General features: G+C 58.8%; 46 protein-coding genes and 1 tRNA gene. 29 read left to right on the top strand and 18 right to left on the bottom strand.

Annotation, left to right across the window (positions count from 1 at the left end; translation table 11 throughout):
* Positions 1-74 precede the first annotated feature (74 nt).
* On the top strand, positions 75-2,300 hold the full coding sequence (gene recQ / locus ACTO3O_RS03285; protein WP_297832504.1) for a DNA helicase RecQ: 2,226 nt from the start codon (positions 75-77) through the stop codon (positions 2,298-2,300).
* 511 nt (positions 2,301-2,811) lie between these two features.
* Here the strand turns inward: recQ and ACTO3O_RS03280 are convergent.
* A complete protein-coding gene (locus ACTO3O_RS03280; RefSeq protein ID WP_297832502.1) occupies positions 2,812-3,042 on the bottom strand; it encodes a hypothetical protein in 231 nt (76 codons plus the stop codon).
* A gap of 15 nt (positions 3,043-3,057) precedes the next feature.
* On the opposite strand from ACTO3O_RS03280, the gene rsmA reads away from it, so the two are divergent.
* The 5 genes from rsmA to ACTO3O_RS03255 all read left to right on the top strand — a co-directional run bounded on the left by rsmA (position 3,058) and on the right by ACTO3O_RS03255 (position 8,584).
* Positions 3,058-3,873 (top strand): 16S rRNA (adenine(1518)-N(6)/adenine(1519)-N(6))-dimethyltransferase RsmA, encoded by an 816-nt coding sequence (gene rsmA, locus ACTO3O_RS03275; RefSeq protein WP_482596438.1) that lies wholly within the window; start codon positions 3,058-3,060, stop codon positions 3,871-3,873.
* Positions 3,874-5,129: 1,256 nt separating this feature from the next.
* Positions 5,130-6,041, top strand: coding sequence for a cation diffusion facilitator family transporter (locus tag ACTO3O_RS03270; protein WP_297830765.1), 912 nt, complete (start codon positions 5,130-5,132; stop codon positions 6,039-6,041).
* A 5-nt stretch (positions 6,042-6,046) separates the two neighbouring features.
* Positions 6,047-6,967 (top strand): alpha/beta hydrolase, encoded by a 921-nt coding sequence (locus ACTO3O_RS03265; protein ID WP_297830762.1) that lies wholly within the window; start codon positions 6,047-6,049, stop codon positions 6,965-6,967.
* Between the two features lie 68 nt (positions 6,968-7,035).
* Positions 7,036-7,860 (top strand): DNA-methyltransferase, encoded by an 825-nt coding sequence (locus tag ACTO3O_RS03260; RefSeq protein WP_297830760.1) that lies wholly within the window; start codon positions 7,036-7,038, stop codon positions 7,858-7,860.
* Positions 7,853-8,584, top strand: coding sequence for a PmeII family type II restriction endonuclease (locus ACTO3O_RS03255; protein WP_297830758.1), 732 nt, complete (start codon positions 7,853-7,855; stop codon positions 8,582-8,584). Before ACTO3O_RS03260 ends, ACTO3O_RS03255 begins: the two co-directional genes overlap by 8 nt.
* 23 nt (positions 8,585-8,607) lie before the next feature.
* On the opposite strand, the gene ACTO3O_RS03250 is transcribed toward ACTO3O_RS03255, so the two are convergent.
* Positions 8,608-8,691, bottom strand: a tRNA-Leu gene (locus ACTO3O_RS03250).
* 42 nt (positions 8,692-8,733) lie between these two features.
* On the opposite strand from ACTO3O_RS03250, the gene ACTO3O_RS03245 reads away from it, so the two are divergent.
* Entirely contained in the window at positions 8,734-9,000 is a 267-nt protein-coding gene (locus ACTO3O_RS03245) for a hypothetical protein (protein ID WP_297830756.1), read from the top strand.
* Positions 9,001-9,175: 175 nt separating this feature from the next.
* Here the strand turns inward: ACTO3O_RS03245 and ACTO3O_RS03240 are convergent, their stop codons facing one another.
* From ACTO3O_RS03240 to ACTO3O_RS03210, 7 genes are all read right to left on the bottom strand, one after another.
* On the bottom strand, positions 9,176-10,222 hold the full coding sequence (locus ACTO3O_RS03240) for a M20 family metallo-hydrolase (protein WP_294594197.1): 1,047 nt from the start codon (positions 10,220-10,222) through the stop codon (positions 9,176-9,178).
* A 14-nt stretch (positions 10,223-10,236) separates the two neighbouring features.
* Positions 10,237-12,426, bottom strand: a complete 2,190-nt coding sequence (gene dpp5 / locus ACTO3O_RS03235; RefSeq protein ID WP_297830753.1) for a dipeptidyl-peptidase Dpp5 — start codon at positions 12,424-12,426, stop codon at positions 10,237-10,239.
* Between the two features lie 103 nt (positions 12,427-12,529).
* Positions 12,530-13,438: a DUF3137 domain-containing protein gene (locus tag ACTO3O_RS03230; protein WP_297830751.1), complete on the bottom strand. Its 909-nt coding sequence runs from the start codon at positions 13,436-13,438 to the stop codon at positions 12,530-12,532.
* Complete coding sequence (locus ACTO3O_RS03225) at positions 13,438-14,007, bottom strand: LemA family protein (protein WP_297830749.1); 570 nt, start codon at positions 14,005-14,007, stop codon at positions 13,438-13,440. The genes ACTO3O_RS03230 and ACTO3O_RS03225 overlap by 1 nt, the downstream gene beginning before the upstream one ends.
* 19 nt (positions 14,008-14,026) lie before the next feature.
* The gene (locus ACTO3O_RS03220; protein ID WP_297830748.1) at positions 14,027-16,216 is read right to left on the bottom strand and encodes a glutamine synthetase III family protein; all 2,190 of its coding nucleotides are present in this window, start codon (positions 16,214-16,216) and stop codon (positions 14,027-14,029) included.
* 38 nt (positions 16,217-16,254) lie between these two features.
* The gene (gene asnA, locus ACTO3O_RS03215) at positions 16,255-17,289 is read right to left on the bottom strand and encodes an aspartate--ammonia ligase (protein WP_297830746.1); all 1,035 of its coding nucleotides are present in this window, start codon (positions 17,287-17,289) and stop codon (positions 16,255-16,257) included.
* A gap of 88 nt (positions 17,290-17,377) precedes the next feature.
* A complete protein-coding gene (locus tag ACTO3O_RS03210) occupies positions 17,378-19,867 on the bottom strand; it encodes a TonB-dependent receptor (RefSeq protein WP_297830744.1) in 2,490 nt (829 codons plus the stop codon).
* Positions 19,868-20,099: 232 nt separating this feature from the next.
* Between ACTO3O_RS03210 and lipA the strand changes: the two genes are divergently transcribed.
* Complete coding sequence (lipA, locus tag ACTO3O_RS03205; protein WP_297830742.1) at positions 20,100-21,029, top strand: lipoyl synthase; 930 nt, start codon at positions 20,100-20,102, stop codon at positions 21,027-21,029.
* On the top strand, positions 21,026-21,724 hold the full coding sequence (gene lipB, locus ACTO3O_RS03200; protein WP_297830741.1) for a lipoyl(octanoyl) transferase LipB: 699 nt from the start codon (positions 21,026-21,028) through the stop codon (positions 21,722-21,724). Before lipA ends, lipB begins: the two co-directional genes overlap by 4 nt.
* A gap of 962 nt (positions 21,725-22,686) precedes the next feature.
* Here lipB and ACTO3O_RS03195 read toward each other — a convergent pair.
* Complete coding sequence (locus ACTO3O_RS03195) at positions 22,687-22,833, bottom strand: hypothetical protein (protein ID WP_297832083.1); 147 nt, start codon at positions 22,831-22,833, stop codon at positions 22,687-22,689.
* Between the two features lie 158 nt (positions 22,834-22,991).
* On the opposite strand from ACTO3O_RS03195, the gene recJ reads away from it, so the two are divergent.
* The 5 genes from recJ to ACTO3O_RS03170 all read left to right on the top strand — a co-directional run bounded on the left by recJ (position 22,992) and on the right by ACTO3O_RS03170 (position 30,312).
* Entirely contained in the window at positions 22,992-24,755 is a 1,764-nt protein-coding gene (recJ, locus tag ACTO3O_RS03190; RefSeq protein ID WP_297832080.1) for a single-stranded-DNA-specific exonuclease RecJ, read from the top strand.
* A gap of 207 nt (positions 24,756-24,962) precedes the next feature.
* Complete coding sequence (locus ACTO3O_RS03185; RefSeq protein WP_297623463.1) at positions 24,963-26,954, top strand: glycogen debranching enzyme N-terminal domain-containing protein; 1,992 nt, start codon at positions 24,963-24,965, stop codon at positions 26,952-26,954.
* Positions 26,955-27,058: 104 nt separating this feature from the next.
* The gene (locus tag ACTO3O_RS03180) at positions 27,059-28,357 is read left to right on the top strand and encodes a glycosyltransferase family 4 protein (protein WP_297832077.1); all 1,299 of its coding nucleotides are present in this window, start codon (positions 27,059-27,061) and stop codon (positions 28,355-28,357) included.
* A gap of 68 nt (positions 28,358-28,425) precedes the next feature.
* Complete coding sequence (locus tag ACTO3O_RS03175; RefSeq protein ID WP_297832074.1) at positions 28,426-29,616, top strand: glycoside hydrolase family 57 protein; 1,191 nt, start codon at positions 28,426-28,428, stop codon at positions 29,614-29,616.
* Positions 29,617-30,183: 567 nt separating this feature from the next.
* Positions 30,184-30,312 carry a hypothetical protein gene (locus tag ACTO3O_RS03170; RefSeq protein WP_298080883.1) on the top strand — a complete coding sequence of 43 codons (129 nt, stop codon included), beginning with the start codon at positions 30,184-30,186 and terminating at the stop codon, positions 30,310-30,312.
* 476 nt (positions 30,313-30,788) lie between these two features.
* On the opposite strand, the gene ACTO3O_RS03165 is transcribed toward ACTO3O_RS03170, so the two are convergent.
* From ACTO3O_RS03165 to ACTO3O_RS03135, 7 genes are all read right to left on the bottom strand, one after another.
* Complete coding sequence (locus ACTO3O_RS03165) at positions 30,789-30,938, bottom strand: hypothetical protein (protein ID WP_297624043.1); 150 nt, start codon at positions 30,936-30,938, stop codon at positions 30,789-30,791.
* Positions 30,939-31,080: 142 nt separating this feature from the next.
* Positions 31,081-31,287 carry a hypothetical protein gene (locus tag ACTO3O_RS03160; protein WP_297830721.1) on the bottom strand — a complete coding sequence of 69 codons (207 nt, stop codon included), beginning with the start codon at positions 31,285-31,287 and terminating at the stop codon, positions 31,081-31,083.
* A 70-nt stretch (positions 31,288-31,357) separates the two neighbouring features.
* Positions 31,358-31,828, bottom strand: a complete 471-nt coding sequence (locus tag ACTO3O_RS03155; RefSeq protein WP_294593396.1) for a TlpA family protein disulfide reductase — start codon at positions 31,826-31,828, stop codon at positions 31,358-31,360.
* An 18-nt stretch (positions 31,829-31,846) separates the two neighbouring features.
* On the bottom strand, positions 31,847-33,676 hold the full coding sequence (locus tag ACTO3O_RS03150) for an ABC transporter ATP-binding protein (protein ID WP_297830723.1): 1,830 nt from the start codon (positions 33,674-33,676) through the stop codon (positions 31,847-31,849).
* A gap of 70 nt (positions 33,677-33,746) precedes the next feature.
* Entirely contained in the window at positions 33,747-36,011 is a 2,265-nt protein-coding gene (gene priA / locus ACTO3O_RS03145; RefSeq protein WP_297830725.1) for a replication restart helicase PriA, read from the bottom strand.
* Between the two features lie 296 nt (positions 36,012-36,307).
* Complete coding sequence (locus tag ACTO3O_RS03140; protein WP_297830726.1) at positions 36,308-37,528, bottom strand: transglutaminase-like domain-containing protein; 1,221 nt, start codon at positions 37,526-37,528, stop codon at positions 36,308-36,310.
* 146 nt (positions 37,529-37,674) lie between these two features.
* The gene (locus ACTO3O_RS03135; protein ID WP_298080887.1) at positions 37,675-38,766 is read right to left on the bottom strand and encodes an IPT/TIG domain-containing protein; all 1,092 of its coding nucleotides are present in this window, start codon (positions 38,764-38,766) and stop codon (positions 37,675-37,677) included.
* Positions 38,767-39,216: 450 nt separating this feature from the next.
* Between ACTO3O_RS03135 and ACTO3O_RS03130 the strand changes: the two genes are divergently transcribed.
* The 8 genes from ACTO3O_RS03130 (at position 39,217) to ACTO3O_RS03095 (ending at position 47,215) form a co-directional block, all read left to right on the top strand.
* The gene (locus tag ACTO3O_RS03130) at positions 39,217-39,579 is read left to right on the top strand and encodes a DUF1573 domain-containing protein (RefSeq protein ID WP_297830730.1); all 363 of its coding nucleotides are present in this window, start codon (positions 39,217-39,219) and stop codon (positions 39,577-39,579) included.
* A 100-nt stretch (positions 39,580-39,679) separates the two neighbouring features.
* On the top strand, positions 39,680-40,096 hold the full coding sequence (gene mce, locus ACTO3O_RS03125) for a methylmalonyl-CoA epimerase (RefSeq protein WP_294593376.1): 417 nt from the start codon (positions 39,680-39,682) through the stop codon (positions 40,094-40,096).
* A gap of 206 nt (positions 40,097-40,302) precedes the next feature.
* Entirely contained in the window at positions 40,303-41,865 is a 1,563-nt protein-coding gene (locus ACTO3O_RS03120; RefSeq protein WP_297830732.1) for an acyl-CoA carboxylase subunit beta, read from the top strand.
* A gap of 11 nt (positions 41,866-41,876) precedes the next feature.
* A complete protein-coding gene (locus ACTO3O_RS03115; protein WP_297830735.1) occupies positions 41,877-42,782 on the top strand; it encodes an OadG family transporter subunit in 906 nt (301 codons plus the stop codon).
* A 372-nt stretch (positions 42,783-43,154) separates the two neighbouring features.
* Positions 43,155-43,613, top strand: coding sequence for a biotin/lipoyl-containing protein (locus tag ACTO3O_RS03110; protein WP_294594251.1), 459 nt, complete (start codon positions 43,155-43,157; stop codon positions 43,611-43,613).
* A gap of 21 nt (positions 43,614-43,634) precedes the next feature.
* Positions 43,635-44,795 carry a sodium ion-translocating decarboxylase subunit beta gene (locus ACTO3O_RS03105; protein WP_294594253.1) on the top strand — a complete coding sequence of 387 codons (1,161 nt, stop codon included), beginning with the start codon at positions 43,635-43,637 and terminating at the stop codon, positions 44,793-44,795.
* A gap of 365 nt (positions 44,796-45,160) precedes the next feature.
* On the top strand, positions 45,161-45,895 hold the full coding sequence (gene lptB / locus ACTO3O_RS03100) for an LPS export ABC transporter ATP-binding protein (protein ID WP_294594261.1): 735 nt from the start codon (positions 45,161-45,163) through the stop codon (positions 45,893-45,895).
* A gap of 72 nt (positions 45,896-45,967) precedes the next feature.
* Positions 45,968-47,215 carry a redoxin domain-containing protein gene (locus ACTO3O_RS03095; RefSeq protein WP_297830737.1) on the top strand — a complete coding sequence of 416 codons (1,248 nt, stop codon included), beginning with the start codon at positions 45,968-45,970 and terminating at the stop codon, positions 47,213-47,215.
* A 5-nt stretch (positions 47,216-47,220) separates the two neighbouring features.
* Here the strand turns inward: ACTO3O_RS03095 and ACTO3O_RS03090 are convergent, their stop codons facing one another.
* Positions 47,221-47,790, bottom strand: a complete 570-nt coding sequence (locus ACTO3O_RS03090) for a pentapeptide repeat-containing protein (protein ID WP_297624006.1) — start codon at positions 47,788-47,790, stop codon at positions 47,221-47,223.
* A gap of 79 nt (positions 47,791-47,869) precedes the next feature.
* Here ACTO3O_RS03090 and tig point away from each other — a divergent pair, with 79 nt between their 5' ends.
* The 7 genes from tig (at position 47,870) to ACTO3O_RS03055 (ending at position 57,607) form a co-directional block, all read left to right on the top strand.
* Complete coding sequence (tig, locus tag ACTO3O_RS03085) at positions 47,870-49,192, top strand: trigger factor (RefSeq protein WP_294594259.1); 1,323 nt, start codon at positions 47,870-47,872, stop codon at positions 49,190-49,192.
* A 1,210-nt stretch (positions 49,193-50,402) separates the two neighbouring features.
* Positions 50,403-51,083, top strand: a complete 681-nt coding sequence (locus ACTO3O_RS03080; protein WP_294594856.1) for an ATP-dependent Clp protease proteolytic subunit — start codon at positions 50,403-50,405, stop codon at positions 51,081-51,083.
* A 33-nt stretch (positions 51,084-51,116) separates the two neighbouring features.
* Complete coding sequence (gene clpX / locus ACTO3O_RS03075; protein WP_297626926.1) at positions 51,117-52,370, top strand: ATP-dependent Clp protease ATP-binding subunit ClpX; 1,254 nt, start codon at positions 51,117-51,119, stop codon at positions 52,368-52,370.
* A 352-nt stretch (positions 52,371-52,722) separates the two neighbouring features.
* Positions 52,723-54,084, top strand: a complete 1,362-nt coding sequence (purB, locus tag ACTO3O_RS03070) for an adenylosuccinate lyase (RefSeq protein WP_297832164.1) — start codon at positions 52,723-52,725, stop codon at positions 54,082-54,084.
* A 36-nt stretch (positions 54,085-54,120) separates the two neighbouring features.
* Positions 54,121-54,285, top strand: a complete 165-nt coding sequence (locus ACTO3O_RS03065) for a rubredoxin (protein ID WP_294593503.1) — start codon at positions 54,121-54,123, stop codon at positions 54,283-54,285.
* 205 nt (positions 54,286-54,490) lie between these two features.
* Positions 54,491-54,889 (top strand): DUF4834 family protein, encoded by a 399-nt coding sequence (locus ACTO3O_RS03060; RefSeq protein WP_297832167.1) that lies wholly within the window; start codon positions 54,491-54,493, stop codon positions 54,887-54,889.
* 63 nt (positions 54,890-54,952) lie between these two features.
* The gene (locus tag ACTO3O_RS03055) at positions 54,953-57,607 is read left to right on the top strand and encodes a carboxylesterase family protein (protein WP_297832170.1); all 2,655 of its coding nucleotides are present in this window, start codon (positions 54,953-54,955) and stop codon (positions 57,605-57,607) included.
* Positions 57,608-57,671: the final 64 nt, after the last annotated feature.

The following is a 57,671-nucleotide window of genomic DNA, read 5'->3' as shown; positions in this document are numbered from 1 at the left end:
CCGGGCGGAACGGTGACGGGCTGAGAGAGAGGTGGTCTTGTTTTTTTCATCATCCGGGAGGAATCTTATACGCTATGGCGAACCGCACTACGTCCCACTATTCGTCGTCGGACTTTCTGTACGAGAGTCTCAAACGGCATTTCGGCTTCTCGCAGTTCAAGGGGAATCAGGAGGAGGTGATCCGCAATGTGCTGGCGGGGAACGACACCTTCGTCCTGATGCCGACCGGGGGCGGGAAATCGTTGTGCTACCAGCTCCCGGCGCTGATGATGGAGGGGGTGGCGATCGTCATCTCGCCGCTCATCGCGCTGATGAAAAATCAGGTGGATGCCATGCGGACTTTCTCGATGGAGGACGGCGTGGCGCACTTCCTCAATTCGTCGCTCAACAAGAGCGCGGTGCAGAAGGTGCGGGAGGATGTGCTCGCGGGGAAGACGAAGCTCCTCTATTTTGCGCCGGAGTCCTTGACTAAGGAGGAGAATGTGGAGTTCCTGCGGAAGATCAAGGTGTCGTTCTATGCCATCGACGAGGCGCACTGCATTTCGGAGTGGGGACACGACTTCCGGCCGGAGTATCGCCGGATACGGCCCATCATCTCGGAGATCGCTCAGGCGCCGGTCGTCGCGCTGACGGCTACGGCGACGCCGAAGGTGCAGCTCGATATCCAGAAAAACCTCGGGATGCAGCATGCCAAGGTCTTCAAGTCGTCGTTCAACCGGGCCAATCTCTACTACGAGGTGAGGCCCAAGGTCAATGCCACGAAGGAGATCATCAAGTATATCAAACAGAATCCGGGCAAGAGCGGCATTATCTACTGCCTCTCGCGGAAAAAGGTCGAGGAGCTGGCGGAGCTGCTGGTGGTCAACGGGATCAAGGCGTTGCCGTATCATGCGGGGATCGATGCGGCGACGCGGGCGGCCAATCAGGACAAGTTCCTGATGGAGGAGGTGGATGTGATCGTCGCGACGATCGCGTTCGGAATGGGGATCGACAAACCGGATGTGCGGTATGTGATTCACTACGACATTCCGAAGTCGCTGGAGGGGTATTATCAGGAGACGGGACGTGCCGGACGCGACGGGGGCGAGGGGCGGTGCATCACGTTTTACAGCTATAAGGACATCCAGAAGCTCGAAAAGTTCATGCAGGGCAAGCCGGTGGCGGAGCAGGAGATCGGTCGGCTGCTGTTGCAGGAAACGGTGTCGTATGCCGAGAGCGCGATGTGTCGGCGGCGGATGCTGCTCCACTATTTCGGCGAGGAGTACGGGGTGCCTAACTGCGATTGTTGCGATAACTGTTGTAATCCGCGCGAGGAGTTCGAGGCGCAGGAGGCTATGCGGCTGATGCTGGAGACGCTGGCGGTGATCGGCGGAGGGTTCAAGGCGGACTATCTGGAGGCGGTGCTGCTGGGGCGGACGACCAATCTGGTGAAGTCGTACAAACACCACCAGCTGGAGCTGTTCGGAGCGGGGGCGGAGCACGATGCGCATTTCTGGAACGCGGTGATTCGGCAGGGGCTGATTCTGGGGTTGGTGGACAAGGATATTGAAAACTACGGTTTGCTCTCGATCAGCGATGCGGGGCGTGCTTTTCTGGCGCCGGGCGGGGCGTTCAGCGTGAAGCTGGTGGCGGATCACCGGTATGAGGAGGTGGACGACGAGGATTCGGTGGCGGCGCATCCGGGGGCAAAGGGGGGGGCGGCGGCTGATCCGGTGCTTTTAGATATGCTATTCGACCTGCGCAAGGAAGTTGCTCGTAAAAGTGGCTATAAGCCTTATGTTATTTTTTCGGAAGATTCGCTTAAGGACATGACAATATATTATCCGGTAACGCTCGAAGAGATGCAGAATAATATCTCAGGTGTTGGAGAAGGTAAAGCGAAACGTTACGGGCAGCCTTTCATTAAACTAATCGCTCGCTACGTAGAGGAAAACGGCATCGAACGACCGCAGGAGATGGTGGTCAAAAGCATTGTCAATAAGAGCGGGAATAAGGTCTTCATTATTCAGAGCATCGACCGCAGAATGGACTTTGAGGACATTGCGGATGCGAAGGGGCTGACGATGGACGAGTTGATGGACGAGATCGAAGCGATCGTTGGGTCGGGGACGAAGCTTAATATCGACTACTATATCGCGGAGATGGTGGACGAGGATAAGGTGGTGGATATCATCGACTATTTTACGGAGGATGCGGAGACGGATTCGGTGTCGGATGCGGTGCGGGAGTTGGGGGGAGATTATACGGAGGAGGAGATACGCTTGGTGCGGGTCAAATTTCTGAGCGAGGCGGGGAACTGACGTGCTTTTGCGGGGCGCGTGCACGAAGAATCGGCGGAGGCAGCCATAGCGAAACGTAGTTTCGCCCGTCCACGGGACGTGGGGCCTGCGCGGCCTGAGCGCAGTACCCTCAAACTAAATCGCGCAGGCGCGCGAAAAACTTGGCCCGCGCAAAAACTCCGTCGCCCGCCCGCTTACAAAGGGGATTTCGCTCATTTTGCGACAGCAAAATAGAGATGAAATCCAGCGGGCGACGGCAAAGGCGGCGGAGCGACAGCGGAGCCGCAGTGAGGCGGACACGGGTCAGTGCTTGGGGCCGTGCTTCTGCGGCTCGCAGAGCCGCGCAGTCCGCCGCCACCCCACGCGGCGGGCTGCAACTTCGCGGAGCTCGTTGCCGCTCTCCGCTGGCGGCGAACTGCATCAACAAGACGCGCGGGCCGGAGGCCCAAGGTCAAACCAAAGTCGGGTAGAGGCAGCCCAGTTATTTGGGGGTAGACACAGCCAATAAAACATCCCGCGAGTCCCTCTCTGTTTATTCCGAGAGGCAACGCAACTGAAAACCGATGCCTCGGTAATTCGGCCCGCCGGGGTTGAGATGTGTCATAAGGCAACTCAAACTCACGCCATTGGATCCGCTGGATGCAGAAGACCAGTTGTATCCGTAGTTGCCGACACCCAACAGTTCGCCCAACAATCCATTGTTCCCCGCGTCGCGGAAGCCCGGGGCGGGAGATGCAGGAAAAAGAAGATTTAGTTTTGTCATTTTAATCTGCTGCACTTGGAAGTCAGAGCGAAAAAATATTTAGGTCAGCACTTTTTGACCGATCAGAACATAGCCCGGCGGATTGCCGAAGCGCTTTATGCAGGCGACGACGAGCGGATTGCCCGGGAAAAGGTGTTGGAAGTCGGGCCCGGGATGGGCGTATTGACCCAATATTTGTTGCCGGTTTACGGCGATCGGCTGACCGTCGCGGAAATAGATACCGAGAGCGTGGAGTACCTGCGGGTGCACTATCCGAACCTGAATGTTCTCGAAGGCGATTTTCTGCGCCTCGATTTGGCGGCACTTTATCCGCAGGGAGTGGGGATTATCGGGAATTTTCCATATAATATTTCGTCGCAGATATTTTTTAAAGTCCTTGATTTCAAGGATCGGATTCCGGAAGTCGTGGGGATGATTCAGCGAGAAGTCGCCGTTCGGCTGGCGGCTTCGCCAGGCGGGAAGGAGTACGGAATCCTCAGCGTGCTGTTGCAGGCCTATTACGATATCGAATATCTGTTCACCGTGCCGCCGGGTGTTTTCAATCCGCCGCCTAAGGTGCAGAGCGCCGTGATTCGGTTGCGAAGGAACGGCGTAACGGAACTCGGGTGCGACGAGGAATTGTTTCGGAAGATTGTCAAGGCTACTTTCAATCAGCGGCGGAAGACGATCCGGAATTCGTTGGGGGCATCGTTTCCCGAAGTGTTGTGTGCGGTGGCAGAGGGGAGGGTGGAGGCGCATCCGTTTTTCGGCTTGCGACCTGAAACATTGAGCATAGCACAATTCGTAGAACTGACCCGGTGGGTGGAGGCGGTGAGGGGGATAGACTCTTAGGGCAGCCCTGGCTTTTTTCGGGGCAGAGGCTGCCAGTGGAAATGCGCGAGCATTTCTCGTCCACGCACCCGTTGGGTGTTTTGTTCGGGTTGTCTTTGCCTTATTGGTCAGCGCGCGAACCAAGAATGGGGGTAGAGGCTGGTAGTTGGAAATGCGTAAGCATTTCCCGTCCACGGGACGTGGGGCCCGCGCGGCCCGAGCGCAGTACCCTCCTGTAGTTAAAGACGCGCGCCACGCCTTAGGAGGGAAATCGTCAAAATGCGCTGGCGCGTTTTGACAAGATTTCCCAAGGCGCGCGGACAAAGAACTGCGCACAAACATCCGTCGCCCGCCCGCCTAAAGAGGGATTTCGTTCATTTTGCGACCTTTAGGTCACCGTCCTCGGGGAGGGTGACGCATTAGCGGCGCGAGGGGGGCGCGCCGAGGACGAATTTCCGAGAATGGGGCGTTGCAGTTGCGGTTCGTAGAACCGCGCGGGCCGAAACCTCCGACCGCGGAGGCCCGCAACTGACGTTGCTTTGGGCCCCGCAGGCTTCAACCCGCTAAGGCAATTGTATTTTTGCAAGCTCGGTTGCGTTCCTGCTGGCGGCGAACTGTGACAGGTCTAATCCGAAAGAATTGGGGAGGGCATTGGGCGGTGAGTTGGGCTGAACTTTTGACCGTGCTTTGGGCATTGCTCTTGCGATCTTTTAGGATCGCGCGGGCCGGACACCTCCCCACGGGAGGGACGCACAGCGTCTTTTACTAGCCGCCTCTACCTCACGACAGCACCTCACGGGCGGCCTGCCACACGCCGCTTCCGCGCCGAGAGCTGCCGTACCTCCCGGGCGCCCGACCCACTTTAGTCGAGAGTGAATATTAAGGGTCGGAGCCAGCGTGGACGCAACGAGCTCCGCGACGTTGCAGGCCTACGCCTGGGGTGGCTCCGGCCCGGGCGGTTCTTCGAACCGCAAGATTCCGCTCAAAAGTAGGGTAGAGGCTGGCAGTAAAACGCCCTGCGGGCGCGTTTATTCCGAGAGGCAACGCAACTGAAGACCGTAAGCGCGAAAGTATACGCTGGAGGGATAGATCCACGTCGTGCCCAAATACAAATACGTGCCTCCAGTGCCCTTTGCAGTCGACGAGTAACAGAACCCATAATTGCCGTTACCCAGTAAGTCGCCAAACTTTCCGTCGCTTCCCGCATCGCGGCAGCCCGGGGCGGGGCAGCGCGAAACACCATGCGCAAAGAGACCCAGAAATAGACAAACAGAGCCATGCACGATCATAACCACCCACACCACCACGACCACATGCACCATCATGCGGCGACAGGAAATATTGCCCTTGCGTTTTTCATCAACCTCGGGTTTGCCGCCGTCGAACTCATCGGAGGGCTGTGGACAAACAGCATTGCGATTCTATCGGATGCCTTTCACGACTTCGGCGACAGCTTGTCGCTGGCCGTCGCCTGGCGGTTGCAGAAAGTGTCCGAACGACCCGGAGATGCCCGGTATAGCTATGGGTATAAGCGATTTTCGCTGCTCGGCGCCTTGTTCATCTCCACCGTACTGCTCGTCGGTTCGGTCTTCATTATCAAAGCGTGCGTCGAACGCATCGTGACGCCTCAGGAACCCAATGCCGAAGGGATGCTCGGATTGGCCGTCTTCGGCGTGCTGGTCAACGGCTTTGCCGCGCTGAGGCTCAAAAAGGGAGGCTCGATCAGCGAACGGGCCGTGATGCTCCATATGATGGAAGATGTGCTGGGATGGCTGGCCGTGCTGGTGGTCAGCGTGGTGATGCTCTTCGTCCGGGTGCCGATTCTCGACCCGCTGTTGTCGATCGCCATTTCGTGCTGGGTGCTGTGGAACGTCTATCGGAACATGCGGGCTACGTTCCGCATCCTATTGCAGCACACCCCGTCCGAAATCGATGTGGAACGGCTGAAAAACGAGATCGTGGCCTTGCCGGAGGTGGCTTCGATTCACGACCTGCACCTGTGGAGTCTGGACGGCCAGCGGAACGTCAGCACGTTGCACGCGGTGACGGTCGCGCCGTTGGACACCGAAGCGCAAATCGCCCTCAAACGAAAAATCCGGTTCATTTGCGAACAAAACGGCATAGAACATGCTACGATCGAGCTTGAAACGACGGGGGAAGATTGCAGTCTGACCCACTGTTGGCATTGAACCCTATGGAATTCGAATATCAGACGCTGAATTTTCCGGCCGACTACGACGGGCCGGTGGTCGCCACGCTCATCAAGGCTCCGTTGCCGGAGAGAGACACGCGGCGGGCGGTGCTCTACGTGCACGGCTATATCGACTACTTTTTCCAGACGCACATGGCCGAAGAGTTCGTGGCGCACGGCTATCGGTTTTATGCCGTGGAGCTTCGCAAGTACGGCCGGTCGCTGCTCGAAGGGCAACACCCGGATTTTGCGCGGTCGATGTACGAATACTATCCCGACCTGACGGAGAGTATCCGTCGGATTCTGGCCGAGGGGGCGACGGAGGTGATCCTCCTGGGGCATTCGACGGGGGGATTGCTGGCGGCCCTGTATGCCGACGACGGGCCGGCGGAACAGCGGACGGCGATTGCACGGGTGGTGTTGAACAGTCCGTTTTTGGAGTTCAATGCGTCGTGGTTCAAACGTCGGGTCGAGATTCCGTTGGCGGCGGCGGTGAGCATCGTCCTGCCGTTCGCTCATAAAAAGAACGAGCTGTCGCCGCTCTATGCTCAGAGCATGCACCGGGATTTCCGGGGGGCGTGGCATTTCGACACGAAATTCAAACCGATCGAGGGGATTCCGCTCTATTTTTCGTGGCTGCGGGCGGTGCGCAACGGCCAGCGGCGCATCAAACGGGGGTTGCACATCGAGGTGCCGGTGTTGGTGATGAGTTCGGACCGGTCGTATTTCGGCACGGAGTGGAGCGAAGAGTTGCTTCGGTCGGATTCGGTGTTGAATGTGGAGGATATCGGTCGCTATGCGCGGAATCTGGGGTCGGATGTGACTTACGTGCAGATTCGGAACGGGGTGCACGATCTGTTCCTTTCGACGCATGCGGCGCGCGAAGCGGCGTTCCGTGCGGTCTTCGAGTGGCTGGTTAGGTAATTCTGAAACACGTTTTGATGCAACTTTGCAATTGTCTATTTTTGCAAAATTGGGCAAGCGATAATATTATGATAGAGATATATCAAGGGGATAGTCGTGAAGTGTTAAAAGGTATTCCGGATGATTCCGTTGATTTAATTGTAACTTCGCCTCCATATGCCGATCAGCGAAAAAAAACTTATGGTGGGATTAGACCTAGTGAATATGTGCAGTGGTTTTCATCTATTTCAGCTGAGTTGTTGCGTGTACTGAAACCTACAGGAACATTTATTTTAAACATCAAAGAGAAAGTAGTAGAAGGAGAACGTAGTACGTATGTCTTAGAACTTATTTTAGCCATGCGTCAACAAGGCTGGTTATGGACAGAGGAATTTATTTGGCATAAGAAAAATAGTTATCCTGGGAAATGGCCGAATCGCTTTCGGGACTCTTGGGAAAGATTGCTGCAATTTAATAAAAGCAAGAAATTCCATATGTATCAGGAAAACGTAATGGTACCTATGGGAGAATGGGCAAAATCACGATTGAAGAATTTATCCGAGACAGATAAAATACGAGATGATTCTAAAGTGGGGAGTGGCTTTGGGAAAAAAATATCCAATTGGACATCTCGTAAGTTTGCTTATCCTACGAATGTGTTATATCTAGCTACTGAGTGTAATAATAAAAATCATAGTGCTGCATTCCCAAAGGAGTTACCCGAGTGGTTTATCAAATTGTTTACTCAAGAAGGCGATATAGTGATGGATCCTTTTATGGGCTCAGGTACTACCATAACCGTATCTCAACAGATGAATAGAAATTCAATTGGAATTGAAATCGTACCAGAATATTGCGATATGGTTTGTGCGTCGTTAGGAGTAGAAAAACACAAAACAAGAGATAATGGATAAGTTAGATTTGGCAGATGTTACAAAGTATGTTGAAGAAAATATAGGGATATTTCATCAAAAAAGGATTCAAAGTCTTGATACTCTTAAACTGGTTAGGATACTAAAACGAAAGAATCCATATTTGTTTAGGGCTAAATATGTTTTAACGTCAGAAGAGATTGTACGAGGGATTGTTGATGCTCACATCTCATCTAATGAAGAAACCATTTTTGGAGATTGGTTAGAGGGACTTGCTATTTTTATTAATGGGAAAGTCTATGGCGGATGGAAATCTATGGCAGAAGGTATTGATCTTGAATTTGATAAGGATTGTGTCCGATACGCTGTTGCGATTAAATCAGGGCCTAATTGGGGAAATGCTTCTCAAATTAGGAAAATGAAAGAAGATTTTAAAAGAGCAGAGAAAATTATTCGGACGAGTAACTCTAAGTTACATATAATCAAAGTGAACGGATGTTGTTATGGGAAAGATAAGAATCCAGATAAAGGGGATTATTTCAAATTATGCGGACAAGAATTTTGGTCATTAATATCAGGTGAGGATACCTTGTATATTGATATTATAGAACCTTTAGGTCATAAAGCAAGAGAGAAGAACGAAGAGTTTTTAGAGGCCTATGCTAAATTAATTAATAAGTTTACTTTAGAATTTACTCAAAATTATTGTTTGGCAGATGGTTCTATAGATTGGCAAAAGATAGTGAAGCTCAATTCTGCAAAGTAGTTTCTTATTTCATAAACAATATGTGCGGATGAAGGGACTCGAACCCCCACGCCGGTCAAGGCACCAGATCCTAAGTCTGGCGTGGCTACCAATTACACCACATCCGCAGAGCTTCTGCAAAAGTAGGCAAAATAGACTACTCCTCCAAAATGACAGTTTTTATCCGTACGGTTTTAATCCCCCGTTCATTGGGTTGGAGGGTACTGTTCTTTTTAACTTCGCTGTGCTCGTTTTCCTCCTCGCCGCTCGGCAATTTGCAAACTATGTTTGTATTGCTCTCGCTGGCAGCGTCGGTTGTGAACAAAGAGAACCAGAAAAACTTTAGACGGATGCTGGCGCATCCTCAAGCTGCCGGCGGCCCAAATCTCGGTTTGTTCGTCGGGCTGGGGTTTTCCGGCGTGGGCGCATTAGGGTAATACCTGCATTATATGCGCCCCGCCGAGAAAACCCCAGCCCGACAGACTCGCGAAGACTGAAGACTGCGGAGCCTAAGGAGTAGCGTAGCTATCATGAAAGTTCTTTGGGTACCTTTCTTTCAAGAAAGGTACGGTTCCGTCCGGCTCAAAGAATAGCGTACAGAAAACCGTAGGATTAAAGAACAGCATTGAGCAGAGCGATGTATTGGGCGATACCCTCTTCGACCTCTTTGAGATAGACGAACTCATCCGCCGTATGCGACCGCGCCGACTCCCCCGGTCCCACCTTGAGCGACGGAACCGATAATAGCGCCTGATCCGACATCGTGGGCGAGCCGAACGTCTGTCGTCCCAGCGCCATCCCCGCCGCCACGATCGGGTGCGAAGCATCGATCGACGACGGCTTCAGCCGCGTCGACCGCGGGAAAACATCCGACCGGACATGTTCCCGCACAATCGCCAGCACCTCCTCGTTCGTATAGCGATCCGTCACCCGGACATCCACCGTGAACCGGCATTCCGCCGGCACCACATTGTGCTGCGTCCCCGCGCTGACGATCGTCACACTCATCTTCACCCCGCCGAACAAGGCCGACTCCTTCGGAAACCGATAGGTGCGGAACCAATCGATGTCCTCCATCGCCCGGTAGATCGCGTTGTCTCCCTCGTCCCTCGCCGCGTGTCCCGGTTTGCCGTGCGCCACGCAGTCCAATACCATCAACCCCCGTTCGGCAATCGCCAAATGGAGCCCCGTCGGCTCGCCCACGATGGCGAAATCCAACGGGCCGATCTCCGGTAAGATACTCTCGATGCCGTTCTGTCCCGAAACCTCCTCCTCTCCCGTCAAAGCCAGCAGCAGGTTGTATTTCAAATCCTCCGCTTCGTAGAAGTGCAGAAAGGCCGCCGTCAGACTCACCACGCTCGCCCCCGCGTCGTTGCTCCCCAGACCGTACAGTTTCCCGTCGACCACCTCCGGCAGAAAAGGGTCGCGGCTCCATCCGGCCGCCGGTTTCACCGTGTCGTGGTGCGAGTTGAGCAGGATGGTCGGCTTCGACGGATCGAACCGTCGGTTCCGGGCCCACACGTTGTTGTGCAGCCGGTGCACCTCCGCTACTCCTCGCCCCGTCAGAAAAGCGGCCAGCAGGTCGGCCGTCATCTTTTCTTCGCGGCTGTAGGAGGGGGTGGCGATCAGTTGTTCGAGGAGTTCGATGTAACGTTTCATCGGACGGCTCAGAGTTAGTGTTTAAGGTATTTGTCCAGCCAGCCGAAAAATTCGCGGTTCCAGACCAGCGAATTCTGCGGTTTGAAGACCTGGTGTCCCTCGTCCTCGAAGTAGACCAGCCGCGACGGAATGCCGTGCGCCCGCGCTGCCGTGAAAGCCTGAAGGCTCTGTGTGAACGGAATCCGGAAGTCCTTCGCCCCCGTGATGATCAGGATCGGCGCATACCAGTCGTTCACCGCCAAGTGCGGCGAGTTGGCATACGAACGATCCGCCACTTTATTGCCCGGCCGTTCCCAGTAGGCTCCGCCGAGGTCGTTGGTCGGGAACCAGAGCTCTTCGGTCTCGCCGTAGAAACTTTCGAGGTTGAACATCCCGCAGTGGGCGATGAACGCTTTGAACCGCCGGTCGCTGTGCCCCGCGAGGTAGAAGGTCGAGTAGCCCCCGTAAGAAGCCCCCACGCAGCCCCGTCGCTCGGTATCCACCCACGGCTCTTTCGACACATCGTCGATGGCCGAGAGGTAGTCCCGGATGTTCTGTCCCGAGTAGTCGCCCGAGATTTGGTCGAGCCACTCCTGTCCGAACGACGGCAGCCCGCGTCGGTTCGGCGCCACCACGATGTAGCCTTGGGCCGCCATCAGCTGGAAGTTCCACCGGTAGCTCCACCGCTGCGAAACGACGCTCTGCGGCCCGCCCTGACAGTAGAGCAGGGTCGGATACTGTTTCGTGCTGTCGAAGTCCGGCGGCAGGATCACCCACGTCAGCATCCGCTTGCCGTCGGTCGTCGTCACCCACCGTTTCTGCACGTCGCCCATATCGACGTGGTCGTAAATCTCTTTGTTGATAAAGGTGATCTGGGTATCTTTCCCGTTCGCGAGGTCGATGGAGAAGAGTTCCGGAGCCATCGAGAGGGTGGTCTTCGCCGCAACGACCACCGGCTGTTGCGCACCGCCCTCGCCGGTCGTCAGGAAAGCGATGCTGAAGTCGGTGTAGTCGTGGTCGCCTGCCGTCAGCACGGTAATGGTCGCAGGTCGATCGCCCGTGGCGAGGTCGGCCCGGCACAACTGGTGGGTCGCCTCGATCGGGGCGATGAAGTAGATGCTCTTGCCGTCTCCGCTCCACCGCAGGTTGGCGGCGTTGTAGTCGAATCCGTCGGTTACGTAGCTTTTCGCCCCGGTGGCGAGGTCCATTACGAACAAGCGATCCTTGTCCGACTCGTTCCGGGCGCGTTCCATGCTTTGCCACGCCAACCGGCTGTCGTCTGGCGAGAAGACCGGATATTTGTCGTACCCCGGCATCCCGTCTGTCAGGTTTCGGGTTGAGCCGTCGCTCAGGTCGTAGAGGTAGATGTCCGAGTTCGTGCTCATCGAGTATTCATACCCGGTGAGCTTCTTGCAGGTGTATGCCACCTGTGTTCCGGCGTGGTTCCATGCCACTTCGCTCATCTCGAAATAGGGGGCCGTCGGCGCGTCCCACGGCTCGCCGGGCATAATGTCCCGCGCATCGGAAATCCCGTTGCCGTCTGCGGCCGATGGGTTCAGGTCGGCCACGAAGATATGGCTGTATGCGCCGTCTTCCCAAGTGTCCCAGTGCCGCTCCATCAGGTCGTCGTAGATCAGGGCTTTGGATGCCTTCATGCCGTATATGTCCGCAGAAGATACCGAGTCTACCTGAACGTCGGCGGTGTACCAAATCTTATCCCCTTTCGGACTCACTCCGAAGCCGGTGATTCCTCCTTTGACGTCGGAGAGGCGTCGCAGTCCCGTCCCGTCGGGCTGTACGCGCCAAAGTTGCTGGGTGGCCTCTTCTCCGCCTCTGGTGCTGAGGAAGTAGATGCAGGACTCGCCGGTTTTCGGATCGACGCCCCATGCGGGGGAGTTGTCTTTCCCGGTGTTGTTCGTAATCTGTCGCGCTTTGCCGGGCTCTTCGACCGGCATCACCCACAGCGAGGTGTACCCTTTGTTCTCGCCCATATTATAATAGGTCAGGGTGTACAGGACTTTCGTCCCGTCTGCCGACAGGGCGCCGTTTCCGATACGCCCCATCTTCCACATCACTTCGGGGGTAAATACGCGCGCTTCTTTCTCGGCTGCGGTCAGGGCGGTGTCGAGTGCGGCATTCCCGGTCGGGCTGTCGCCGGGCTGAGCGGTTCCGCAACTGGTCAGGGTCGCGGTGGCTATTCCGAACATGGTCATCAATCGTTTCATAAAATAATTTTAATCTGTTCGATTATTCGTACTTGCCTTGGAGGGTACCTTTCTTTCAAGAAAGGTACGGTTCCATGCGGGTAGATACGGATCAATCGAACGGTTATTCTTTTGTCCAGATGCGCGTGTTCATGTTGAGCTCTTCGACCAGCCCCGTCAGTTCGCGCACCGCCAGGATGTCGCGTCGGATACATTCCGACATCGGTCGCCAGAGCCCCGCCTCGTAGTGGTTGCGGGAACAGTCGCGCGCCACCATGATGCACGAGCCCGTGAAACTGATCCGCAGGCAGCGCGGGTACCGCTTCGCCAGCTTCATGATGCGCTCCATCAGCCCCGGCGTGAGGATATACCGGGCCTCGATCTGATCCGTCGAGCAGACCAGAAAACGGCGCATCAGCTCCGGGTTCTCCAACGTCACCCGTTGTTTTCCCGCCAGCCATTTCGCCCCCCAGAAGTTAGGTACGAGCGTCGTCTGTCCGGCGAAATCCTTGTTGAAGTCGGCTACGAAGAAGAAACCCCGGAAAATTTTTACCCACGTCGTCCGCGTCCCGCGCGAGGTGTGTACGGTGCGCTCCTCCATCGCCTTCACCTCCGCAAAACGGAACTCCGTCTTGCCAATCCGTCCCTCGATCAGGTCTTCCGTCGTATAGCGGTCCGGCCGGGTCGGAAACAGATTGCTCTCGATGAACACCTCTTCGTCGATGCCGTCGTTCGCGTCGTACTCTCCCTCGTCGCAGAAGTGACGGACGAGTTGCGGTACGATCTCTCCTTTATAGTATTGCGATAATTGGCGGGACAACTGGATCGAGACGATCGCCAGCAACACGACCGAAGCGACCAGCAGCCCCCAGCCCCAGACGCTGCCGCCCACGACTGTGCCGAGCAGCGTCCCTCCCGCACAAACCGCTGCCCAGATCCGCCACTGTCGGCGATAGCGGGCCTGCAACTGCGGGAATTCGCCGCTGTGTACGGCTATCGTTTCGTCGGCCGGAGAGGTTGCGACCTGTTCCATCAGTTATCTCCGAACAGGGATTTGAGGTTCGGCGCCTGTCGCTCCTCTTCCGGTGTTTCGAGCACCTTTTCCGGCTGGAAATGTCCCATGCCCGCGATGATCGACGCCGGAAAGACCTGAATCGAGTCGTTGTAGTCCGTCACCGCCGCGTTGTAGGTGCGCCGCGCCGCCGAGAGCTGCTCTTCCAGCTCGTTGAGCGTGCGTTGCAGGTGCATGAAGTTGTCCGACGCCCGGAGCTCCGGATACCGTTCGGCCACGGCGTAGAAGTTCCGCAGGCCGACCCCGAAACCCAAGTCGAATTGCTGTTTTTCCTGCGCCGACAACTCGTCGTAGCTCTGTTTCCCGCCGCGCAGGGCCGTCACCGACGAGAAGACCTCCGCTTCGTGCGCCGCGTAGCGTTTGACCGTCTCCACTAAGTTGGGCAGCAGATCGAACCGCTGTTTGAGCACGGCATCGATCGCTCCGCCGGCGTTTTTGATCGCGTTGCGTCGCCGCACGAACCCGTTGTGGATCGAGATCGGGACGATGATGAAAAGCAACAGACAGGCGGCCAGAATGATCCAAGGCATGGTTTTGCGATGTGTGTGGTTATTTTAAAAACAGGAGTTCCCGGTATTTCGGCAGTGTCCACATCTCGTTGTCGACGATGAGTTCGAGTTTGTCGATGTGGTAGCGGATCGACTCCATGAGCGGCACCACCTTGTCGTGGTATTCGATCGCCTTGGCCCGTTCGTCGGCGATGCGGTTGGCCACTTTCCGCGCTTCGACCATCTCTTCGACCTGCCGCTGCACCTCTTTCATGTGTTCGGCCAGTTTGACGATCAGCAGGCGATCCTGTTCGGCCAGCTGTTTCGCCTCGTCGGCCGGGAAGATCTCGCCGAATTTGGCCACCTTGTCGAGCAGCATGCTCTGGTAGCGCGACGCCACCGGCAGGATGTGGTTCATCGCCAGGTCGCCCAGCACCCGTGCCTCGATCTGTATCTTTTTGGTGTAAGTCTCCCATTCGACCTCCGTCCGTGCTTCGAGCTCGACCTTCGAGAGGACGCCCGTCGAGGTGAAGAGTTCGATCGACTCCTGGGTGAGGAACCGGTCGAAGATCAGCGGCGCGCTGGTTTCCGTGTCGAGCCCCCGTTCCCGGGCCTCCTGTTTCCAGGCGTCGCTGTACCCGTTGCCGTCGAACCGCACCGGTTTGCATTCGCGGATGTAGTCCCGCAGGACAGTGAAAATGGCCTTTTCGATCGGCATCCCCGTGGCCGAGAGTTCGTCGATCTGTCGGCGGAAGAGCTTCAGTTGTGCCGCCACCGCCGTGTTGAGCACCGTCAGCGCCCCGCCGCAGTTGGCCGACGAGCCCACCGCGCGGAATTCGAACCGGTTCCCCGTGAAGGCGAACGGCGATGTCCGGTTGCGGTCGGTGTTGTCCAGCAGGAGCTCCGGAATGGAGGTCACCCCGAGCCGGAATCCCGCCTTCTCGTCCACCGCGATCGCCTCTTCGGACGACGAGTTCTCGATCTTGTCGAGCACTTCGCTGAGCTGCCGCCCGAGGAAGACCGAGATAATCGCCGGCGGCGCCTCGTTGGCTCCCAGCCGGTGTGCGTTGGTCGCGCTCATGATCGACGCCTTGAGCAGGCCGTTGTATTTGTAGACAGCCATGATCGTATTGACCAGGAAGGTGACGAAGAGGAGGTTGTCCTTCGGCGTCTTGCCCGGCGAGAAGAGGTTCACGCCGGTGTCCGTCCCGAGCGACCAGTTGTTGTGTTTGCCCGATCCGTTGATCCCTTTGAACGGCTTCTCGTGCAGCAGGCAGCGGAAACAGTGCCGTCTCGCTATGCGATGGATGACGCTCATCAACAGCAGGTTGTGGTCGTTCGCCAGGTTGGTCTCCTCATAGATCGGAGCCAGTTCGAACTGGTTCGGAGCCACCTCGTTGTGCCGGGTCTTGACCGGGATGCCGAGCTTGAGCAGCTCGACGTCCAGATCGCGCATGAATGCCGCCACCCGGGTCGGAATCGCTCCGAAATAGTGATCCTCCAGCTGCTGGTTCTTCGCGCTCTCGTGTCCCATCAGCGTCCGCCCCGTCAGCACTAAGTCCGGACGTGCCGCCCACAGCCCTTCGTCGACCAGAAAATACTCCTGTTCCCAACCTAAAAACGATGTTACCCGTTTGACCTGCGGATCGAACAGCCGGCACACATCGGTCGCCGCCCGATCCACTGCGTCGATCGACTTCAGCAGCGGGGTCTTGAAGTCCAGCGCCTCGCCCGTGTAGGCGATGAAGACGGTCGGAATGCAGAGGGTCGTTCCCACGATAAAAGCCGGCGAGGTCGGATCCCATGCCGAGTATCCCCTGGCCTCGAACGTGTTGCGGATCCCGCCGTTCGGAAAGCTCGACGCGTCGGGCTCCTGCTGGATGAGCAGCTTGCCGGAGAACTCCTCGATCATCCCGCCGTGTCCGTCGTGCTCCACGAAAGCGTCGTGTTTTTCGGCCGTCCCGCCGTTGAGCGGCTGGAACCAGTGCGTATAGTGCGTCGCACCCATATCCAAAGCCCATTGCTTCATCCCCGCGGCCACGTTCATGGCCAGTTCGCGCGACAGGGGGGTGCGGTTTTCCATCGTATCCACCAGCGCGACATAGACGTTCTTGGGCAGATACTTGCGCATCCGGTCGCGGTTGAAGACGTACATGCCGAAATACTCCGACGGCCGTTCCGCCGGCAGCGCCACTTCTTTGGCTTTGCGCCGGATCGCTTCGTCCACCACTTTGAATCTGAGTGAAGTCATAGTATTAAACAGGGTAAATGGTTAGGTTCCGTGAATGGTTATTTGAGTTCGATTCCCGCCCGGAGGCACGCCTCGCGCATCTCGTCCGGCCAGACCGATGCCTGGACTTCGCCGATATGGGCGCACCGCAGCAGGAACATGCAGAGGCGCGATTGACCGATCCCGCCGCCGATCGACAGGGGGAGTTCGCCGTCGAGCAGCGCCCGGTGGAACTCCAGCCCGGCCCGCTCCGGACATCCCGCCTCTTCCAGCTGCCGCTTCAGCGCCGCCGCATCGACCCGGATTCCCATCGACGAGAGTTCGAAAGGCACCTCGAGCACCGGATTCCACAGCACGATGTCTCCGTTGAGCCCCGCATGGCCCGCTTCGTTGACCGTGCTCCAGTCGTCGTAGTCCGGCGCCCGCCCGTCGTGCTTCGTGCCGTCCGACAGCCGTCCGCCGATGCCGATGATGAAGACCGCTCCGTACTCCTTGGCCGCCTCCCGCTCGCGCTCCTTGGGCGTGAGACCCGGATACCGTTGCAGGAGCTCTTCGGCCTGAATGAAGGTGATCTCGTCCGGCAAAACCGGCGTGATGTGCGGAAACCGTTCGTAAGTAGCCGCCTCGACCTCCCGCAGGACGTCGTAAATGTCTCGCACCACCCCTTTCAGGTAAGCGAGGTTGCGCTCTTCGGCCCGCATCGTCCGTTCCCAGTCCCACTGGTCGACATAGAGCGAGTGGAGGTTGTCCAACTCCTCGTCGGCCCGGATGGCGTTCATGTCGGTGTAGAGGCCGTAACCGGGCGCGATGCGGTACTGGGCCAGTTTCATCCGTTTCCACTTGGCCAGCGAGTGCACCACCTCGGCCCTGCGGTCGCCCATGTCCCGGATCGGGAACGACACGGCCCGTTCCGAGCCGTTGAGGTCGTCGTTGATGCCGGTGCCGGACAAAACAAAGAGCGGCGCGGTTACGCGTCGCAGTCCCAGTTTTTTCGATAAACACTCCTGAAATTTTTCCTTGAGCAGCCGGATGGCACTCTCCATGCTGTTCCCGTTCAGACTCGCGCGGTAGTAGGGAGGGATTGTCAGGGCCATCGGAAGAGGTTTTAAAAGAAAGGTTTCGAAGCGACAAAGATAGGAAAATTTCCGCCGAATGGTACGGTTCCTGGTGTGCTTTCTTGCGTTAAAACCGGTAGGAGGCGGTGGCGAAGAAGGTGATGCCCCGGGCGTAGTAGTATTTCGAGGCCAGCGGCAGGTAGACCTCCTCATGGTTTTTTCGGTACAGCCGCGACGATTCGTAGCCGCTGGCCCGGATCGTGCGGCGGTTCAGCAGGTTGTCGATGCCGGCATAGAGCCCCAGCCGGTGCCGGGCTCCGAAATAGATGGTTTTTCCGATGAAAAGGTCGATGGTCGCCCCGCCGCCGAGATTCTCCTGCTCGGCGGCTATGGCGCGTGCCTCGGGCGTGTATTTCCACCGCTCCACAGCCGCCTCGCTGCGCCGGAGCGGCGTCGGCGAGATGTAGTTGCCCGCCCACCCCTTCAGCGTCGCGGTGAACACCCAGCCCCGCGGAGCGTATTCCAGCTCCAGCGCGCCGATCGTCTGGGGCCCTGTGGCCGTGTGCAGCCCGCGGTAGTAGACCGTCTCGGTCGCGATCGGTTCGCCGGTGCTTTCGCGGATCACCGTCGCCTGCGGGTTCGATGTGTAGCGGCAGTCGGTCACCGCTGCGGCCGCCTTCAGCTGCAACCGGGGCCCCAGCCGGATTTCGGCCGACAGCTCCGCGCCGATGTGGCGCGTGTCGATCCCCGTCATCGGGTAGTTGCAGAAAAAGTGGGTCAGGTCGTTGTAGAACCGCCGCACCTCCGTCCGGTTGCGCACCGTCGCGGCGAAGAGCGCCGCATGGATCCGGAGGAGCGGTACCCGGTAGTCCGCCCGGAGCTCCGCCTCCAGCATCTGTTCGTTCTTCAACCCCGGCACGAGGGCGTTGCGGTACTCGGGTGAGATAAAAGCCCGGCGGGGCATCGGAGCGAGGCTCCGGGCCGTGAACCGGAACCCGACGCGCAGCCGCCCGCCCCGGTTGTAGCCCGCTCCGCCCTGCACGAGCCATTCGGGATGGGCCGACCATTTCGACCAGCCGAACGACTCGTTGCCCGGGAAGTTCTGTTTGTCGTAGTAGCCGAAGCGGCGGAAGGCCATCGCGCCGACCGACCCCGCCGCTTCGAAGTCCCACTGCCTCCACCGTCTCGAAAAGCGGGCCCACATGCGAGGCTGGAGCCCCTGCATCGAGTATTTGTATCCGAACGTGTCGCCTTCGCGCACCTCCCGGTTCGGATAACGCATGTCGTTCTGGGTGCCGTTGGGCGCGTCTTCCGGATTCTCGGCGAAGACGTCCACGTCCAACCAGTAGCCGCCGCCCAGCAGGTCGTCCAGTCGTTTGAAGTGCAGGTTGTCCGCAGCGGCGCATTCGAATCCTCCCTGCCAGCGGGTGCGGGCGTCGGGTCGCCAGTCGGCGGTGACGTGCAGCGCGAACTCCCGGTAGTCGCGCATCCGGCTCGCCACGATGTAGTGCGCCCTCGGGCCGTCGTCCCGATTTTGTGCCGCGAGAGCCGCCCAGTCGATCTGACGCGTGGACTCGTCTGTGCGCCATCGTTCGTCGGCCAGTTTCCGTTCGGCGCTCCCCTCCGGGTAGAAGCTCGGCAGGTAGCGGTAGTAGTCCGGATGGGGATTCGGCGCGTCGTACCAGTCGAGCCCCGAGAATGCCGACCGGCCGAACCGCACGCCTGCCGTGGCGGCGATCTGCAGTGCGTCGCCCGAATCGTAGGCGTAACTCAGCATCGCGATCGGCTCGGCGGCGCTTCGGATGCGGGCCGACCGTCGCGTGCTGTTCCACCGGCCCCATGCGGGGTTATAGAGGCGGTTGCCGGTCAGGTCGAAAGCCTCTTCGGTCGAGGCGGAGGCCAGTGCCCGCCGGTTCGGTGCATACCAGGCGGTCAGGGCGATCCGGTGCCGGTCTCCGCCGAACCGTTTCGAGACCGATCCGAAAACGGCCCAGCTGTCGTTCCACGTCCCCTCGACCGTGTACGATCCTCCTCCGTCGCCCGCCCACGTCCGTCCGGCGAAGAGGGAGTAGCTCCAGCCGTTGCGGGCGTTCTCGCCGGAGCGATAGCCCGCCGAGCCGCGCAGCGTGTAGGTGCGGTTCGAAGTCGAGAGGGCGACTCGTCCGCCGCGCGTCTGTTGCCAGGCGAGCATTTGCCGTTCTTCCGCCCGCCCGGTGGCATCGAAGCCCGCGTGGCTCCGGGTGCCGACGTCGTTGAGCCCGTAGACGGCGTTCCAGGCCGGCGTCCCCTCTTCCCATTCGGCGAGGGAGAGGCCGTTTGCGCGGAACGTCCGGTAGCGGTTGTCGTATCCGCGGGGTTTGTAGCGCAGGAAACCGAACCCGAAATCGACGGTCTGATCCCAATAGTCGTCGTAGGCGTGCAGCGGAGCGAATCCGAACGGATTTTCGGCGGCGTCGAGCCGCCAGGTCACCGAATCGGCGGCGGGCGGCAGTCCGGTCTGTGCGGCGGCGGGCAGCCCGAAAAAGAGCAGACAAAGGGCCGGAATCGCTCCGTGCCGCCTCGTCGGAGAGTCGGGGCGTTTCTGTCGGACGGTCGGGTATGTGGTTGTGGGTGGCAAACATCGAAAGATATGGAGTTTTCGGTTCGGATATTTTAGTGAGCATGTATTATGCTATAATTAGATTATTTCGGATTATTTTCGAGCGATTCGGGAGGCTGAAACGGATCGTCCGGGTGGCTTTTCGGCACGGACGGATAGCGACGGAAGAGGGAGGAATTCCGGATCGGGGTTCGGAATTTCGGAGGATTTTTCGTTACTTTGTAACATTCTGAAAAATGAAAAATCGCTAATGCCTTGCACGCATGAGAAAGTCGGCACGCACAAACCGGAATGGCTGAAAATAAAGCTTCATAACGATCCGCGTTATGCCGCTGTCGCTGCACTCGTGCGGCGGCACGATTTACATACCATCTGTTCCAGCGGTCGGTGTCCCAATATCTCGACCTGCTGGAGCAGGGGAACCGCTACGTTTATGATCGGGGGCGACGTGTGTACGCGCGCCTGCCGGTTCTGTGCCACCAAGTCGTCGGCCTCTCCGGCGCCGCTCGACCCGGCGGAACCGCAACGGATCGCCCGGTCGGTGCAGCTGATGGAGCTGCGCCATGCGGTGATTACGTCGGTTGATCGCGACGACCTGCCGGACGGAGGGGCGGCGCATTGGGCCGAGACGGTGCGGGCGATTCGCGCGCTCAATCCGAATACGACCATCGAACTTTTGATTCCCGATTTTTCGGGTGATACGGGCCTGCTCGACGTCGTTCTGGACGCCGGAGCGGATATCGTGGGGCACAATCTCGAAACCACGGCCCGGCTGACACCGACGGTGCGCGACCGGCGGGCTTCTTACGACACATCTTTACACGTATTACGGTACATCGCGGCGCGGGGAGTGGATCTCGGGCGGGACGATCTGGCCAAGAGCGCGCTGATGGTGGGCTTGGGCGAAACGTGCGACGAGGTGCTCGGCGCGTTGGACGACCTGGCGGCGGCGGGGGTGCGGCGGATGACGATCGGGCAGTATCTGCAACCGACCTCGCGGCATTATCCGGTGGCGGAATATGTCCATCCGGATATCTTTGCCCGCTACGCGGCGGCGGCGGTGGAGCGGGGGATCGTTCATACGGAGAGCGGGCCGCTCGTCCGTTCTTCTTATATGGCGGATCGGTTGGCGCCGAAGGTGTCCCGACCGTTGAACACTTTAACCGCGCAGAAGGGATGATCGAGGTAAGGGACGAAGGGGTGATCGACTACGGGACGGCGTGGGAGCGGCAGCGGAGCTTTTTCGACGACCTGCTGGGGCGTGTGACGGAGGGGCCGGCGGACGGAGCGCGGGGGGTGCTGATGTTGTGCGAGCATCCGCACGTCTATACGCTGGGGAAGAGCGGGCGGGAGAATAACCTGCTGGTGAGCGAGGCGTTTTTGCGTTCGATCGGGGCGACGTACTACCGGATCGATCGGGGCGGAGATATTACGTACCACGGATACGGTCAGTTGGTGGGGTATCCGATTCTGGACCTGTCGACGATCGGCGGCGGGCATGGGCTGGGGCTTCGGGAGTATATAGACCGGTTGGAGGAGAGTGTGATCGCGACGATTGCGGAGTGGGGGATCGAGGGGTGTCGGGTTCCGCATGCGACGGGGGTGTGGCTTCCTGCGGCGGGTGGGCGGCCGGAACGGAAGATTTGTGCGATCGGGGTGCGGGCATCGCGGTATGTGACGATGCACGGTTTTGCCCTGAATGTGACGACCGATTTGAAATATTTCGACTATATCCACCCTTGCGGCTTTAGGGACAAAGGGGTGACTTCGCTGGCGGCGGAGTTGGCAGGGACGGGAAGTCCGGTGCCGACGCTGGCGGAGGTAAAGCGGGTGTATGTCGGCCATTTTATGCGACTGTTCGGCGGCTCGCGATAGAGTAGGGACTGCTTAATTGTTGCGGGCGGCTTTTGCTTATAGGCGGCTGTAGCGATGCTTTTGAGGATTCTGGGGGTAGACCCGGCCATAGCATCCCGTAGGGATGCGCTCTGAAGTTTTTTTTGTTCTTTTTGTTCACAAAAAGAACAGTTCGAGGCGGGACAGAGCTCGACCCGCGCGCGACCGCTGGAGTAGGAAATCATTCAAACGCATGATTTGCGTTTGAATAAGATTTCCGCCAGCGCGCGGACAGAGAATTGGGGTAGAGGCGGCCAGTGGAAATGCGTCAGCATTTCCCGTCCACGGGACGTGGGGCCCGCGCGGCCCGAGCGCAGTACCCTCCTGTAGCCAAAGCCGCGCGCCCCGCCTAAAGGAGCGATTCAACTATTTCGGCGGTGAGCCGAAATAGAGTGAATCGCGCAGGCACGCGAACAAAGAATGGGGCGAGGAATTGGGCCGAGGCTGGTAGTTGAAATGCGTAAGCATTTCCCGTCCACGGGACGTGGGGCCTGGCCGGCCCGAGGCCAGTACCCTCCCGTAGGACAGACGCGCGCCCCGCCTAAAGAAGCGATTCAACTATTTCGGCGGTGAGCCGAAATAGAATGAATCGCGCAGGCGCGCGAAAACGCGGCGGAGCGATAGCGGAGCCGCAGTGAGGTGGACACGGGGCGAAGAACTGGGCTGGGCTTTGGGCTGTGCCTATTCTTCGGGCGCGAAAACCGGCTACGGTTTTCGCGCTGCGCCGGATCAAGCGGGGAGCTGAATTGTTGGCTGTGCTCTTGCGACCCGTAGGGTCGCGCAGTTCGCCGCCACCCCATGCGGCGGACTGCAACTCGACGGGGCTCGTTGCGCCTCCGCTGGCGGCGAACTGCCTACAAGAGACGAATGGGTAGTGCTCCGGCCGCCAAAGTCGAACCTGTTAGGGTAGCTCTAGCCCCTTGCCCACCGCGGGCCCGCGGCGTTTATTCCGAGAGGCAACGCAACTGAAAACCGTGAGCGCGGTTGTCCGAAGAGCCGGTATTGAGGTACTGTGAATGGAAATTTAAATCCAGGCCGCGGATGTCGCTCGTGGCGGACGACCAGCTGAACCCGTAGTTGCCGACCGTCACCCGATCGCCCGAGTGTGTGTCGCGGAAGCCCGGGGGCGGGCCCTTGGGCAGCGATGTATACAGAGCCGCCCCTCCGTTCAAAGAGACGATTCGACAAACCGGCGAACAAGGCTCGTGAACCGAAAGATGAAAAAGAGTAAACAAAAAAATAGAACGTTATGCACGCAGAAAAAAAGTGGGTCGTCCGGCCCGCGGGCGATGCGGCTAAAGTGGAGACCCTCTCCACCGCGCTCGGCATCGACCCCAAGCTGGCGAACCTCTTGGTTCAGCGCGGCATAGACACCACCGAATCGGCCCGACGGTTCTTCGCTCCCAAACTCGAAGAACTCCACGACCCCTACCTGATGAAAGATATGATGCTCGCCGTGCAGCGGATCGAGCAGGCCATATCCCGTCAGGAACGCGTCATGGTCTACGGCGATTACGACGTGGACGGTATCTCCGCAGTGGCGTTGGTCTACAACTTCCTCTCGCGGTGGATGGACGACCTCCTTTTCTACATTCCCGACCGCTACGCCGAAGGGTACGGGATTTCGGAAAAGGGGATCGACTACGCCGCCGACAACGGAGCGAAGCTCATCATCGCTCTCGACTGCGGAATCAAAGCCTGTTCCCGGGTGGCCTATGCCAAGCGCAAAGGAGTCGATTTCATCATTTGCGACCATCACCTGCCCGGCGACGCCATTCCCGACGCCGTCGCCGTGCTCGACCCCAAACGCGAGGACTGCACCTACCCCTGTAAAGACCTCTCCGGATGCGGCGTCGGCTTTAAACTCGTCCAGGCATTCTGCCAGTACAAAGAGCTCCCCTTCGAGACCATCGAACCCCTGCTCGACCTGGTCGCCGTCAGCATCGCCTCGGACATCGTGCCCATCGTCGGCGAGAACCGCATTTTGGCCCACTACGGCCTTATCCGGCTCAACCGGAAACCCAACAAAGGGCTCGCCGCCATCATCAAACTCTGCGGACTCGAACGGCACACCATCGCCATCGACGACATCGTCTTCAAAATCGGCCCCCGGATCAACGCCGCCGGGCGGATGGAGATCGAAATCGACCGCGACGACCCCCGGGCGCAATCCGGCGGGCGCACCGCCGTGCGGCTGCTCACCGCCGTCGACGAGCGGCGCGCCTTGTACTACGTCGCCCAGATCGACGCCTTCAACAAAGACCGGAAAAGCATCGATCGGAACATCACCATCGAAGCCCACCGGTACCTCGAAGAGTCGCCGGAAATGTTGCGGAAGAAGTGCACGGTGATCTACAACCCGAATTGGATGAAAGGCGTCGTGGGGATCGTCGCCTCCAGATTGATCGAGACCTACTACCGGCCGACCGTCGTGCTCACCATGAGCCACGGACTCATTACCGGTTCGGCTCGCTCGGTGCCGGGCTTCGACCTGTATCAGGCCGTCGAATCGTGCGCCGACCTGCTCGAAAACTTCGGCGGACACACCTACGCCGCCGGACTCACCATGAAACCCGAACGGTTCGACGAGTTCCGGAGCCGCTTCGAAGCCTATGTCGAGGCCCATATCGACCCCGAAAAGCTCGTGTCTCAGATCGACATCGACGAACCGTTGCGGTTCGACGAGATTACGCCCGCCTTCCGGCGTACCCTGAGCGCCTTTCAGCCGTTCGGGCCGGGCAACCCCTCGCCCGTGTTCGTCACCGCCGACGTGAGCGACAACGGCTCCGCCCGGCTCGTCGGCGCCCGCGGCGAACACCTCAAAATGGAACTCGTCCAACGGCAACACCCCTTCAGTCCGATTTCGGCCATCGCATTCGGACAGATCGACTATTTCGACCACATCAAACGCGGCGGGTCGATCGACATCTGTTACAACATCGTCGAGAATCATTATCAGGGAAGTGTCACGCCGCAACTGCGGATTAAAGACATCAAACCGGTGCGAATGTAACGGGGGCTGGGGATCCGGCAGTTTCGAGGGGATCGCTTTCCGCGGAAAGCGATCCCCTCTTGTTTATTTTGTCGATAAAAACGATTGGAAATCAAAAAGAAAACATTATATTTACGGTGACTTACCGATCCGCTCGTTTTTTCCGGACAGCGGAACGGGCGATCGCGCGGAATAACGATCTCTTTTTTCCAAAGGACAGCAGATATTATGGCCATCTTACAATTCAACAAACAGGCGCTGGGCAACCTCGAATACTCGCTCCAGCGCGAAATGCTCGGCACCAACCGGGCGGGTGGGTATATGAACACCACGATCGTGTGTTGCAATACGCGGAAATACCACGGATTGATGGTCTGTCCGGTGGAACAGTTGGGCGGCGAAGACTATGTGCTGCTCTCGTCGCTGGACGAGACGGTCATTCAGCACGGACAGGAGTTCAACCTCGCGATACACCGTTTCCCGGGGATGTACGAGCCGCGGGGGCATAAATATATCGTCGACTTCTCGTATACCCCGACTCCGACGATTATCTATCGCGTCGGCGGGGTGCTTTTGAAGAAGGAGATGCTGTGGGTGCATACGGCGGAGCAGCTGCTCATTCGATATACCTTATTGGAGGCGAGGTCGGCGACCAAGTTGAGACTGCGGCCGTTCCTGGCGTTCCGGTCGCGGCATGGGCTGAGCACCGCCAATGCGGAGGCGGACGGGAAATCCTATCCGATTCCGGGCGGGGTCAAATCGCAGCTCTATCCGCGGTTTCCGTGGCTGCATCTTCAGGTGAACAAAGAGGCCCGGTTCGTGGCGGCGCCGGACTGGTATCACAACTTCGAATACCTCGAAGAGGAGCGGCGCGGGTATCCGTTCCGGGAAGACTTGCTGACTACGGGCTATTTCGAGATGGATATCGCCACGGGCGAGAGCGTCGTTTTCTCGGGCTCGACCTCGGAGGTGCGGCCGGAGGCTTTGGCCTCGATTTTCGACGAAGAGATCGCCCGGCGGACGATGAAGACGGAATTTTTGCCCGCTTTGTATCACTCTGCGCGGCAGTTCCTTATTATTAAGGAGAACCGGACATCGCTCACGGCGGGGTATCCGTGGTATAATGCCAGGAGCAGGGAGACTTTTATGTCGCTGGCGGGCATTACCCTGACCCAGCCGCAGGGGCCGATGGTCGATGCCTGCGTCGAGATTCTCGACTACCATGTTTTGTATCGGCTGCGCGACGGGATATTCGGGACGCACTTCGCGGCGGATACCCAGTTGTGGTTCTTCCATGCGTTGCAGCAGCTCGAATCCTTTATCGGAGGTGGCAGGGGAGAAATTTGGGCCCGGTACGGACGGGCGATGAAAGAGATCCTGTATGCCTATCGGGATGGCGTGGGCGATCCGAACGGGGACGGCGCCGTGGGGTATATGAACCGGCGCGAAGCTTTTATCCGGATGGCAGAGAACGGCCTCATTTGGGCCGATCGGCCGGGGCGGGCGCTGACCTGGATGAACACCATGAACGACGGTCGGCCGGTGACCCAGCGGCCGGGGTTTGCGGTCGAGGTCAATGCGCTGTGGTACAACGCGGTCTGCTATGCGCTGGAGCTGGCGCAGGAGGCGGGCGACGACCTCTTCGTGCGCGACTGGGTCGAGCTGCCGGAGCGCATCAAAGATAACTTCCGGGCGACTTTCTGGCTCGAACAGATGCCTCAACAACCGTACTTGGCGGATTATGTCTATCACGACGGGGCGAAGAACATAGATATACGGCCTAATATGCTTCTGGCCTGCTCGCTGCCTTATTCGCCCCTCAACGAATACGAACAGCAGAAGGTCTTTACCGTGGTCGAAGCTTACCTGCTCACGCCGCGCGGGTTGCGGACTTTGAGTCCGAACAACGTGCGCTATCAGGGGATTTGCAGGGGGAATGAAGCTTGTCGGAACGTGGCCAGACATGAGGGGACGGTCTTCCCGTGGCTGCTGGAGCATTATGTTCAGACCGGATTCCGCCTTTACGGCAACGGCTTCCTGATGCAGGCCCGGGAGCTGCTCGACGGCTTCAAAGAAGACCTACTCAACTACGGGATCGGGTCGGTGCCGGAGGCTTACGACGGGGATGCGCCGCACGAGGCTTGCGGAGCGATCTCGTATGCGCCCAGTGTGGCGGCGTTGCTGATGGTGAACCGCATGATCGGCGAACGGGAGAAGTGATCCCGCACGCGCGTCGTTCCGTGCTTACCTAAACTTATTATATATCATGTATCGGCCGACCGAAACGCTCGGTGCGCCGTGAAAACAAGAAAGGACTTTTGCAAATGAGAGTATTAATGTTCGGCTGGGAATTCCCTCCGCACATCGCCGGCGGGCTGGGGACTGCCTGCTACGGATTGACCCGCTCGCTGTCGAAGCTGGGGGTGGAGGTGATCTTCGTCGTGCCGAAAGCATACGGCGACGAAGACCAGCGTTACCTGAAGATCAAGAACGCCTCGGAGGTCGAGGCACCGTACGGCACGCTCGACACCGAGGACGACTTCTGGAAACAGCTCACCTTCATTCAGATCAATTCCAATCTGGTGCCTTATCTCAGCCCGGAAGAGTACGAAAACGAATGGAGCGAGTTCCGGCACGGGACGCGGCCGGGGGCGCCGCAGGATATCTGGAAACAGCGCTATAACTTCAGCGGGAAATACGGGGCCAATTTGATGGAAGAGGTGGCCCGGTATGCCATGGTGGCGGCTCAGGTGGCCAGGGATCTGGCGGGGCAGTTCGACGTGATTCACGCACACGACTGGCTCACCTACTATGCCGGGATTGCCGCTAAGCGGGTGAGCGGGAAGCCGTTGGTGGTGCATATGCACGCCACGGAGTTCGACCGCAGCGGCGAAAATATCAACACGGTGGTCTACAATATCGAGCGGACGGGGATGGCAGCGGCGGATCGGGTGATGGCCGTGAGCAATCTGACGCGGAATATCGTGATCGAGAAATATGGGATTTCTCCGGAGAAGGTGGTGACCGTGCACAACGGCGTGCGGTTCAAGGCGCACGAAGGGCCGGAAGAGGTCAGAGGGGTAGAGGACAAGATCGTGACCTTCCTCGGGCGGATCACCTATCAGAAAGGGCCCGACTACTTCGTCGAGGCGGCGGCCAAGGTCTTGAAACGGATACCGAACGTGCGGTTCGTGATGGCAGGCTCGGGAGATATGCTCAACCACGTGGTGCGGCGGGTGGCCAAGCTCGGCATTTCGGATCGGTTCCACTTCACCGGCTTTTTGCGAGGGGATGAAGTGAGGCGGATGTTCGAACTCAGCGACGTATATATTATGCCGTCCGTGTCCGAACCGTTCGGGATATCGCCGCTGGAGGCCATGAAGTCCAACGTGCCGGTCATTATTTCCAAACAGTCCGGGGTGGCCGAGGTGTTGACGCATGCGGTGAAAGTGGACTACTGGGATGTCGATGCCATGGCCGATGCCATCTATAGTCTGGTGACCTATCCGGCATTGCACAACATGTTTATTACCCGCGGACAGGAAGAGGTGACCACGCTGAAGTGGGACGGCGCGGCGCAGCGGGTACTGGACGTATACAACGATGTGACCTCCGGCAAATAACGACCCGCCGGGCAACAGCTCCTGTCATTGACTGCGAAAACCAACCGAATATTCAACCTAAACAGCATATGAAAAACCTCAATTTATACTTCCAGGTCCACCAACCCTTTCGGCTCAAGAAATACCGGTTCTTCAACATGGGCAAGGACCACTTCTACTTCGACGATTTTCTGAACAAAAGCATCCTGCAAAAGGTGGCGGCGGAGTGCTATCTGCCGATGAACGCCTTGTTGCTGCGGAAGATACAGGAGCTCGGGGCGGATCACGTTCGCGTGTCGTTCTCCATCTCGGGGATTGCCCTCGAACAGTTCCGGATGTATGCGCCGGAGGTGATCGACAGCTTCCGCGCGCTGGCCGAGACGGGGGCCGTGGAATTTTTGGCCGAGACCTATGCCCATTCGCTCGCCTCGCTCACCAGCCGCGAAGAGTTCGAACAGCAGGTGCGGCTCCAGGCGGATACCATCGAGCAACTCTTCGGACAGCGACCGGTGACCTTCCGGAATACCGAGTTGATTTACAGCGACGGGATCGGCGAGATGGTTTATGATATGGGGTACCGGACGCTGCTGACCGAGGGGGCGAAACATATATTGGGGTGGAAGAGTCCGAACTTCGTCTACGCCAATGCTTTGCGGCAGGAGCTCAAGGTATTGCTGCGGAACTTCCGTCTGAGCGACGACATCGCCTTCCGGTTTAGCGATCAGGGCTGGGACGGCTGGCCGTTGACGGCGGACAAGTACATCGACTGGATTCTCGATCAGGAGGGGGAGATAATCAACCTCTTTATGGACTACGAGACCTTCGGCGAGCACCAGAAACGGGATACCGGAATTTTCGACTTCATGGATCGCTTCATCACACAGGTGGTGCACCACGGTGAGTTGCAGTTCAGGACGCCGGCCCAGATTGCGGCCGATGCGGAAGCGGTGGCGGTTTTACACGTGCCGCATCCGATTTCGTGGGCGGACGAAGAGCGGGATGTGACGGCATGGCTCGGCAACGAGTTGCAGGACGAGGCGTTCAGCAAGCTCTACTCGTTGCAGGAGAAGATACGGCGGTTGAACGATCCGGATATGATGCGGGTGTGGTACGCCTTGCAGTCGTCGGATCACTTCTACTATATGTGTACCAAGTGGTTTTCGGACGGCGACGTGCACAACTACTTCAATCCGTATGATTCGCCGTACGATGCGTTTATGAACTACATGAACGTCTTCAGCGACTTCAAACGCGAGATCGAGTTGAAATTGGGAGAGTGATTTTCGGGTGGAGGGTGCTTGACAGCATTCGGGCGGGTCGTTTCAAAGAACGACCCGCCCGAATGTTTTTAGACCCGGCTGATGGGGCGTTGAGGTTGTCGCCGTGCATCAGGTCGTAAGGGTATATAGGTGGTTCATGTTTGTTATGTCGCGGGCCGCTTGAGGCTGCGCGCGAACAAAGAGTGGTCAAGGAATAGGGCCGAGGCTGGTAGTGGAAATGCGCAGCATTTCCCGTCCACGGGACGTGGGGCCCGCTTGGCCGACGCGTTCGCGTCATGGCGCGCGGCCGTTATTACTTTCCAGTTGCTCGCGCGTCGCCGCCTAAAGAGGGAAATCGTCAAAACTCGCTTGCGTGTTTTGAGAAGATTTCCCAAGGCGCGCGAAAAGAGGAGGGTAGAGGCTGCCCATTCCGAGTGCCGGGAGGCACCGCCCTCCCGGCGGACGCGTTCGCGCCACGGCGGGCGGCCTTTATTACTTCAATGCAAGCGCGCCACGCCTAAAGAAGCGATTCAACTATTTCGGCTTACTGCCGACATAGAATGAATCGCGTAGGCGCGCGAAAAAACTTTGACCCTGCATGAAAAATCCGTCGCCCGCCCGCTTAAAGAGGGATTTCACTCGTTTTGCGGTGAGCAAAATCAAGATGAAATCCCAGCGGGCGACGGCAGCGGCGGAGCGAAAGCGGAGCCGCAGTGAGGCGGACACGGGCGGAGAACTGGGGCAAGCTTTGGGCTGTGCTCTTGCTGGTATTTGGGGTGAGAGCGAGTAGCTAGGTTCCCGTGTCAACGGTCGGCCCGCAGCCCCCGGATGCGGAGGGGACGCACGGCGTCTTTTACTGGCCGCCTCGGCCTTAATATTCGTCCTCCGCTGGCTGCGCCCGAAAACAAATAGGCCGTGCTCCTGCGACTCGCAGAGTCGCGCAGTTCGCCGCCACCCCACGCGGCGGACTGCAACTCGACGGAGCTCGTTGCACTCACCGCTGGCGGCGAACAGCTTAAAAGAGACGAATGGGCCGAATTCTTGAGGTTCGAAGAACCGCCCGGGCCGGAGCCACCCTCGGCGTAGGGCCGCAATCTCGCGATGCTCGTTGCGCCCACGCTGGCTCCGGTCGCTAAAGTCAAGCCAGTTAGGGTCGTTCCACCCCATTGTCCACCGCGGGCATGCGTCCTCGTTTATTCCGAGAGGCAACGCAACTGAAAACCGTAGCCACGATAACTTGCATGGTTGGAACTGAGCCACGTTACGTGGAAATTCAAGTTCAGACTACCGAGAGATCCGTCAATCGTTGAAGACCAACTGTAACCGAGACTTCCGACGCCCATTAATTCGCCCAGCCGCCCATCGATTCCCGCATCGCGGTAGCCCGGGGCGGGCCGCGTGATCCGCAAAATCTGAATAGAAAAGTGGGCCCAAGCCCGGGTTCTAAGTCCCCGATCGGTTCCGTCGAAAGCTCTCCGTCCCCGTTTATTCCGAGAGGCAACGCAACTGAAAACTGGAAGCGCGGTCTGTCATGTCGTTGACATAAAGCGCTGTCGCGTAGAAGCGCAGATAGATGCTTCCCGTGCCGCTGGTTGAAGAACCCCAGTTGTATCCGCCGTTGCCGACGTATACCAACTCGCCCGAGGTGCCGCCGCGGAAGCCCGGGGCGGGATGCAGGAAAAAGAGAGTCAAGAAAAATCCGCGCAGTCGTGCCGTAAAGCGACCGCGCGTGAAAAAGAATGCAGCACCCGAAAAAGAAAGACTACCTGACCCCCTCCAGGGTTGACGTCGGCAGATTACCCAGATTTCCCTGCCAGTAAAGCTCCCCCTTCGAATTGACCAGAATCGTGTAAGGCACGTATTGGACATGGAACGCCCGATAGACCCTTCCGTCCGGATCCGAGCCGATAAAATAACGTTCGCCGTACCTCGCCCGGAGCGAATCCAGCGTCGTTGCCGCTACGCCTCTGGTCAGCACCACGATTTGAATCCCCCGATTCCCATTCCCGTGCCGGTGTTGAATCTCAGCCAATTTTGGGAAAAAACGAGCCGACGAAGCATTGTCCGGCGCATAAAACTCGATCAGCATCGGAGCCTCCGTCCGCGGAGGCAGTGTGCTCCATGCCACCCCTTTGAGATCCGGCACCCGCGAACCGATGACCAGTTTCTGCGCCCGCGTCGCCACCGCGCCGCTGCCGAGCATCAGACCAAGCAAGATAAGCACTTTTTTCATCGCGTCGTTCAGTTTGGATTAGTCCGCCAACTGTTGCATCTCGATCAATTTGTGGTAGATGCCCTCGACCGCCATCAACTCGGCGTGCGTTCCCTGTTCCGCAATCCGTCCCGCCTCGACCACGATAATCTTGTCCGCATGCTGAATCGTGCTCAGCCGATGCGCGATCACCAGCGACGTCCGCCCCCGCAGCAGCGATGACAGCGACTCCTGCACCAGCCGTTCGCTCTCCGTGTCCAGCGCCGAAGTCGCCTCGTCCAGAATCAGGATTTCCGGGTTGCGCAACACCGCCCGCGCAATCGAAATCCGTTGCCGCTGCCCCCCCGACAACTTCATCCCCCGATCGCCGATATTGGTCTGGAACCCCTGTTCCGTCGCCATGATGAAGTCGTAGGCATTCGCCACCCGCGCCGCTTCCATCACCTCCTCCAGCGTCGCCGAGTCGTTCCCCATCCGGATATTTTCCTCGATCGTGTCGTTGAACAGAATCGTCTCCTGCGCCACAATCCCCATCTTGGCCCGCACGCTTTCGATCCGATAGTCGCGCAAGTCCGCTCCGTCCACCAGCACCGCCCCCTTGGCCGGATCGTAGAACCGCGGGATCAGGTCGGAAATCGTCGACTTACCTCCCCCCGATGGCCCCACCAGCGCAATCGTCTGCCCCTTCGGAATCGTGAACGAGATATCCCGAAGCACCTGCTTGTCCTCGTAAGAGAACGAGACATTCCGGAACTCGATCCCCTCCCTGAACTCGGTCAACACCCTGGCATCCGGTCGATCCGTGATGGCCGCCTCCGTGTCCATCATGCCGAGAATCCGTTCCCCCGCGGCGATCCCCTGATTGATGTTTCCGAACGCGTCCGCAATGGCCCGTGCCGGCCGCGTCACCTGCGAGAAAGCCCCGAGGTAGGCGATAAAGGCCGCCGCCGTGAGGTCGCCGTTCAGAATCATATTCCCCCCGTAGACCAGAATAAACGACAGCGAAGCCACCCCCAGAAACTCGCTCATCGGCGAAGCCATCTGTTGTCTCCGCGCAATGGAGCGCATAATGTCGGAATACTTTCCGTCGAGAGCGCGGAATTTCCGGTCGATATAATCGGTTGCATTGTATCCCTTGACCGTCTTGATGGCGCCGAGCGACTCGTCGAGCAGCGAGACCATCTCGCCGAACGCCTCCTGCCCTTCGGTCGCCGACTTGCGCAGCCGTTTGACGATGTATCCGATGCAGAGCGCGATGACCGGCAGTACCGCCAGCGTGAACAACGTGAGGTGGAACGAGATGCCGATCAGGAGAATGAAATAGCCGATCAGCAGGAACGGCTCTTTGAAAAAGACCTGAAACGTACTGGTGATGCAGAACTGTACGACCTGTACGTCCGACGTGAGTTTCGAGATGATATCCCCCTTGCGCTCGTTGCTGAAGAAACCGACCTGAAGCCGGATCACGCGGTCGAACATCGTGTCGCGAATCTGTTGCAGCGTATGGATGCGCAGATTTTCGAGCGTCCGTTGGGCGAAGTAGCGGAAAAGGTTGCTCAGGAAGACGATCACGACGGTCAGAATGGCCAGCATGAAGAGCAGGTCTTTGATCGTGTATCCTGCGCCGGCAATTCGATAGAGTCCGTAGTTCATCATCGCTTTGGCGTAGTCGGTGCTCAGCTCGAACGTCGGCATCGTCGTCACTGCCTCCATCATTGACTTCGCATCGAACATCGTCTGAATGATGGGGATGATCATGGCGAAGGTCATCGTGTTGAAGATCGTGTGGAGCAGGATGCAGATGAAATACGGCGCGGCGTACCGCCCGTAGGGACGGCCGAACCGGAGGATGCGGAAGTAGGTGTTCATGCGGGTAAAGATAGCGGTTTTTTCCGGTTTCGGCACTTTTCGGCCCGTGGGTAAGCCGGAGCGCGCCGTGTTACAGCGGATCGGCTTCGGCGATGGCCCGCACCGTCGGAAAAGTCTTGCGTACCCGGGCCAGCGCCTCCGTCAGGATGGCTTTGGCCCGCGCCACCGGCCGTTCGCGTTCGATGCGCAGCAGGATGTGGAGCATGTGCAGGTTTTGTATCCGGTCTACCTGCGGCTCGTAGGGCGGCGAGACGCGCCGTCCGAACCGCTCGCGCAGCAACGCTTCGCACAGTTGTGCCGCCGCCGCGACCAGCGACTTGCTGCGGTGGCGGAAGGTGACCCGCAGCATCCGGACATAGGGCGGGTAGAGCAGCTGGTGCCGTTCCTGCATCTCGTGGCGGTAGAAACCCTCCGTGTCGTGGTTCGTCACGGCGATCAGCGCCGGGTGGAGCCGGTGGGAAGTCTGGATCACCAGCTCGCCGCTCCCGTCCGCGGGGAGCAGGGCTTTCAGCTGCATCAGCAGCTGGAAAGCCCGCTCGGCAGCCCGGAAGTCGGGATGGGCCAGCAGACTGTCGGCATGGATCACGCCGACCAGCCCCGTCTGGTCGCCGCTCCGGGCCGTGCGGGCCACCATCTGCGTTCCGACCAGAATCCCGGTCTCGCCCTCGGCGAAGTCGGTCAGGATGCGTCCCGCGGCTCCCGCGCCCCGCATCGTGTCGGTGTCCATCCGGGCGATGCGGGTGTCGGGGAAGAGCTCCGCCATCTGCTCCTCGACGCGCTCCGTGCCGATCCCCCGCGGCGTCAGGGCCTGCATGCCGCAGGCCGCGCAGGTCGAGACGTAGGGTTGCGACCAGCCGCAGTAGTGGCACACCAGCGCCGAGGCCTCTTTGTGGTAGGTCAGTGTGACGTTGCAGTGGGGACAGGTCGGTGTCGCGCCGCAAGCCGCGCATTCGACGTAAGGAGCGAATCCGCGGCGGTTCTGGAAGAGGACCACCTGCCGCCCCGCTTGCAGCGTCTCTTCGATCCGGCGGCGCAGGTAGGTCGAGACGACTCCGCGGCCGCGCTCCAGCACGGTGACGCGCGGTCGCCGGACATCGTCTGCGGCCGGCACGACGACCGATCCGTATTTTCCGCCTTCGGCCCGGGCGTTGAGCCAGCTCTCGGCCGAAGGGGTCGGGCTGACGAGCAGCGTCCGGGCTCCGTGCAGCCGGGCGAGCATCAGGGCCGTGTCGCGGGCATGGTAACGCGGAGCGGGGTCGCTCTGGCGATAGTTCGAGTCGTGTTCTCGATCGACGATAAGGAGTCCCAACCGCTCGAAAGGCAGAAAGAGGGCGGAACGAGTCCCGACGACGATTCCGACGCTTTCGGGCTCTTCGATCAGGCGTTGCCAGGCCGCGCTCCGCGCCCGGTCGGTGAGGCGGGAGTGGTAGACCAGACAGCGGGTTCCGAAAGCGGCCTGAAGGGCGTTGGTCAGCCGGACGGTCAGCACGGTGTCGGGCACGAGCAGCAGGGTCTGATACCCGGCCTGCATCTGCCGGGCCGCTAAAGCGATGTACAGGGCGATCAGCTTTTCGCCGTAGTCTGCGATTTCGCCGCTCAGCAAGAGGGTTTCGTCGGTCTCGAATGCGTTTTGGATCGACTGTAGCGTGGAGGTGTCCGTGATTGCCGGAGATTCCGGCAGGGGCGGCGCGGTTTCGGCCTTCGCCGCCGTTCGGTGCAAGGTGGCCGGGACGATCTCCTGCTGTTCCAGCACGCCCCGTTCGACGAGCCGGAGCACGATGGCGGCAGGTACCGTTTCAGTGATGTCGGCGCGCGCCACCCAGAGCTTTTGGGGATCGTCCGGCGCCAGCTCCGGCTCTCCGTCCGCGCCGACGGGCAGGAAAGAGAGGTAGCTCAGCAAGGCTTTGCACTGTGCTTTGGCGCGCCGGATCTCTTCGAGCGTTTCGGCGATTTTCGAGGCGGAGCGGTACCCCACGGCGAGTCGCACATACAGCTCGGCGGTCGGTCGATAGCTTCCGTCGCGAATCCCGGTGGGCACGGCGGCTTTGAAGACCTCGCCGGGGGTGCAGAGGTAGTAGTCGGCCATCCACTCCCACAGCCGGAGCTGTTCGGGCCGGACGAACGGCCGTTCGTCGAGGATTTCGAGGATCGCTTTCGGCGGATTTTTCGATGCGGGCGGCGTGTCGTGCATGCGGAGTACGATCCCCTCGCAGACTTTACTTTTGCCGAGCGGCACGCGCACGCGCATCCCGACTTCGACCGGCCGCTCGTCGGGGAGACGGTAGGTGAAGGCTCTCGGCAGGGCGAGCGGCAGGAGGATGTCGGCAAAGATCATTTTATCGGTAGGCGTTTGACGCGGGTCTTGTTCGCTTGGGCTGGAGGCGGCCAGTGGTTCGAGGCTGCGCGACCCCGCCCCGGGCTTCTACGAACCCAGCATGGGTGCGTTGGGCGGCTGCGGCACCGGCGGTTATAGCAGGTCGTCTACATCCTACGATGCAGGCGATCACTACCTCGGTGTGTACTTAAATTTCGGCGCCACGTGGTTCGGCCCCAGCACTGCGGCGCAACGCGCCTACGGTTTTCAGTTGCGTTGCCTCTCGGAATAAACGAAGGAGCGGCCCGGTTTCGAGTTTAGCGCAGGAATAGTTCCACTTCGACAGGAGCCGTCGCCCCGTTGTCCGCCTCTTTCGGCGTGACGAACGAGACCCGCTGCACCCGACCCGCATCGTCTGTGAATTCCGCCGCCAGCTCTTTGCCGAACGGCAGGTAGAGCGTCAGGTAATCGTTCATGTCCGCCGTCGATCCCGCCGTTTTGCCTGCCGCCACCATATTTCCTTCCGTATCCGTGATGCGGATATCGCATGCCGCCCGGTCGGCGCTGCTGCGCCCGCCCTCCTTGGTCAGGAATGCCCGAATGACGACCGGCGCCCCGTTTTTGGCTTCCGCCATTTGGGCGTTGTAGAGGTCGATGTAGAAATCCGTCACGTCGATCCCCGGCACATTCCGGTTTTCGAAGTCCCACACCATCGGGAAGTGCAGCCCCGTCGGCCGCCACGACGTAGCGTACATCCAGTAGATCGGATCGCTCTTGTCCGCCTTGCCCGCCCGTTCGAGGAACCAGCTGCGGTTCAGCGCCGGCGTCGGATAGTACTCCGTGAAGTACCACTTGCCGTCGATCCACACCTCCGTCCAGTTGTGGTTCCCCTCTTTCGATACCCACAGCGGCGTCCCCGCGATGCGCGACGGAATCCCCATCGTCCGGAAAGCGTCCGTCAGCAGAATCGAAAGTCCGCTGCACGACGCCATCCCGATCTCCATCGACTCGCCCGGAGACTGGTGCGGTTTCCTCCGTTTGGTGTTGTACTCCACCCCCACGAGGTGTTGCAACTCCTTGTTAATGGTGTCGATAGCGTGCCGGACGTCGGTCGTTCCGGCCACCAGTGGCGACAGCTTCTCCCAGAACATCGCCCGCCACGGTTCGCGCCGCTCGTTCATTGAGGCGTAGGGCAGCACGTCGTTATAGAAGACCGAATCCGGCAGCGCCTTGGCCCACGGGAAAGTTTCGCGCGCCCGGTAGGCCCAGCCGACCTCTTCGAGCAGAAAATCGGCGGTCAGCGTATCCCGGTCGCCCTCGGGCATATAGGCGATCAGGTAGGCCATCCCTTCGCGTTGGTTTTTCGGTGCGCGGGTCAGCGCGTCGAGCAGTTCGGGCCGGTTCGACGAGTCGGCTGCCGCTATGTTGGCCCGCAGGGCTTCGGCCAGCTCCGGCTCCAACCCGGCGTAAGGGTTTTGCGTACAGGAAAAGGTCAGTGCCGCAGCTGCCAGTGCGCCTAAAAGTGAAATCTTTTTCATCGTTCGTTCTGTATTTGGATGCGTGTCGAATGACAACAAAGATAGGAATAAAATGTGCCCGGAATGATACAAAATTACGCAGGTACGGCCCCATATCCCGCGTGGGATATGGGGCCGTACCCCGTGGTTGTGCGCGTGGCCGCCCGCTACTCTTCGTAGAAGAGTTCGAGGGTCGCGTTGTTGCCGTTACCGGAGTCGATCCCGATTTTTGAAATGTATTCACCGGCGAATTCATATTCGTATTTTACGGTAAATGACTCTCCGTCCTCATCGGTTGTCACAGTAAGTTGTTTCGGCAGATATTTTGAGCGTGTTCCTCCGATACCCAATAAATAAGCGTCGAGGATCGCGTGGTCGTCGATGATGTCTCCGAACAAATAATTGCTACCGATCAAATCCAGGTTGAGGTTGTTCGGCACGGATGTGTTCGGGGTCAGGTCGACTGTATAAGTCCCGAAATATCCTCCGTCTTCGATCTCTTTTTCGGCAGTGGTATATTTTTCCAAACTTCCGTCTTCCCCCACCGTCAATTCACCGGTATAGGTGTCGGTTATACCTTCATTCGTTAGCGAAAAAACGATTCCGGTTAAATAACCGTTGGCCGAATAAGTGTACTCCTTGGTCTCACATATTGAACCGTCCTCTTTATCTTCTTCGATGCAGTTTGTAGCTCGTCCATTTTCTACAAGAAATTCTACTTCCCAATCTACCACCTCGTCGTAATCGTGGCTGATTTTGATTTTGTCTTGCAGGTATTCGATTTTCGAACCGTCGTAATAAGAATCACCTGTTGAGCTGGTTTGAATTCGAGTCAGTCTGCCTGCGTCATCGTATGAATAATTTGCCGTATAAGTTCCTTCGTCATCTGTCAGGACAGATTTTACGATCTTTTTCGGCAGGATATCCGGCGCGGCGGCGAAGTACATCTTGCCCAGCGGCCATTCGCCGCCGTCCTGTTTCAGGATGATGCTCTGCTCGCCCGACACGGTGGTGGGGGCCGTAAAGGTGATGGAGGTCGAGGTGTGGCCGGTCACGGTGGCCTGTACGTCGCCGGTAGCCTTGGTCAGCGCGCGAAGCCAGATTTCGCTGTTCTCGGTAAAACCGCTCCCCTGGATCGTTATCGCCGAACCGGCCGGGATCGGATTCTCGACGCTCGAGGTCGGCAGGGTCGCGTCCGAGACCGGACAGGGTGTGCTGTCATCCTTCTTGCAGCCGAACATCAGGGCAGCGGTCAGCATAAAAAACAGAAGTTTTTTCATGACAATGAAAAATGAAATGTCTCTTCCCGATACCCCGAAGCAGAGATGTAAACACTGGATTGAAAAGAAGAAGTGTGGGTATCGTGACTTTGTTTTCAGATAGTGGGTTCTGGTAAACCTCGAAAGTAAAAACAAGCAACAATCCCACACCATACCCCATAAGACAAGGTATAGAGCAAGGGCTTCGGGCTTGTTCTCCTTTCGAATAAATTTACCAGATTTACTATCGAGAACAAACTCAAACACTTCTCATGTTTAAGCTGATATGTCTGCCCGGGTCGCGCGGACTCGGACGGGACAAAGATAGCTTAAATTTTCGGAACGGGAAGTGTTCACCGCCTTGATTGTGGGATTGTTGCCGGGGCGAAAGTACGGATTTCTTCCGTCTTGGGCGGAAATTGACTGAGAATCGTTAATTTTGGCAGTATCATGAAGAAATGGCTGCTTTTGTTTTTTGGAGTGGGGTGGAGCACGGTTGCAGAGGCCCGGTCGCTGCGGGTGAGCCCTGCGACGGTGCAGTTGGGCGAGGTGGCGCTCCGGTCAAAAAACCGGGTCGAGCTGGTCTGTGTGAACGATTCGGATCGGCCGGTGGTGATCCGCGACGTCCGGACGGACTGCACCTGCACCAAACCGTCGTGGCCCAAAGCGCCGGTAATGCCGGGTGACAGCGTGCGGGTGAGCGTCGTCCTCACGCCGACCGACCGGGGGGCGTTCTACAAAACGCTGCGGTTCGAGACTGTGCCGGCCACGGACCCGGCTCCGCAGGTGGTCTTGCGCGGGAAAGTTTATTGATTTCGGACATTGTTATTTCAGAAACAAAACCCTAACTTTGTCGTTATCGGTTCCGCAGCGGGGCCGGAGTGAATCCAAACTTTTTAATAACCACCACATTATGAATCTTTCTCACATCGAACACCTGGGTATCGCGGTCAAAAGCCTCGATGCGGCGATCCCGTATTACGAAAAGGTACTCGGACTCAAATGCTACAACATCGAAGAGGTGGCGGATCAGAAGGTGCGGACGGCGTTCTTCCGGGTGGGCGATACGAAAATAGAGCTCCTGGAGCCGACGTCGGAGGATAGCACGATCGCCAAGTTCATCGAAAAACGGGGCGAGGGGATTCATCACCTGGCGTTCGCTGTGGCGGACGGGGTGGCTGCGGCGCTGGCGGAGTGCGACTCCAAGGGGGTGCAGCTCATCGACAAGGCGCCGCGACGGGGGGCGGAAGGTTTGAATATCGCGTTCCTCCATCCGAAGGCAACGCAGGGGGTGCTCACGGAATTGTGCGAAAACCCGGCTGAAAAATAATTCATTCACTTTTACTGCTGTTCTTTGAGCCGGACAGAACTGTCGCTTTCTTGAAAGAAAGCGACGCTGCCAGCGAGGGCAATGCAAACGCAGTTTGCGAATTGCCGAGCGGCGAGGAGGAAGCCGAAGGCAACGCGAAGCCAAAAAGAACAGTACCCTCCAACCCAATGAACGGGCAGTAAATTAAGTAAGTTACAGGATATAAAATGAGTGTTAATCAGGAAAAGATAAAAGAGCTCGTAGCCAAGCGCGAGCAAGCCAAGCTCGGCGGCGGTCAGAAACGGATCGACTCCCAGCACGCCAAAGGGAAACTCACCGCTCGGGAGCGGATCGACCTGTTGCTCGACGAAGGGAGCTTCGAAGAGTTTGACATGTTCGTGACCCATCGGTGCACCAACTTCGGGATTGACAAAGAGTCTTATTACGGGGACGGCGTCGTGACCGGATACGGGACGATCGACGGGCGGCTGGTCTATGTTTTCAGCCAGGACTTTACCGTATTTGGCGGATCCTTGTCCGAGACCTTTGCCGCCAAGATCTGCAAAGTGATGGACATGGCCATGAAGAACGGCGCCCCGGTCATCGGGCTCAACGACTCCGGCGGCGCCCGGATTCAGGAAGCCGTCAATGCCTTGAGCGGCTATACCGAGATTTTCCAGCGGAACATCATGGCCTCCGGCGTGATCCCGCAGATTTCCGCCATCATGGGGCCGTGCGCCGGCGGAGCGGTTTATTCGCCCGCATTGACCGACTTCATATTGATGAACAAAGGCACCAGCTACATGTTCGTCACCGGGCCGAAAGTCGTGAAGACCGTCACCGGCGAAGAGGTGACCCAGGAGCAGCTCGGCGGCGCTTCGATGCACTCCACTAAGTCGGGTGTGGCACATTTCGTCAGCGAGACCGAAGAGGAAGCAGTCGCCATTATCCGGAAGCTCCTCAGCTACCTGCCCCAGAATAATCTGGAAGACGCCCCGCTGGCCGTTTGCACCGACGACATCGACCGCGTCGAAGACGCCTTGAACGAGATCGTGCCCGATAATCCGAACAAACCGTACGACGTGCTCGACGTGATCCACGCCATTGTCGACAACGGCGAATTCTTGGAATCCCAGCGGACTTTCGCTCCGAATATCGTGACCGGGTTTGCGCGGTTTAACGGCCAGAGCGTCGGAATTATCGCCAACCAGCCGAAATACTATGCCGGGGTGCTCGATATTAATGCCTCTCGGAAAGCGGCGCGGTTTGTCCGGTTTTGCGATGCCTTCAACATTCCGATCGTGACGCTGGTCGACGTGCCGGGCTTCCTTCCGGGGACGGCGCAGGAGTACGGCGGGATCATTACCCACGGGGCAAAGCTGCTGTTTGCTTATGGGGAAGCGACGGTGCCGAAAGTGACGGTTATTTTGCGGAAGGCATACGGCGGGGCTTATTGCGTGATGAGCTCCAAACACTTGCGGGGCGACCTGAACTACGCATGGCCCACCGCCGAGATCGCCGTGATGGGAGCCCAGGGCGCTGTCGAGGTTTTGATGGCCAAGGAGGCCAAAGGGATCGAAGACGACGCGAAACGGGCCGAATTCCTCGCCGAAAAAGAAGAGGAATATCGGCAGAAGTTCGCCAATCCGTATGTGGCGGCCAAGTACGGCTATATCGACGACGTGATCGAACCGCGGAACACCCGCTTCCGGATTATCCGGGCCTTGCAGTCGCTCGTGACCAAAAAAGTCGTCAACCCGCCGAAGAAACACTCCAACATTCCGTTGTAAGCCTGCGTGTTATGATGAAGAGACTCTTATTTTTGCTCGGCATCGCCCTCCTTTGTGCCGAGGGGTATGCGCAGGGGCTGAAGGACATACGGATCAACGAAGTGTTGGTCGACAACCGGAACAGCTACATCGACGACCACGGGAACCATGTGGGGTGGGTGGAGCTGCACAATACGGGCTATTCGAACGTGAACATCGGCGGCGCCTACCTGACGGTACGTCGGGGGGATGCCGCTCGGACGTATCGTATTCCGAAGAACGACGCCCGGACGCTGATTCCGCCGCAGGGGTATGTGATCTTCTTTGCGGACAGTTCGTCGAACCGCGGGACGTTCCACACCAATTTCGTGCTTGACGAGACGGGCTATCTGGCCTTTCTGGACCAGGGGCGGAACGTGGTGGACTCCATCGTTTACGACGTGGCGGCGCAGTCGCCGGACGTCTCGATCGGCTGGACGGACGATCCGGAGACCGGCGAAGAGCGTTTCGGCCAGCTGACCGGGATTACTCCGTTGCAGGCCAACGAAATCGAGGAGCGCATGCCGGCTTCCGAGAAGTTCTTCCTGCGCGACCCTTCGGGCGCGGTGATGGCCATCACGGCTATGTCGGTGGTCTTCTCGGCGCTTGTCCTGCTCTACCTGATTTTCAAAAACGTCGGGCGCGGGATGACGCGGATGATGCGGGCCAAGGAACAGAAAGCGGTAGCGGCCATGCCGGAAGAGGTGCGGCCGACGATCGATCCGTCGGGACAGCTCCTGGGCGAGGAGATCGCGGCGATCGCGATCGCGCTGCGCAGGTATGAGGAGGATTTGCACGACATCGAGTCGCATGTCCTGACCATCAATCGGGTGGCTCGGGCCTACTCGCCGTGGAGCTCCAAGATTTACGGTCTGAACAACCAACCTCTGCGGAAGTAACCCTGCTCCATTTTTAACCGTTCTTTTATTTGTGTCTACCCGCATGGAACTGCCGCTTTCTTGTAAGAAAGCGGCGCAAAGAACTTTCGTGATAGCTACGCTACTCCTTAGGCTCCGCAGTCCTCATTCTTCGTGAGTCTGTCGGGCTGGGTTTTCTCGGCGAGCGCGCTTAGGGTATTATGCCCATTATTTAGCGCGCTACGCCGGAAAACCACAGCCCAACGAACCAACCGAGAGTTGGGCCGCCGGCAGTTTTAGGATGCGAAGCATCCTTGGAGGTTTTTCTGGTTCTCTTTGTTCACAAAGAGAACAGTACCCTCCCGGGCAAGTACAGATAAAACGACGGATTTAGAAAACAGAAATAAAGAAGCGATGAAAGAGTATAAGATCAAGATCAACGGCAACGAATACGCCGTATCGATATCCAACGTCGAAGACAACACCGCGTTGGTGAACGTCAATGGCACCCAGTACGAAGTGGAAGTCGAAGGGATGAACGCCCCGAAAGTCGCCAAGACCCCCCGGATCGTCCAGCAGCCCGTGGCAGCTTCGGCTCAGGGCGATGCGCATCCCGCCACCGCCCGGACATCGAGTCCGGCCGCTACCGCCTCGGCATCCGCCGGAAACATCAAGTCCCCGCTGCCGGGCGTCGTGCTCGACGTGATGGTACAGGTCGGGGATGCCGTGAAGACCGGCCAGAAACTGATGATTCTCGAAGCCATGAAGATGGAGAACAACATCGACTCCGACCGCGACGGCACCGTCAAAGAGATCCGGGCCCGTAAGGGAGACTCCGTGCTCGAAGGCGACGTATTAATCACCATCGGATAACCCGCCAGCGCTACAGACACTATGGAGAACTACAGCTTTTGGGCCTTTATCGGCGAGAACATCCACCAGTTTCTCACCTACACCGGCTTTGCGAACGTGACCTGGGGGCATCTGATCATGATCGCCTTCGGTCTGGCTTTCATCTATCTGGCCATCGCCAAGAAGTTCGAACCCATGCTGCTGCTGCCCATCGGGTTCGGGATACTGGTCGGCAACATTCCGTTCGTGCCGGGGCTCCAGATCGGCGTGTACGAAGACGGATCGGTGTTGAACTACCTCTATTTCGGCGTTTTGAAAGGAGTCTATCCGCCCTTGATTTTCCTCGGGATCGGAGCCATGACCGACTTTTCGGCCTTGATATCCAACCCGAAACTCATGCTCATCGGAGCTGCGGCGCAGCTCGGGATTTTCGGCGCCTATATCGCGTCGTTGGCCTTGGGCTTTAGCGCAGCCGAAGCCGGAGCTATCGGGATTATCGGCGGGGCAGACGGGCCGACCGCTATCTTCCTCAGCTCGAAACTCGCGCCGGACTTGATGGGGGCTATCGCTATTGCTGCCTATTCGTATATGGCCTTGGTGCCGGTCATCCAGCCGCCGATCATGAAACTCCTCACCACGAAGAAAGAGCGGCTCATTCGGATGAAACCGCCGCGCCAGGTGCCGCAGCGCGAGAAAATTCTGTTCCCGATTATCGGAATGCTCCTGACCTGTTTTCTCGTACCTTCGGGGCTGCCGCTGCTCGGGATGCTCTTCTTCGGCAACCTGCTGAAAGAGAGCGGGGTGACTAAGCGTTTGGCGACGACGGCGAGCGGGCCGCTGATCGACATCGTCACCATCCTGATCGGTCTGACCGTCGGAGCTTCGACGCAGGCTACGACTTTCCTGACGTGGAAGTCGCTGGGCATCTTCGGACTCGGGGCTGCTTCGTTCGTCGTGGCGACGTTCGGCGGGGTCTTGTTCGTGAAGTTCTTCAACCTCTTCCTCAAGGAGGGCAACAAGATCAATCCGCTGATCGGGAATGCCGGGGTTTCGGCAGTGCCGGACTCGGCGCGGGTGTCGCAGGAGGTGGGGCTGCACTACGACAAGACGAACTACCTGCTGATGCACGCCATGGGGCCGAATGTGGCGGGGGTGATCGGTTCGGCGGTCGCTGCGGGTATCCTGCTCGGCTTCTTGTCTTAATCGATTCTGTTTGTAGGTTGGCTGGAACTGCCGCTTTCTTGTAAGAAAGCGGCGCAAAGAACTTTCGTGATAGCTACGCTACTCCTTAGGCTCCGCAGTCCTCAGTCTTCGTGAATCTGTCGGGCTGGGTTTTCTCGGCGAGCGCGCTAATAACGGGCAAATAACCCAAGCGCGCTGCGCCGGAAAACCACAGCCCAACGAACCAACCGAGATTTGGGCCGCCGGCAGCTTGAGGATGCGAAGCATCCGTCTAAAGTTTTTCTGGTTCTCTTTGTTCACAAAGAGAACAGTACCCTCCACCCCGCAACCAGTAACAATTACAGTATATGGAAAATCCGATGGAGATCGGCGTCGCCGGCGAGAAGATGCGCCTGTGGACCCAAGACCTCGTCAAGAAATACAAATCGCGCACCGTCGTGAACCGCGTTTCGATCGACGTCGAGCAAGGCGAGATCGTCGGTCTGCTCGGCCCCAACGGCGCCGGGAAGACCACCACCTTCTATATGACCGTCGGGCTGATCAAGCCCAACGACGGCAAGATTTTTCTCAACGACCTCGAGATCACCAAAGAGCCCGTTTATCGGCGGGCACAGCTGGGCGTAGGGTACCTGGCACAGGAGGCATCGGTCTTTCGGCGGCTTTCCGTCGAAGATAACATCAAAGCCGTGCTCCAGATGACCGACTACTCCAAAGAGTACCAGCGCGAGCGGATCGAATACCTCATCAAGGAATTCTCCTTGCAGAAAGTGCGCAAGAGCCTCGGCCAGCAGCTCTCCGGCGGCGAGCGGCGGCGGACCGAGATTGCGCGCGCCGTGGCCATCAATCCCAAGTTTATCCTGCTCGACGAGCCGTTCGCAGGCGTCGACCCCATTGCCGTGGCCGAGATCCAGTCCATCGTCGCATCGCTCAAGGAGAAGAACATCGGCGTCATCATTACCGACCACAACGTCCATGAGACCTTGTCCATCACCGACCGCACCTATATATTGGTGGAAGGGAAAGTGATCCGCACCGGAACCGCCGAGGAGCTCGCAGCGGACGAATTCGTGCGGCGCGTTTACCTCGGGCCCGACTTCGAATTGCGGAAAGTGCGAAAATAATTATCTGTCGGGCGAACATCGTAACGGATTTTTTAGTTACTTCGGAGTATAAACCTCAAACAAAACAGGCTTATGCTCCGAACTCTTTTTATCGGCCTGCTCGCCGCCGCGTGCGGCACAGCCGCTGCGGCCGGCCCGCAGAAATTCACGGTCGACGGCCGGATCGACGGCCTGCAACCCGGCGACACCATCCGCTTCGAGACCATTCAGCTGCCCCGGTGGCAGTACCTCCCCGGCTTCGATGTTGTCGTGAAGAAGCCCGGTCGCTTCAGCTATAAAGGCACCTTGGAGCACGACCAGTACTACATGATGACCTACCACCCGAAGACCGGGAAAATCAGAAAGAACGGTCGGGCCGGTAAGCCCGTAATCATCACCCCCGGCGACCGGATCACCGTCGCCGGAACCGCCGACGAGATCTACTACAGCGCCTGGGGCGGAGGCGTTTACAGCGACCCCGAGCTGGCCGAAGTGCTGCGCGTCGAAGACTCGCTGGGGCAGGTGCGCGGCAGCTACCTCCGGCGGTACGAAGAGCTCATGGAGCAGAAAGATACCCTCGCCGCTCGGGAGTGTGGCAAGAAATTCAACCTCTTTTATGACGACAATCGCGCCGCTGTCGACCGCGTGCGGACATTGAACCGCAACTATCGGAAAAACCATCCCGACGGGACACTCTACCTGCTCGTCGAAGAGATTCCGGGACTCAGCTACACCCCGGTAGACAAGGCCCGCGCCACCTTCGACACCTACTCCGAAGCGCTCCGCGAGAGCTATTTCGGGCAGCTCTATGCCCGCTACATGGAAGCCATGGCCCGACTGGCCGTCGGACAGCCGGGGCCCGACTTCACCGTCACCACCGTCGACGGACGCACCCTCACCAAAGCCGATTTCCGCGGGAAATACCTCCTGATGTACCACTGGGGGATGTGCCCCGGTTCGATCGCCATCGACCGCTACGTGCGGGAACTCTACGACGAATACCATGCGCAGGGCTTCGAAGTGATGGGGCTCACCCAGTCGATCGACGTTATTCGGAAAGTGTACGAATCCCTGCCCGCAGACCGTCCCACCCCGGCGAGCGGCACCGACGATATCCGTCCGGTATTGGCCCGGATGGTCGAACACCCCTGGATCGAAGTCGAGTTGGAGACCGATCATCCCGAAAACCAGGCCTTGACCGAAGTCTATGTCATTCAGGGCTTGCCCTTCTTCGTCCTCCTCGGGCCCGACGGGAAGATACTGGCCCGCGAATTCCACCAAGCCTTTCGGGATGCCGTCCGCATACTGAACCGCGAGCTCGGCGGCGGAAAAGACGAGTAGCCGGCCTATTCGATCGACAATCCATACGACGCGAGCAGCCCCTCGAGGCCATCGCGCGAGAATCTGGCACCCCGCATTCGATTGATTGCGGGGTCTATCGTATATTGGAACGCCGTTCGGAAATCCGCCTTCTCCAGTTTGCACCCGTCGAACAGCGTCCGTTCCAGATCGCATCCCGAAAAATCCGCCTGCGTCAGGTCGCACTCCGAGAAAAAGCACTCCTTCGCCGCCCCCTCCGTGAACGCCGTTTTCGGCATCTTCAGGCCGTGGAACGAACAGAAACTGAGGTGACACTTCCGAAACGCCACCGAAAAGCCGAACTTGCGGCACCGGCCGAAATCGACGCCCCGCACCTCGCACTCCTCGAACACCGCCTCCCGCATGCCGGTCTCCTCGAACTCCGCCATCCCGAACCGGCACTTTTCGAACCGACACTCCGTAAAGTCGAAATCCGAGAAGCAGGCCTCCGTGAAGTCGCACTCCCGGAAAATGCACCCCTCGAACTCCCGCCCCGGCAGAGCCTCCGCCCCGCAGATTTTGTGTAATACCTTGTCGTAAATCATAGCCGTCGGCACCAAAAATAGCGGATTTTCGCAAAATTCCTTACCTTTGCCTCTCCTTATTCATGCACAATACAAAACCGGATATTCTCCTATGAACGTAGCCAGAGAAAACCTCGAAAACCAGACCGCCCTGCTTCGCGTGACCGTCGGCGAAGCCGATTACAAGGAACAGGTGGATAAGCAGCTCAAAGAGTACAAACGCAAGGCCAACGTGCCGGGCTTCCGTCCCGGGATGGTGCCCATGGGGGTCATCAACAAGATGTATCGCAAAGGGGTGCTGGCCGATGTCGCCTATCGGAAAGCCACCGACGCAGCGTTCGAATATATCAAGGAAAACGACATCGAAACCGTCGGCGACCTGATGCCGTCCGAGACGAAACAGGGAGACCTGGATTTCGAAAACGGCACCGACTTCGAGTTCGTCTATGAGATCGGCCTCGCCCCCGAGATCGACCTCGCGCTGACCAAGAAAAACAGCGTGACCAAATACGTCATTGAGCCGAACGACGACATGCGGAAAGGTTTCCGGAGCAACTACATGCGGCGTTTCGGGAAACTCGTGGACGTAGACGTCGTGGCCGACGAAGAGGCCCTGACCGGGACGCTGACCCAGGGGGACGATGTCAAAATCGAGGACGCGTACGTCGGGCTGATCAGTATGGACGAAAAAGCCCGGAAACCGTTTATCGGGAAGAAAGTCGGGGACGCTGTCGAAGTGGATGTCAACGAAATTTATAAGACACCGTCGCAGCGGGCATCGATTCTCGGCGTGAAAGAGGCCGAGCTGGAGGGGATGAACCCGAAATATACCTTCACCATCACCCAGATTCGGAAATTTGCCGAACCGGAGATGAACGAAGAGTTCTTCAAACTCGCTTTCCCGGCCGGAGATGTGACCACTCCGGAACAGTTCGACGCCCGGATCGACGAACAGGTGCGCGGCGAGCTGGCCAAGGAGACCGAGTACAAGTTTACGACCGACCTGCGGAAATACCTGCTGGAAAAGACCAAGCTCGCATTGCCGGAGGCGTTCCTCAAGGATTGGCTCTACCGGGTGAACGAAGGCAAATTCTCGATGGAAGAGATCGAAAAGGATTTTCCGCAGTTCCTCGACATGATCCGTTGGGACATGATCCGTCGGAAAGTGATGAAAGACAACAACCTCGAAGTGACTCAGGAGGATGTCAAGGCCGGGGCTCGGGATGTGGCGATGATGCAGTTCCAGTACTACGGGATGCACACCGTGGCGGACGATATGCTCGAGAACTTCGTCGGCTCGATCCTCGGGAACAAGGAAGAGGTGCGTAAGATTTACGACACCGTAGCGGAGCGGAAAGCCGTCGCTGCGATTGCCGACCAGATCAAAGTGAACGAAAAGACCGTTACGCCGGAGGAGTTCCAGAAGCTGGCGTAGTGCCGCGAGCTCGTTTGTCGCGAGTCTTTTAGTGACGATAGCGCTTTTTCCTTCGCCTTTTCGACCTTGGGTCGAAACGGCGACGTTTTTTGCGTCCGCTGGGTTCGCCTTTTTAAAGCGGTGCGCGGACGAAGGATTGGGCCGAGGCTGGTAGTTGAAATGCGCCAGCATTTCCCGTCCACGGGACGTGGGGCCCGCGCGGCCCGAGCGCAGTACCCTCCTGTAGCTAAAGACGCGCGCCGCCGCCTTAAGAGGGAAATCGTCAAAATGCGCTTGCGCGTTTTGACAGGATTTCCCCCGGCGCGCGAACAAAGAACTGCGCGTGAAATCCGTCGCCCGCTCGCTTAAAGAGGGATTTCGCTCGTTTTGCGGTGAGCAAAATCGAGATGAAATCCCAGCGGGCGACGGCAAACGCGGCGGAGCGACAGCGGAGCCGCAGTGAGGCCGACACGGGGCGGAGAACTGGGTTGTGCTCTTGGCCATATTTTGGGCCGAGAGCGAGGAGCGCGGTTCTTTGAACCGCCGGCTCTGTCGCCCAGCGGCGAAGCCGCTCGGGGGGATGGGCGACAGGCCGAATCCGACAGACCGGGTGATAAATGGACTGAGTTTCTGCGACCCTTTAGGTCGCGCGGGCCGGAGCCACCCCCGGCGTAGGGCCGCCACTTCGCGATGCTCGTTTGGCCCCCGCTGGCTCCGGCCCACTTTGGGCTGAGACTGCCCATTGCCCACCACGGGCCCGCGGCGTTTCTTCCGCGCGGCACCGCAACTGACGACCGGTGGCACGGTCGTTCGAGTTGCTGGGGCCGAGGTCCTGCGAGTTGAACCACAAGAACTGCCCGTAGACACCACTGACCGCAGGCGACCAGCTATAGCCGTAGTCGCCGACGCCGCCCGATGCGCCGGTGGCATAATAGCGATTGCCCGGGGCGGGGTACCAGGCGAGCGGGGTTCCCGCGCCAGAGGTGCTTACCTTGTAGAGACGCCCGTTGGTGGCTTTGAAATCTCCAGCACCAAAGGATTCCCCGACAACCCCATCCGAGTAGTAGGGGAATGTCCCGTTCAAAGGCACATCCGCATCCCGCGTAAAGTCAGACCCGATTGCAGACCCGATTGCGTCGCGGCCAGACGAATAGTCGGAATCGTTCTCCCCTCCATATGTATCATGTTTCGCAAAAAAATGCTATTTTTACCCTTTCTCAACACCCATCGAATGGACTACAAAAAAGAATTCGAACGATACGCAAGACTCGGCCGCGGCATCTCGTCGCTCGCCATGCACCGCTACGACCGGCTCACAGCCGAATATATCTCGCCCACCATCATCGAAGAACGACAACTCAACGTCGCCACCATGGACGTCTTCTCGCGCCTGATGATGGATCGCATTATCTTTCTCGGCGTGCCGATCTACGACGATGCCGCCAATATCATCCAGGCCCAGATGCTCTTTTTGGAGTCGAACGACCCGAAAAGCGACATCCAGATCTACCTCAACACCCCCGGCGGCTCGGTGTCGGCCGGGCTGGGAATTTACGACACCATGCAGATCATCTCGCCCGATGTGGCGACCACCTGTACCGGTATGGCCGCTTCGATGGGCGCCATTCTGCTGACCGCCGGAACCAAAGGAAAACGATCCGCCTTGCAGCACTCGCGGATCATGATCCATCAGCCCCTGGGCGGCGTCGAAGGGCAGGCCAGCGACATCGAAATCACCGCTCGGCAGATCCTCAAGACCAAAGAAGAGCTCTACCACATACTGGCCGAGCACAGCGGCGTAACCGCCGAAAAGATCGAACAGGACGCCGACCGCGACTTCTGGATGACCTCGGCCGAAGCCGCCGAGTACGGGCTGATCGACGGCGTGCTGACCAAACGGGAAGGGCTGTAATCGCCTCCCTCTTACCGATTTTATTCGAGACCTATGGCAGAAAATAATAACAAACAGGAACACTGTTCGTTCTGCGGCGCTCCGGCGGCGCAGGTCGGGATGATTATCCACGGACAGGAGGCGATGATCTGCAACAACTGTGCGGAACGCGCCTGGGAGATGGTGCGCGAGGAGATGGAGAGCCGCGTGCGGAACGAAGCCGCCTCCACGATCGGCGAGGCCATGGCCTTGTACACCCCCCAGTCCATCAAAGAGTTTCTCGACCGCTATGTGATCGGGCAGGAACGAGCCAAGAAATACATCTCGGTGGCCGTTTATAACCACTACAAACGGCTGATGCACAGTTTGACCGATCCGCAGGATACGGAAGATTCGGATATCGAGCTCGACAAATCCAACATCCTGCTGGTGGGCGAGACCGGGACAGGGAAGACTTTGATTGCGCGGACGATTGCGCGGCTCTTGAATGTGCCGTTCGCCATCGTGGACGCCACGGCGCTGACCGAGGCGGGATATGTGGGCGAGGATGTCGAGAGCATTCTCTCGCGGCTGTTGCAGGCGGCGGACTACGACGTCGCCGCGGCGGAACGCGGGATCGTCTTTATCGACGAAATCGACAAGATCGCCCGCAAGAGCGACAACCCCTCCATCACGCGCGACGTCTCGGGCGAAGGGGTGCAGCAGGCCCTGCTCAAGATACTGGAGGGGACGGTGGTCAATGTGCCGCCGCAGGGGGGACGGAAACACCCCGATCAGAAATATATCCAGGTCAATACCCGGAACATCCTTTTTGTGGCGGGCGGCGCGTTCGACGGGGTGCAGAAGAAGATCGCCCAGCGGCTGAACACGCGCGTTGTCGGATACGGCCAGCAGCAGAAAATCGCCGAGGTGGATCGCGAAAATCTGCTGCAGTACATCACGCCGAAAGACTTGCGGAGCTTCGGGCTGATTCCGGAACTGATCGGGCGTCTGCCGGTGCTGACCTATCTGGAGCCGCTGGGACGCGAGGCGTTAAGGCGGATTCTGACGGAACCGAAAAACGCCATCGTCAAACAGTATGTTCGGTTGTTCGAGCTGGACGGGGTCAAACTCTCGTTCGATCCGGAGGTGCTGGACTACATCGTGGACAAGGCGATCGAATACAAACTGGGAGCCCGGGGGCTGCGCTCGATCTGCGAGGCGATCATGATGGATGCGATGTTCGAGGTGCCGGCGTCGAAACGGAAAACGTTCCGCGTGAAACTGGACTATGCACGAGCAAGGGTCGAAGCCATGCAAGTCGCTTAAAACAAGTATTCATTCGTTCGATTGTCGTTCCTTGTCCCGCCTCGAACTGTTCTTTTTGTGAACAAAAAGAACCAAAAAAACTTTAGAGCGCATCCCTACGGGATGCTCTGGCCGTGTCTGCCCGGTTAGGTTGGGCTGGATTTTCCGGTGTGGCGCGCTATGATGTGGCAAAATATCTTTAAGCGCGCCCACCGAGAAAATCTCAGCCCAACGAAACAAGGCGGAGATAACCCGTGGTCGGCCCATCGGGACGACCTCTGCAAAAGTTCTTTGGGTACCTTTCTTTCAAGAAAGGTACGGTTCCAGCAGGCACAAAGACCCGATAAAACGAACAAATAAAAACAAGATATTAATGGAATTGAATTGTTTGACCGCCATATCACCCGTAGACGGTCGTTACCGCGGGAAAGTCGAAGCACTGGGTCGTTATTTTTCCGAATACGCCCTGATCCGCTATCGCGTGCAAGTCGAGATCGAATATTTTATCGCCCTGTGCGAGTTGCCCCTGGCCCAGCTCGCCGGGTTCGACAAAGGGCAGTACGGAGCCCTGCGGCGGATTTACGAAGACTTCAGCCCGAGCGACGCCCAGCGCGTGAAAGAGATCGAGCAGACCACCAACCACGACGTGAAAGCCGTCGAATACTTCATCAAAGAGAAGATGGACGCCCTGGGACTCGGTGACGAGCGGGAATTTGTGCACTTCGGCCTGACCTCTCAGGACATCAACAATACCGCTACCCCGTACAGCTTAAAGGCAGCAATGAGCGATGTCTATTATCCCGCCTTGGGCGAACTCATCGGCAAACTCTCGACCCTGGCAGACGAGTGGAGCGACGTGCCGCTGCTGGCCCACACCCATGGGCAGCCCGCCTCGCCGACCGTGCTGGGGAAAGAGATCCGCGTCTTCGTCGAACGGCTCGAAAAGCAGCGCGACATGCTCCAGACCGTGCCCTATCCCGCCAAGTTCGGAGGCGCCACCGGGAACTTCAACGCCCACTCCGTCGCCTATCCCGAAGTCGATTGGGTATCCTTCGCCAACCGCTTCGTGAACGGGACACTGGGGCTCGACCGGTCGCAGTACACCACCCAGATCGAACACTACGACAACCTCGCCGCCATTTTCGACGGCCTGAAACGCATCAACACCATCCTGATCGACCTCGCGCGCGACATGTGGACCTACATCTCGATGGAGTACTTCAAACAGCGCATCAAGGCAGGCGAAGTAGGCTCCTCGGCCATGCCCCACAAGGTCAACCCCATCGATTTCGAGAACGCCGAAGGAAATTTAGGCCTCGCGAACGCCCTTTTCGAACATTTGGCAGCAAAATTGCCGGTATCCAGATTGCAGCGCGACTTGACCGACTCCACCGTGCTGCGGAACATCGGCGTGCCCGTGGCCCATACCCTGATCGCCGTGGCCTCGCTGGTCAAAGGGCTCGGCAAGCTGATCATCAACCGCGACGCCATCGACCGCGACCTGGAAGCCAACTGGGCCGTGGTGGCCGAAGGGATCCAGACCATCCTGCGGCGCGAGAAATACCCCAATCCGTATGAAGCCTTGAAAGCGCTCACACGGACGAACAAAGGGATCACCCAGGCCGATATAACGGCCTTTATCGACGGACTCGACGTGACAGAGACCGTGAAAAACGAACTGCGGGCTTTGACCCCCCACACCTATATCGGGATTTTTGCCCGAACCAAAGCGTAGACCATTTATTTTATTCACATTTAAATCTTTACAACTATGGACAGCTACAAATGCGACGTATGCGAATGGGTTTACAACCCCGAAGAAGGCTACCCTGAAGGCGGGATCGCACCCGGCACCCCGTTCGAAGAGCTTCCCGACGATTTCGAATGCCCGATTTGCGGCGTAGGGAAAGATATGTTCAGCAAAGTCGAGAAGTAGCGCTCGACAGACCCGGTCGTCGGCCTTGCGTCCCTCGACCTCTCGGAACGACAGCGACAAAGGGAGGCCGGATCGGGCTTCCCTTTCCCGTTTTTTACGGCCCGGCCCGAGGGGCCCCTTTTTCGCCCCCTGAAGTTTCGGGCCGAATGCTAAAATTCAGGCCGGAACGTTATATCTTTGTATATCCACCAACACGGAACACCCCATGGAAACCTTCCTGACCGTCATACTCTTCATTTTTGTGGGCTTTTGGCTGCTCGGCCTGTTCGGGCGGTGGACGCTTCGGTGGTGGCTCGCCCGGAAACAGCGCGAATTCCAGCAGCAGTTCGGAGGCGCCGACACCGCAGGCGGCACAGGGCGGAACTCCGGTTCGAAAGGCTCCTTCCGCGGCTTTTACGCCAACTTCGGCAACCCCTCCGCCCGCCAGCGCCGGCGCAGGAAAGAGGGAGAGGTGACCGTCACCCGAACCGCCATGCGGAGCGAGCGACAGGTCGCCAAGAGCGTCGGCGAATACGTCGAATACGAAGAGGTCGAGAGCACCGTCTCGACCACCACCGTCGTCACCGACCGGCAGCCCGAACCCACGGACGGATCGGCGAACTGATCCCCCGCCCTGCCACGAGCCACGCACTCCTCCGAGGATTTTTCATCAACAACCAAACCGCATATGACCCATCTTCCTACCCGTTCCGGCCGACGCTGGGCCCTTTTGAGCCTCATCGCGCTGGGGACGTGGCAGACCGCGGCCGCACAGAAACAAGCGGCTGCCGACGGCAACATCGTTGCCATCTTCGGACAACAGAAAATCGAAACCACCGACGAAGGCGAAGTCTTCCACCGTTTTCGCGACGGCCTGCTGCTGCCCGGCGGCGTGGGCGGCGGCACCCTCTACAACGGACAGGACATGATCGCCTGGCTCTACGCCACCGACCGTTTCCGCACCCCCGGGGCCGGCGACAGCATCGGATACGTCTATCCGACCCAGAGAGAGGCCGTCATGGCCTATCAGTCCAACGTCGAGCGCAAGACAGCGGCGAATCGGCACTCCATGGCCAATCGGCTTCCGGCATGGGTCTGGAGTCCGATCGCGGCCGACTCCACCGGCCGCTTCCGCAGCCCGCAGATGCGTTCGGCCTACCTCTATACCGCTTACGACAGCCCCGACAGCCGGATCGCCCTGCTGGAGACCACCGGCGGCACGCGGACATACATCAACGGCGAACCGCACGAAGGGGATCACTACGACTTCGGTTATACCCTCACCCCGATTCGGCTGCGCGAGGGGCTCAATGAGTTTATTTATACCCCCGGCCGGTTCGGGCGCGTCGAGTCGAAACTCGTCGTGCCGAAGAAACCGGTGATGTTCACCCGGCGCGACATGACCCTGCCCGACCTGATCGAGGGAGAGAACGAGCCGAAGTGGGCCGCCGTGCGGGTCGTGAACGCCACCGAGAAGGCATTGCAGAAGCTCTCGATCCGGGCCACCTTGTTTGCGCCGGACGGCGAACAGCTGGGCCAGCCGTTGGAGTACCGCACCGACGACGTGATGCCGCTGGCGGTGCGGAAGCTGAAATTCCGCCTGCCGGCCACCGGGAAACCCTTGCGGAACGGGCCCGTCGACGCCCGGCTGGAGCTCTTGCGCGACGGCGAACAGGTCGATACGATGACCATCGCCCTGCGGCAAGTCTCGCCGACCATCCATCACGAGCGCACCTTCGTCAGCCGCATCGACGGCAGCGTGCAATATTACAGCGTGGCTCCCGCCCTGCGCGCCGATCCGGGAGATACCGCGGCGCGGGCCTTCGTGCTGACCGTGCACGGCGCTTCGGTCGAGGCGCGCAACCAGGCGCGGGCCTACAAACAGAAAGAGTGGGCCAACATCGTCGCACCGACCAACCGGCGCCCCTTCGGCTTCAACTGGGAAGAGTGGGGGCGGATCGACGCCCTGGAGGTGCTCGCAGAGGCCCGGCGCATCTTTAAGACCGACCCCTCGCGCATCTACCTGACCGGCCACTCGATGGGCGGCCACGGGACGTGGTACCTCGGGACGACCTATCCTTCCCTCTTTGCCGCCATTGCGCCGTGCGCAGGCTATCCCGACATCGCCGGTTACGGCAGCGGGCGCGGCGATGCGGCCCACCGGCGTTCGCCCCTCTTCGAACCTTTCGAACGGGCCGCTTCCGCCGGACGGGTGATGGCCCTCTCGCGGAACCTCAAGCAGTCGGGCGTCTACGTCCATCACGGGTCGGCCGACCGCGTCGTGCCGCCGGAACAGGCGCACATCATGCGCGAAGAGCTGGGACGATTCCACACCGACTTCTGCTACCACGAATACCCCGGCGGCGAACACTGGTTCGGCGATGCCAGCGTGGACTGGCCGCCGCTCTTCGACTTCCTGTCGCGGCATACGATTCCGGCCGACAGTCTGGTGGACGAGATCGACTTCTATACCGCCTCGCCGGGCGTCTCGTCGCGCGACTACTGGCTCACCGTCGAACAGCAGGAGAGCCCGTACCGGTTCACCCGCGTGGAGGTGCGGCGCGAGGGAGATACCGCGATTCGGGTCAGTGCGGCCGAGAACGCGGCGCTGCTGACCTTCGACCTCCCGGCGCTCGGGATGAAGACCGAGCGGACGACGCTGGTTTTCGACGCCGACGGCCAGCAGCTCTCGGTGCCGACCTCGCGCCGGGCCGTCGTGGCTTATCGCGAAGGGCAGTGGCGCGTGGCCGACAGCGTCGACCGGCGGCAGAAATATGCCGGTCGGTACGGCGGCTTCAAACAGGCCTTCGATAACCGGATGGTCTTCGTCTACTCTACGGTCGGGACGCCCGAAGAGTGCGCCGGATGGCGTGCCAAAGCGCGGTTCGATGCCGAAACCTTCTACTACCGCGGCAACGGATCGGTGGACGTCATTCCGGACTACGCATACGAGGTGACCAAGTATCCCCACCGGAACGTCATCCTGTACGGGAATTACGACAACAACTACGTCTGGTCGCGGCTGTTGAAAAACTGTCCGATCCAGGTGCGGAACGGCGGCATCTCGATGGGCGGACGGTTGTACAAGGGGGATGATCTGGGAGCCTATTTCGTCTATCCCCATCCGGACTATCCGGACGCCTTGATCGGCGTGGTGACGGCGACGGGCGTGCCGGGGATGCGGGCGACGATGCCCAATAACTACATCTCGGGGATCACCGGATTCCCGGATATGATGGTCTTCCGGGCCGATATGCTGAAAAACGGCCTGGCAGCGGTCGAGACGGCCGGTTTCTTCGACAACGACTGGTCGCTGAACAATAAAGATCTCGTGACGCAATAACCTTTGCGCGGGATGGAACGCATCGCGGGGGGGGGGGGGGGGGGGGGGGGGGGGGGGGGGGGGG

The organism is Rikenella sp. (assembly GCF_056799795.1).
Note: the sequence above shows the minus strand (reverse complement) of the source record. Positions and strands in the feature narration are given on the sequence as shown.

What these genes read in the sequence shown, in the direction of transcription:
- recQ (WP_297832504.1), top strand. Translation starts at nt 75, where the DNA reads ATGGCGAACCGCACTACGTCCCACTATTCGTCGTCGGACTTTCTGTAC.
- ACTO3O_RS03280 (WP_297832502.1), bottom strand. Translation starts at nt 3,042, where the DNA reads ATGACAAAACTAAATCTTCTTTTTCCTGCATCTCCCGCCCCGGGCTTC.
- ACTO3O_RS03270 (WP_297830765.1), top strand. Translation starts at nt 5,130, where the DNA reads ATGCACGATCATAACCACCCACACCACCACGACCACATGCACCATCAT.
- ACTO3O_RS03265 (WP_297830762.1), top strand. Translation starts at nt 6,047, where the DNA reads ATGGAATTCGAATATCAGACGCTGAATTTTCCGGCCGACTACGACGGG.
- ACTO3O_RS03260 (WP_297830760.1), top strand. Translation starts at nt 7,036, where the DNA reads ATGATAGAGATATATCAAGGGGATAGTCGTGAAGTGTTAAAAGGTATT.
- ACTO3O_RS03255 (WP_297830758.1), top strand. Translation starts at nt 7,853, where the DNA reads ATGGATAAGTTAGATTTGGCAGATGTTACAAAGTATGTTGAAGAAAAT.
- ACTO3O_RS03245 (WP_297830756.1), top strand. Translation starts at nt 8,734, where the DNA reads ATGACAGTTTTTATCCGTACGGTTTTAATCCCCCGTTCATTGGGTTGG.
- ACTO3O_RS03240 (WP_294594197.1), bottom strand. Translation starts at nt 10,222, where the DNA reads ATGAAACGTTACATCGAACTCCTCGAACAACTGATCGCCACCCCCTCC.
- dpp5 (WP_297830753.1), bottom strand. Translation starts at nt 12,426, where the DNA reads ATGAAACGATTGATGACCATGTTCGGAATAGCCACCGCGACCCTGACC.
- ACTO3O_RS03230 (WP_297830751.1), bottom strand. Translation starts at nt 13,438, where the DNA reads ATGGAACAGGTCGCAACCTCTCCGGCCGACGAAACGATAGCCGTACAC.
- ACTO3O_RS03225 (WP_297830749.1), bottom strand. Translation starts at nt 14,007, where the DNA reads ATGCCTTGGATCATTCTGGCCGCCTGTCTGTTGCTTTTCATCATCGTC.
- ACTO3O_RS03220 (WP_297830748.1), bottom strand. Translation starts at nt 16,216, where the DNA reads ATGACTTCACTCAGATTCAAAGTGGTGGACGAAGCGATCCGGCGCAAA.
- asnA (WP_297830746.1), bottom strand. Translation starts at nt 17,289, where the DNA reads ATGGCCCTGACAATCCCTCCCTACTACCGCGCGAGTCTGAACGGGAAC.
- lipA (WP_297830742.1), top strand. Translation starts at nt 20,100, where the DNA reads ATGCCTTGCACGCATGAGAAAGTCGGCACGCACAAACCGGAATGGCTG.
- lipB (WP_297830741.1), top strand. Translation starts at nt 21,026, where the DNA reads ATGATCGAGGTAAGGGACGAAGGGGTGATCGACTACGGGACGGCGTGG.
- recJ (WP_297832080.1), top strand. Translation starts at nt 22,992, where the DNA reads ATGCACGCAGAAAAAAAGTGGGTCGTCCGGCCCGCGGGCGATGCGGCT.
- ACTO3O_RS03185 (WP_297623463.1), top strand. Translation starts at nt 24,963, where the DNA reads ATGGCCATCTTACAATTCAACAAACAGGCGCTGGGCAACCTCGAATAC.
- ACTO3O_RS03180 (WP_297832077.1), top strand. Translation starts at nt 27,059, where the DNA reads ATGAGAGTATTAATGTTCGGCTGGGAATTCCCTCCGCACATCGCCGGC.
- ACTO3O_RS03175 (WP_297832074.1), top strand. Translation starts at nt 28,426, where the DNA reads ATGAAAAACCTCAATTTATACTTCCAGGTCCACCAACCCTTTCGGCTC.
- ACTO3O_RS03165 (WP_297624043.1), bottom strand. Translation starts at nt 30,938, where the DNA reads ATGGGCGTCGGAAGTCTCGGTTACAGTTGGTCTTCAACGATTGACGGA.
- ACTO3O_RS03155 (WP_294593396.1), bottom strand. Translation starts at nt 31,828, where the DNA reads ATGAAAAAAGTGCTTATCTTGCTTGGTCTGATGCTCGGCAGCGGCGCG.
- ACTO3O_RS03150 (WP_297830723.1), bottom strand. Translation starts at nt 33,676, where the DNA reads ATGAACACCTACTTCCGCATCCTCCGGTTCGGCCGTCCCTACGGGCGG.
- priA (WP_297830725.1), bottom strand. Translation starts at nt 36,011, where the DNA reads ATGATCTTTGCCGACATCCTCCTGCCGCTCGCCCTGCCGAGAGCCTTC.
- ACTO3O_RS03140 (WP_297830726.1), bottom strand. Translation starts at nt 37,528, where the DNA reads ATGAAAAAGATTTCACTTTTAGGCGCACTGGCAGCTGCGGCACTGACC.
- ACTO3O_RS03135 (WP_298080887.1), bottom strand. Translation starts at nt 38,766, where the DNA reads ATGCTGACCGCTGCCCTGATGTTCGGCTGCAAGAAGGATGACAGCACA.
- ACTO3O_RS03130 (WP_297830730.1), top strand. Translation starts at nt 39,217, where the DNA reads ATGAAGAAATGGCTGCTTTTGTTTTTTGGAGTGGGGTGGAGCACGGTT.
- mce (WP_294593376.1), top strand. Translation starts at nt 39,680, where the DNA reads ATGAATCTTTCTCACATCGAACACCTGGGTATCGCGGTCAAAAGCCTC.
- ACTO3O_RS03120 (WP_297830732.1), top strand. Translation starts at nt 40,303, where the DNA reads ATGAGTGTTAATCAGGAAAAGATAAAAGAGCTCGTAGCCAAGCGCGAG.
- ACTO3O_RS03115 (WP_297830735.1), top strand. Translation starts at nt 41,877, where the DNA reads ATGATGAAGAGACTCTTATTTTTGCTCGGCATCGCCCTCCTTTGTGCC.
- ACTO3O_RS03110 (WP_294594251.1), top strand. Translation starts at nt 43,155, where the DNA reads ATGAAAGAGTATAAGATCAAGATCAACGGCAACGAATACGCCGTATCG.
- ACTO3O_RS03105 (WP_294594253.1), top strand. Translation starts at nt 43,635, where the DNA reads ATGGAGAACTACAGCTTTTGGGCCTTTATCGGCGAGAACATCCACCAG.
- lptB (WP_294594261.1), top strand. Translation starts at nt 45,161, where the DNA reads ATGCGCCTGTGGACCCAAGACCTCGTCAAGAAATACAAATCGCGCACC.
- ACTO3O_RS03095 (WP_297830737.1), top strand. Translation starts at nt 45,968, where the DNA reads ATGCTCCGAACTCTTTTTATCGGCCTGCTCGCCGCCGCGTGCGGCACA.
- tig (WP_294594259.1), top strand. Translation starts at nt 47,870, where the DNA reads ATGAACGTAGCCAGAGAAAACCTCGAAAACCAGACCGCCCTGCTTCGC.
- ACTO3O_RS03080 (WP_294594856.1), top strand. Translation starts at nt 50,403, where the DNA reads ATGGACTACAAAAAAGAATTCGAACGATACGCAAGACTCGGCCGCGGC.
- clpX (WP_297626926.1), top strand. Translation starts at nt 51,117, where the DNA reads ATGGCAGAAAATAATAACAAACAGGAACACTGTTCGTTCTGCGGCGCT.
- purB (WP_297832164.1), top strand. Translation starts at nt 52,723, where the DNA reads ATGGAATTGAATTGTTTGACCGCCATATCACCCGTAGACGGTCGTTAC.
- ACTO3O_RS03065 (WP_294593503.1), top strand. Translation starts at nt 54,121, where the DNA reads ATGGACAGCTACAAATGCGACGTATGCGAATGGGTTTACAACCCCGAA.
- ACTO3O_RS03060 (WP_297832167.1), top strand. Translation starts at nt 54,491, where the DNA reads ATGGAAACCTTCCTGACCGTCATACTCTTCATTTTTGTGGGCTTTTGG.
- ACTO3O_RS03055 (WP_297832170.1), top strand. Translation starts at nt 54,953, where the DNA reads ATGACCCATCTTCCTACCCGTTCCGGCCGACGCTGGGCCCTTTTGAGC.